General features: G+C 33.5%; 56 protein-coding genes (2 of these 56 only partly in view). 25 read left to right on the top strand and 31 right to left on the bottom strand.

Annotation, left to right across the window (positions count from 1 at the left end):
* The 4 genes from NZ698_RS03785 to NZ698_RS03770 all read right to left on the bottom strand — a co-directional run.
* Window positions 1–202, bottom strand: partial view of a M4 family metallopeptidase gene (locus tag NZ698_RS03785; RefSeq protein WP_263001756.1) — the start only. The gene continues 1,910 nt to the left of window position 1, outside the view; only the first 202 of its 2,112 coding nucleotides appear in the window; the start codon lies at window positions 200–202; its stop codon lies beyond the left edge, outside the window.
* 77 nt (window positions 203–279) lie between these two features.
* Window positions 280–1,086: a hypothetical protein gene (locus NZ698_RS03780; RefSeq protein WP_263001755.1), complete on the bottom strand. Its 807-nt coding sequence runs from the start codon at window positions 1,084–1,086 to the stop codon at window positions 280–282.
* 10 nt (window positions 1,087–1,096) lie between these two features.
* Complete coding sequence (locus NZ698_RS03775; RefSeq protein WP_263001754.1) at window positions 1,097–1,597, bottom strand: RNA polymerase sigma factor; 501 nt, start codon at window positions 1,595–1,597, stop codon at window positions 1,097–1,099.
* 144 nt (window positions 1,598–1,741) lie between these two features.
* Entirely contained in the window at window positions 1,742–2,608 is an 867-nt protein-coding gene (locus NZ698_RS03770) for a phosphatase PAP2 family protein (RefSeq protein ID WP_263001753.1), read from the bottom strand.
* A 254-nt stretch (window positions 2,609–2,862) separates the two neighbouring features.
* Here NZ698_RS03770 and NZ698_RS03765 point away from each other — a divergent pair, with 254 nt between their 5' ends.
* The 4 genes from NZ698_RS03765 (at window position 2,863) to NZ698_RS03750 (ending at window position 5,962) form a co-directional block, all read left to right on the top strand.
* Window positions 2,863–3,078 (top strand): hypothetical protein, encoded by a 216-nt coding sequence (locus NZ698_RS03765; protein ID WP_263001752.1) that lies wholly within the window; start codon window positions 2,863–2,865, stop codon window positions 3,076–3,078.
* Between the two features lie 156 nt (window positions 3,079–3,234).
* A complete protein-coding gene (locus NZ698_RS03760; protein ID WP_263001751.1) occupies window positions 3,235–4,257 on the top strand; it encodes an LLM class flavin-dependent oxidoreductase in 1,023 nt (340 codons plus the stop codon).
* A gap of 109 nt (window positions 4,258–4,366) precedes the next feature.
* Window positions 4,367–4,963: a Crp/Fnr family transcriptional regulator gene (locus NZ698_RS03755; RefSeq protein WP_263001750.1), complete on the top strand. Its 597-nt coding sequence runs from the start codon at window positions 4,367–4,369 to the stop codon at window positions 4,961–4,963.
* A 327-nt stretch (window positions 4,964–5,290) separates the two neighbouring features.
* Window positions 5,291–5,962, top strand: coding sequence for a DUF6766 family protein (locus tag NZ698_RS03750; protein ID WP_263001749.1), 672 nt, complete (start codon window positions 5,291–5,293; stop codon window positions 5,960–5,962).
* Between the two features lie 21 nt (window positions 5,963–5,983).
* Here NZ698_RS03750 and NZ698_RS03745 read toward each other — a convergent pair whose 3' ends face one another.
* Window positions 5,984–6,397 (bottom strand): hypothetical protein, encoded by a 414-nt coding sequence (locus tag NZ698_RS03745; RefSeq protein ID WP_263001748.1) that lies wholly within the window; start codon window positions 6,395–6,397, stop codon window positions 5,984–5,986.
* 431 nt (window positions 6,398–6,828) lie between these two features.
* On the opposite strand from NZ698_RS03745, the gene NZ698_RS03740 reads away from it, so the two are divergent.
* Entirely contained in the window at window positions 6,829–8,013 is a 1,185-nt protein-coding gene (locus NZ698_RS03740; protein WP_263001747.1) for a glycosyltransferase family 2 protein, read from the top strand.
* On the opposite strand, the gene NZ698_RS03735 is transcribed toward NZ698_RS03740, so the two are convergent.
* From NZ698_RS03735 to NZ698_RS03705, 7 genes are all read right to left on the bottom strand, one after another.
* Window positions 7,983–8,567, bottom strand: a complete 585-nt coding sequence (locus NZ698_RS03735) for a class I SAM-dependent DNA methyltransferase (protein ID WP_263001746.1) — start codon at window positions 8,565–8,567, stop codon at window positions 7,983–7,985. The genes NZ698_RS03740 and NZ698_RS03735 overlap by 31 nt on opposite strands.
* On the bottom strand, window positions 8,567–9,292 hold the full coding sequence (locus tag NZ698_RS03730; protein WP_263001745.1) for a PIG-L deacetylase family protein: 726 nt from the start codon (window positions 9,290–9,292) through the stop codon (window positions 8,567–8,569). The genes NZ698_RS03735 and NZ698_RS03730 overlap by 1 nt, the downstream gene beginning before the upstream one ends.
* Window positions 9,273–10,475 carry an acyl-CoA dehydrogenase family protein gene (locus tag NZ698_RS03725; RefSeq protein WP_263001744.1) on the bottom strand — a complete coding sequence of 401 codons (1,203 nt, stop codon included), beginning with the start codon at window positions 10,473–10,475 and terminating at the stop codon, window positions 9,273–9,275. The genes NZ698_RS03730 and NZ698_RS03725 overlap by 20 nt, the downstream gene beginning before the upstream one ends.
* 467 nt (window positions 10,476–10,942) lie before the next feature.
* Window positions 10,943–11,539: a Crp/Fnr family transcriptional regulator gene (locus NZ698_RS03720; protein WP_263001743.1), complete on the bottom strand. Its 597-nt coding sequence runs from the start codon at window positions 11,537–11,539 to the stop codon at window positions 10,943–10,945.
* A 243-nt stretch (window positions 11,540–11,782) separates the two neighbouring features.
* Complete coding sequence (locus tag NZ698_RS03715; RefSeq protein WP_263001742.1) at window positions 11,783–12,961, bottom strand: hypothetical protein; 1,179 nt, start codon at window positions 12,959–12,961, stop codon at window positions 11,783–11,785.
* On the bottom strand, window positions 12,948–14,054 hold the full coding sequence (glf, locus tag NZ698_RS03710; protein ID WP_263001741.1) for a UDP-galactopyranose mutase: 1,107 nt from the start codon (window positions 14,052–14,054) through the stop codon (window positions 12,948–12,950). The genes NZ698_RS03715 and glf overlap by 14 nt, the downstream gene beginning before the upstream one ends.
* A complete protein-coding gene (locus tag NZ698_RS03705; protein WP_263001740.1) occupies window positions 14,047–15,174 on the bottom strand; it encodes a glycosyltransferase family 1 protein in 1,128 nt (375 codons plus the stop codon). The genes glf and NZ698_RS03705 overlap by 8 nt, the downstream gene beginning before the upstream one ends.
* A 586-nt stretch (window positions 15,175–15,760) precedes the next feature.
* Between NZ698_RS03705 and NZ698_RS03700 the strand changes: the two genes are divergently transcribed.
* Together NZ698_RS03700 and NZ698_RS03695 are read left to right on the top strand one after the other, a co-directional pair.
* Window positions 15,761–16,066: an ArsR/SmtB family transcription factor gene (locus tag NZ698_RS03700; RefSeq protein ID WP_263001739.1), complete on the top strand. Its 306-nt coding sequence runs from the start codon at window positions 15,761–15,763 to the stop codon at window positions 16,064–16,066.
* Between the two features lie 48 nt (window positions 16,067–16,114).
* On the top strand, window positions 16,115–17,098 hold the full coding sequence (locus NZ698_RS03695) for a zinc-dependent alcohol dehydrogenase family protein (protein WP_263001738.1): 984 nt from the start codon (window positions 16,115–16,117) through the stop codon (window positions 17,096–17,098).
* Window positions 17,099–17,315: 217 nt separating this feature from the next.
* Here the strand turns inward: NZ698_RS03695 and NZ698_RS03690 are convergent, their stop codons facing one another.
* Together NZ698_RS03690 and NZ698_RS03680 are read right to left on the bottom strand one after the other, a co-directional pair.
* Complete coding sequence (locus NZ698_RS03690) at window positions 17,316–17,501, bottom strand: hypothetical protein (RefSeq protein ID WP_263001737.1); 186 nt, start codon at window positions 17,499–17,501, stop codon at window positions 17,316–17,318.
* A 464-nt stretch (window positions 17,502–17,965) separates the two neighbouring features.
* On the bottom strand, window positions 17,966–20,716 hold the full coding sequence (locus NZ698_RS03680) for a fibronectin type III domain-containing protein (protein WP_263001736.1): 2,751 nt from the start codon (window positions 20,714–20,716) through the stop codon (window positions 17,966–17,968).
* Between the two features lie 270 nt (window positions 20,717–20,986).
* On the opposite strand from NZ698_RS03680, the gene NZ698_RS03675 reads away from it, so the two are divergent.
* The 11 genes from NZ698_RS03675 to NZ698_RS03625 all read left to right on the top strand — a co-directional run bounded on the left by NZ698_RS03675 (window position 20,987) and on the right by NZ698_RS03625 (window position 31,387).
* Window positions 20,987–21,583 (top strand): Crp/Fnr family transcriptional regulator, encoded by a 597-nt coding sequence (locus tag NZ698_RS03675; RefSeq protein WP_263001735.1) that lies wholly within the window; start codon window positions 20,987–20,989, stop codon window positions 21,581–21,583.
* A 126-nt stretch (window positions 21,584–21,709) separates the two neighbouring features.
* On the top strand, window positions 21,710–22,489 hold the full coding sequence (locus NZ698_RS03670; RefSeq protein WP_263001734.1) for a LexA family transcriptional regulator: 780 nt from the start codon (window positions 21,710–21,712) through the stop codon (window positions 22,487–22,489).
* An 82-nt stretch (window positions 22,490–22,571) separates the two neighbouring features.
* Window positions 22,572–23,183, top strand: coding sequence for an alpha-ketoglutarate-dependent dioxygenase AlkB family protein (locus NZ698_RS03665; protein ID WP_263001733.1), 612 nt, complete (start codon window positions 22,572–22,574; stop codon window positions 23,181–23,183).
* Window positions 23,184–23,800: 617 nt separating this feature from the next.
* Entirely contained in the window at window positions 23,801–24,460 is a 660-nt protein-coding gene (locus tag NZ698_RS03660) for a TetR family transcriptional regulator C-terminal domain-containing protein (protein ID WP_263001732.1), read from the top strand.
* A 79-nt stretch (window positions 24,461–24,539) separates the two neighbouring features.
* Complete coding sequence (locus NZ698_RS03655) at window positions 24,540–25,862, top strand: ABC1 kinase family protein (RefSeq protein WP_263001731.1); 1,323 nt, start codon at window positions 24,540–24,542, stop codon at window positions 25,860–25,862.
* A gap of 1 nt (window position 25,863) precedes the next feature.
* Window positions 25,864–26,007 (top strand): DUF2256 domain-containing protein, encoded by a 144-nt coding sequence (locus NZ698_RS03650; protein ID WP_263001730.1) that lies wholly within the window; start codon window positions 25,864–25,866, stop codon window positions 26,005–26,007.
* A 17-nt stretch (window positions 26,008–26,024) separates the two neighbouring features.
* The gene (locus NZ698_RS03645; RefSeq protein WP_263001729.1) at window positions 26,025–27,503 is read left to right on the top strand and encodes a cryptochrome/photolyase family protein; all 1,479 of its coding nucleotides are present in this window, start codon (window positions 26,025–26,027) and stop codon (window positions 27,501–27,503) included.
* Window positions 27,503–27,784, top strand: a complete 282-nt coding sequence (locus NZ698_RS03640; protein WP_263001728.1) for a TIGR03643 family protein — start codon at window positions 27,503–27,505, stop codon at window positions 27,782–27,784. The genes NZ698_RS03645 and NZ698_RS03640 overlap by 1 nt, the downstream gene beginning before the upstream one ends.
* A 32-nt stretch (window positions 27,785–27,816) precedes the next feature.
* Complete coding sequence (locus tag NZ698_RS03635; protein WP_263001727.1) at window positions 27,817–28,515, top strand: SDR family NAD(P)-dependent oxidoreductase; 699 nt, start codon at window positions 27,817–27,819, stop codon at window positions 28,513–28,515.
* A gap of 43 nt (window positions 28,516–28,558) precedes the next feature.
* Entirely contained in the window at window positions 28,559–29,218 is a 660-nt protein-coding gene (locus NZ698_RS03630) for a MarR family winged helix-turn-helix transcriptional regulator (protein ID WP_263001726.1), read from the top strand.
* Between the two features lie 291 nt (window positions 29,219–29,509).
* Complete coding sequence (locus tag NZ698_RS03625) at window positions 29,510–31,387, top strand: PAS domain-containing sensor histidine kinase (protein ID WP_263001725.1); 1,878 nt, start codon at window positions 29,510–29,512, stop codon at window positions 31,385–31,387.
* Window positions 31,388–31,614: 227 nt separating this feature from the next.
* Here the strand turns inward: NZ698_RS03625 and NZ698_RS03620 are convergent, their stop codons facing one another.
* A complete protein-coding gene (locus NZ698_RS03620) occupies window positions 31,615–31,887 on the bottom strand; it encodes a hypothetical protein (protein ID WP_263001724.1) in 273 nt (90 codons plus the stop codon).
* A 388-nt stretch (window positions 31,888–32,275) separates the two neighbouring features.
* Here NZ698_RS03620 and NZ698_RS03615 point away from each other — a divergent pair, with 388 nt between their 5' ends.
* Entirely contained in the window at window positions 32,276–32,566 is a 291-nt protein-coding gene (locus tag NZ698_RS03615) for a hypothetical protein (protein ID WP_263001723.1), read from the top strand.
* Window positions 32,567–32,728: 162 nt separating this feature from the next.
* Here the strand turns inward: NZ698_RS03615 and NZ698_RS03610 are convergent, their stop codons facing one another.
* The 4 genes from NZ698_RS03610 to NZ698_RS03595 form a co-directional block, all read right to left on the bottom strand.
* Window positions 32,729–33,661, bottom strand: a complete 933-nt coding sequence (locus NZ698_RS03610) for a helix-turn-helix domain-containing protein (protein WP_368407645.1) — start codon at window positions 33,659–33,661, stop codon at window positions 32,729–32,731.
* Window positions 33,658–34,395 (bottom strand): SDR family oxidoreductase, encoded by a 738-nt coding sequence (locus NZ698_RS03605; RefSeq protein WP_263001722.1) that lies wholly within the window; start codon window positions 34,393–34,395, stop codon window positions 33,658–33,660. The genes NZ698_RS03610 and NZ698_RS03605 overlap by 4 nt, the downstream gene beginning before the upstream one ends.
* Window positions 34,396–34,406: 11 nt before the next feature.
* On the bottom strand, window positions 34,407–35,384 hold the full coding sequence (locus NZ698_RS03600) for an aldo/keto reductase (protein WP_263001721.1): 978 nt from the start codon (window positions 35,382–35,384) through the stop codon (window positions 34,407–34,409).
* 343 nt (window positions 35,385–35,727) lie between these two features.
* Window positions 35,728–36,114: a winged helix-turn-helix transcriptional regulator gene (locus tag NZ698_RS03595; protein WP_263001720.1), complete on the bottom strand. Its 387-nt coding sequence runs from the start codon at window positions 36,112–36,114 to the stop codon at window positions 35,728–35,730.
* Between the two features lie 74 nt (window positions 36,115–36,188).
* Here NZ698_RS03595 and NZ698_RS03590 point away from each other — a divergent pair, with 74 nt between their 5' ends.
* On the top strand, window positions 36,189–37,073 hold the full coding sequence (locus NZ698_RS03590) for an NmrA family NAD(P)-binding protein (protein WP_263001719.1): 885 nt from the start codon (window positions 36,189–36,191) through the stop codon (window positions 37,071–37,073).
* A gap of 239 nt (window positions 37,074–37,312) precedes the next feature.
* Here NZ698_RS03590 and NZ698_RS03585 read toward each other — a convergent pair whose 3' ends face one another.
* Window positions 37,313–37,798, bottom strand: coding sequence for a hypothetical protein (locus tag NZ698_RS03585; RefSeq protein WP_263001718.1), 486 nt, complete (start codon window positions 37,796–37,798; stop codon window positions 37,313–37,315).
* A 459-nt stretch (window positions 37,799–38,257) separates the two neighbouring features.
* Between NZ698_RS03585 and NZ698_RS03580 the strand changes: the two genes are divergently transcribed.
* Window positions 38,258–38,611, top strand: coding sequence for a nuclear transport factor 2 family protein (locus NZ698_RS03580; protein WP_263001717.1), 354 nt, complete (start codon window positions 38,258–38,260; stop codon window positions 38,609–38,611).
* Between the two features lie 477 nt (window positions 38,612–39,088).
* On the opposite strand, the gene NZ698_RS03575 is transcribed toward NZ698_RS03580, so the two are convergent.
* The 4 genes from NZ698_RS03575 to NZ698_RS03560 all read right to left on the bottom strand — a co-directional run bounded on the left by NZ698_RS03575 (window position 39,089) and on the right by NZ698_RS03560 (window position 44,876).
* A complete protein-coding gene (locus NZ698_RS03575; protein ID WP_263001716.1) occupies window positions 39,089–39,607 on the bottom strand; it encodes a DUF2911 domain-containing protein in 519 nt (172 codons plus the stop codon).
* A gap of 25 nt (window positions 39,608–39,632) precedes the next feature.
* On the bottom strand, window positions 39,633–41,324 hold the full coding sequence (locus NZ698_RS03570; protein WP_263001715.1) for a sodium:solute symporter family protein: 1,692 nt from the start codon (window positions 41,322–41,324) through the stop codon (window positions 39,633–39,635).
* A 100-nt stretch (window positions 41,325–41,424) separates the two neighbouring features.
* Entirely contained in the window at window positions 41,425–43,929 is a 2,505-nt protein-coding gene (locus NZ698_RS03565) for a PIG-L family deacetylase (protein WP_263001714.1), read from the bottom strand.
* Between the two features lie 317 nt (window positions 43,930–44,246).
* The gene (locus NZ698_RS03560; protein ID WP_263001713.1) at window positions 44,247–44,876 is read right to left on the bottom strand and encodes a nitroreductase family protein; all 630 of its coding nucleotides are present in this window, start codon (window positions 44,874–44,876) and stop codon (window positions 44,247–44,249) included.
* Between the two features lie 105 nt (window positions 44,877–44,981).
* On the opposite strand from NZ698_RS03560, the gene NZ698_RS03555 reads away from it, so the two are divergent.
* Together NZ698_RS03555 and NZ698_RS03550 are read left to right on the top strand one after the other, a co-directional pair.
* Complete coding sequence (locus tag NZ698_RS03555; RefSeq protein ID WP_263002594.1) at window positions 44,982–45,359, top strand: winged helix-turn-helix transcriptional regulator; 378 nt, start codon at window positions 44,982–44,984, stop codon at window positions 45,357–45,359.
* Window positions 45,360–45,420: 61 nt separating this feature from the next.
* Window positions 45,421–46,314 carry a cation diffusion facilitator family transporter gene (locus NZ698_RS03550; protein WP_263001712.1) on the top strand — a complete coding sequence of 298 codons (894 nt, stop codon included), beginning with the start codon at window positions 45,421–45,423 and terminating at the stop codon, window positions 46,312–46,314.
* A gap of 158 nt (window positions 46,315–46,472) precedes the next feature.
* On the opposite strand, the gene NZ698_RS03545 is transcribed toward NZ698_RS03550, so the two are convergent.
* The 7 genes from NZ698_RS03545 to NZ698_RS03515 all read right to left on the bottom strand — a co-directional run bounded on the left by NZ698_RS03545 (window position 46,473) and on the right by NZ698_RS03515 (window position 55,766).
* The gene (locus NZ698_RS03545) at window positions 46,473–48,050 is read right to left on the bottom strand and encodes a Na+/H+ antiporter (protein ID WP_263001711.1); all 1,578 of its coding nucleotides are present in this window, start codon (window positions 48,048–48,050) and stop codon (window positions 46,473–46,475) included.
* A 502-nt stretch (window positions 48,051–48,552) separates the two neighbouring features.
* Window positions 48,553–49,497: a hypothetical protein gene (locus NZ698_RS03540; protein ID WP_263001710.1), complete on the bottom strand. Its 945-nt coding sequence runs from the start codon at window positions 49,495–49,497 to the stop codon at window positions 48,553–48,555.
* Complete coding sequence (locus NZ698_RS03535; protein WP_263001709.1) at window positions 49,487–52,789, bottom strand: coiled-coil domain-containing protein; 3,303 nt, start codon at window positions 52,787–52,789, stop codon at window positions 49,487–49,489. Before NZ698_RS03535 ends, NZ698_RS03540 begins: the two co-directional genes overlap by 11 nt.
* Complete coding sequence (locus NZ698_RS03530) at window positions 52,779–53,459, bottom strand: condensin complex protein MksE (RefSeq protein WP_263001708.1); 681 nt, start codon at window positions 53,457–53,459, stop codon at window positions 52,779–52,781. The genes NZ698_RS03535 and NZ698_RS03530 overlap by 11 nt, the downstream gene beginning before the upstream one ends.
* Window positions 53,432–54,760 carry a hypothetical protein gene (locus NZ698_RS03525; RefSeq protein WP_263001707.1) on the bottom strand — a complete coding sequence of 443 codons (1,329 nt, stop codon included), beginning with the start codon at window positions 54,758–54,760 and terminating at the stop codon, window positions 53,432–53,434. The genes NZ698_RS03530 and NZ698_RS03525 overlap by 28 nt, the downstream gene beginning before the upstream one ends.
* A 382-nt stretch (window positions 54,761–55,142) precedes the next feature.
* Window positions 55,143–55,481, bottom strand: a complete 339-nt coding sequence (locus NZ698_RS03520) for a hypothetical protein (protein WP_263001706.1) — start codon at window positions 55,479–55,481, stop codon at window positions 55,143–55,145.
* Between the two features lie 24 nt (window positions 55,482–55,505).
* The gene (locus tag NZ698_RS03515) at window positions 55,506–55,766 is read right to left on the bottom strand and encodes a helix-turn-helix domain-containing protein (protein WP_263001705.1); all 261 of its coding nucleotides are present in this window, start codon (window positions 55,764–55,766) and stop codon (window positions 55,506–55,508) included.
* A 1,247-nt stretch (window positions 55,767–57,013) separates the two neighbouring features.
* Between NZ698_RS03515 and NZ698_RS03510 the strand changes: the two genes are divergently transcribed.
* Together NZ698_RS03510 and panB are read left to right on the top strand one after the other, a co-directional pair.
* The gene (locus NZ698_RS03510) at window positions 57,014–57,352 is read left to right on the top strand and encodes a PaaI family thioesterase (RefSeq protein WP_263001704.1); all 339 of its coding nucleotides are present in this window, start codon (window positions 57,014–57,016) and stop codon (window positions 57,350–57,352) included.
* 100 nt (window positions 57,353–57,452) lie between these two features.
* Window positions 57,453–57,671: the 5' end (the start) of a 3-methyl-2-oxobutanoate hydroxymethyltransferase gene (gene panB, locus NZ698_RS03505; protein ID WP_263001703.1), read on the top strand. The gene runs 600 nt beyond the window's last position; the window shows 219 of its 819 coding nt (coding positions 1–219); the start codon lies at window positions 57,453–57,455; its stop codon lies off the right edge, out of view.

Raw genomic sequence — 57,671 nt, 5'->3', positions numbered from 1 at the left:
TATGTAAAGATTGGGATGAAATGTTCTTGCCACCAAAATCTGAATAAAAATTTCCCATTGCTGAAGTTTTCGTTATTTTAGGAAAATTCTCAGAAGATAATTCTGAAGACTCTGTACGATTTTGAGCATGCACAAATTCTGATGTTGAACCGAGTACAAAAACAAAAGCAAGTGCTTTAGAAATGATAAGTGTTTTTTTCATAATATTTTGATTATTTCCGACAGTTAGTATAAAAAAATCAAAAATGTTACACCTATTTTTAAAATAACTTAAAAAAATTAATGCTCGAGTGCTTTTAAAAGTATTGTTTTATCAATGATATCCATCCGGATTCCAAGAAAAATAATCAGACTAAGAATGATAGAGAGAATCACTATGATCAAGATAAAAGATGAGAAAAACCATAAAATTGTATTAATGACATGACCTTTTACACCATATTTTCTGCGAAGAAATGATTGCGAAGTTTCAAACCATGAAGTTTTTTTAGTATTTGGTTTATCGTTTTTAATTCCATTCAAATCGTCTATAATATGCACAACTTCCTCAATATGTTTTCCGTACATATGATAAATCCAAAATTTAATCATAATAAAAACGATCAATATCGAAATAAGTAAACTGACGGCAAAAACTGTGATGTAATAAACGTTATCCAAATGAAAGTTCACATTAATCAGGCAGATAAGAAATGCGAGCGGAATATAAGAAATATAATAAGAGATGTAAATTTCTTTGCTTACAAGAAGTTGTGTTTTAATATTAAAAAGATCATAATTGGTATTGATACCTTTAGACCTGAGCATTTTGTAAAGTTTTATAAATCTGGAATAAAAATAAATCATAAAACCTAAAGAAAGCAAAACTTCAAATGATGCAATTGTTTTGATGCTATTATTATCATTATTAAACGGAAAACCGTATAAAATTCCCGGCAGAGTAATGATGAGCAACCAAAATTCTGTCCGCATATTTATTTTTATCATCTCCAAAGGAGAATAAATCTCGTCCTGTTTATCCAGTGAAACTTCCGGAAGATCCTGATTATCTTTGTTCCAAAATTCTTTTAAATGATCAATTTCCATAATACTTGTGTTACAATTTGTTTTTGGCAATGATGTCTTTTAATTTTGCCTTTGCCCTGTTGAGTTTTACCCGCGCATTAACTTCAGAAATTCCCAACTGTTCTGCAATCTGCTTCCCCGAAAAATCTTCCAGATAAAAAAAGATCATTGCTTTATCTACAGCAGAAAGCTGATGAATGGCTTCGTACATCATTTTAATATTTTTGTCATCCTCGTCATTGTACTGATCGTGATGTACGAGAATATGGTCGATATTCTGATTGTTAATAAAATTACGTTTTTTCTGGCTTTTCAGAAAAAGAATCGCCGTATTGAGTGCAGTACGGTAAAGCCAGGTTGAGAAATCGCTTTTACCCTGAAAGTCAGCATATGACTTCCAGGTCTGGTAAATGATTTCCTGATAAAGATCTTTCTGATCGTCGAAATTATCCATATACATTTTGGAAATCTTAAAAATGACTCCCTTATGTTTATCTATTTTTTCGAGAAATTCCTGCTCTCGCTCCGTCATGGGCAATACTCTGCGCAGTTAGTATCAATTTATTGAAAATGTTACAAAATTTAACATTATTTTATTCAAACCATTACTGCACAGATCAGAAATATATTAAATCCGAATTTAACTTTTGAAATTATGTTCTAGGATGTTCAAAGTTTAAAAAGTACCATTCAAACCAAGCATATTGGGAGACATATTGAATCTCCATGAGATTTTTTTCTCTTTCTTATGATCATTATTCTTTTGCATGTAACGATAGGTACCGTCAACAATAAAATAACTAAGTACGGTGCTCAGGAATACATCAGAAAAAAAATGCGCTCCGTCCCACATTCTTGATAAAGGCGTGATAGCACCAATAGTATAAATCCCGGCCTTTATCCATGGGTTTGAAAATTGTTTTGCCAATGCAAACATTGTGGTAGAAACCAATACAGTATGTCCGGAAGGAAATGAACGGTACGCCGGTTGACCACTGAAAGGTTTGAAGTAAAATTTACCTTCGCCTGTTCCTGGTCTTGCTCTTCCTACCAATGTTTTAGAAAAAGTTTGGATCAATCCTGCAGTTGTGGCAGAAGAAATCATCAAAACTCCGGTATTTCTGATCTTATCGTTTTTTGTGAAAAGCCCTGTAAGATAAACCACACTTGTAATACCGTAATTATTCTGGGGACCACCGAAATAATCTCCGAATTTTCTGATAACACTCGGTACTTTCTCTCTCTGATCTGCAAAATAACGACTGGTGTCATTGTCTACAGAATATATTAATATGGTTCCTAATGCAACCCCACCCACATCAATCCAGTTATCTTTTTTCCAGGAAAATGGACTGAGGTAACTATGTGCCATATTATTGAATATCTGTTTACCGTCTACAACCAATTGTCTTCCGATAGTATTTTTTTTGGGAGAAATCACACTGTCAGATATAGGAGAATTATCAATTTCCAGACTATCAACCTCTTGAGAAAAAATAAAATTAAAAATTAAGATGAGTAATACAATAAAAGACCTCTTCATTATTTATTTTTTGAGTGAGCAAACTTATTAATTAAAATACAATATTAACGCTGCTTTTTTGATCATAGAAAAAAACAATATTGCTAGTTTTTAAACATATTAATATCAATTTAAGTAATATAAAATTAGTGTTTACAGGAATTAAAGATCCAAATAATTTACAAATCTGGAATTAAGGTATAAAAGTTATAAAGGAAAAGAATTATATAAGTTTATATTTGTATTCATAAATCTTTATTAATAATTGAAAAAGAATGGACGCAGTAGAAATGGAAAATCAAATTCTAGAGATCGTTAGAAAAAAACATATTGAAACCGGTGGAAATAACGGTAATTTTTTCGGTGATTTTGATCAAATTCTGAATCTTCCAATTCCCGAGAGAAATGCGTTTCTGCAAAATATGGTCAATAGAAAATTGATTGCCATTCGCGAAGGCAGTAATGCAAGAATGATCATGCTGCCAAAATAAATGAGCAATTTTAATTATTTATCAACAAAAATTGTAAGTATCAGAAGCTTCATCTAGCATTTATATATTATTAAAAAACCTTTTACATTTAACGCCGCATTTAATAGTTACATTTTGTAACTTTGAGGAATATTCATATTTAAAAATATAATTCCTATGAAAAATGCTATATCCTACTCCATTTTAGAACTTGCGATTGTTTCTGAAGGAAATACATTTAAACAGACTCTGAACAATTCACTGGAATTAGCAAAAGTTGCAGAGCAATATAACTATACACGCTATTGGTTTGCAGAACATCATAATTCCGGATCTGTGGGAAGCAGTGCAACATCAATATTAATTGGTTATGTTGCTGAAAATACCGAAAAAATAAAAGTAGGTTCCGGTGGTATAATGCTTCCCAACCATTCTCCCCTGATTATCGCAGAGCAATTCGGAACGCTTGCGCATTTATATCCCGATAGAATTGATTTAGGCTTAGGCAGAGCTCCCGGAACAGATACATTGACTGCACAAGCTATCCGTATCGATTTTATGAAAGCTGCGCACTCATTTCCTAGGGAAGTAGAAAAAATTCAAAATTATTTTTCTTCAGATAATAAAAATTCTAAAGTCAGAGCTGCTATTGCTGAAGGAACAGAAGTTCCGATCTATATTTTGGGCTCAAGCACCGACAGTGCACATCTTGCAGCAGCCAAAGGTTTACCTTATGCTTTTGCCAGTCACTTTGCCTCAACTCATCTGATGAATGCTTTGAATATTTACAGAAAAGAATTTTCACCTTCTGAATTCTTACAGAAAGCTTATACTATTGCAGGAGTAAATGTCGTGATTGCGGATACTGAAGAAGAAGCCGAAAGATTGTACACCTCACTGATCAGAATGTTTTTTGGTGTTCTTACAGGAAATTCTCAACCATTGCATCCACCAACAGAAATGACTGAAGATCTAAAGGACGTGATGAATCATCCAAGTTTACATCAAATGCTGAAATACTCTTTCGTCGGAACAAAGAAAACAGTAAAGGGTAAGCTGCAGGATTTTATTGCTGAAACACAAGTGGATGAACTTATTATGGTATCCACAATCTATTCGATTGAAGATCGAGTAAAATCTGCAAAATTATTTGCTGAAGTGATGATGGAAATTAATGACGAAAGATTATTAGCAAATTGATCTTCTGAGTGTTGAGGATTATTTAAAGTAATTCTAACACAGTTATTTTATAGTTGATTAAAAACTGATCTATCTTAAAAATTTCTATCTTAGTAGAAAAATAATCAAAATGCTTGTAGATACTGATTTGCTATTATCTTTTGGGGGTACTTCTCATAATTTTAATACCAACGAAACCATATTTTTTGAAAATGAAACTCCAAAATATTATTATCAAATAGTTTCCGGTAATGTAAAATTGAACTATACCGATGAAGATGGACGAGAACTTATTCAAAGTCTGCTGACTGATGGAGAAAGTGTCTGTGAGCTTTTGCTGTTTGTAGACGAAAAATATCCGGTAAATGCAGTTGCTATCTCAGAATGTACTGTGATCAGAGTAGCAAAGGAAGAATTTTTAAAAATGTTGAAAGATCATCCTAAAGCATCATCAGACGTTCAGAAATACATCTCTAAAACCCTGTATCAAAAATTTATAATGATGCAGAATATTGCATCTCCATCCGCTGAGAAGAGAATCAGAGGTACTTTACAGTATTTTAAAAGTTTCAGTGATAACGAAGCAGCATATTCTTATGAAGTTAAACTGACGCGAAAACAATTTGCCTGCATAACGGGTTTACGGACAGAAACCGTCATCAGATATTTAAAAAAACTTGAAAAAGAGGAAGTAGTAAAGATAGAAAAAGGAAAGGTTTTTTATTAAACCGCCAACTGCATTATCTGGTTATAATTTTTTATAACCTATTAGAAATTCTTCTATCTCTATTCAACGGTGGAAGAATTGTTGTTTAAATCAGTAAATGCTGAATCTCCCGGTTATTCTGCATAGTTCTTTATTCCGTATTATACACTTCCCTATCTTTTTTGTAGTGCTTTAGTAAATATCAATTCATTATTAAATTTTAGTTCTTACTCATTCATATTAATGATTATCTTTATTACTGTGAAAAGTCAGATTTGCAATATTTCGAAAATTAGAAAGAGGACTTTTCAATTTTTTATTTCATAACAATTTGCCGATATACATATTATGAAAAGTTTAAAATCAAGAGAAAAAAATAATTTTTTCTACAGAAACGGATTGAGTATTGTCGTATTAAGCTTATTTATATTATTTCTCTTTTTTCAGTTTATTACCGGTTGGCATGTTAAAAACAGTGAATTGGCTGAAGTTAAAATGCCACCATTATCACTATATCAATATTTTTGCAGTCCGCATTTTATGCAGGCAACGTTTGAAAATTGGGAAAGTGAATTTCTACAAATGGGAATGTATGTTCTTTTGACTATATCATTACGACAAAAAGGTTCTGCCGAATCAAAATCTCTTAATGAAGAAGAAGATGTTGATCAGGAACCTACTGCTCATAAAAATGCGCCATGGCCTGTTAAAAAAGGAGGAATTGTACTTTCAATTTACAAGCATTCGCTTTCTATTTCGTTTTTGATATTATTTTTACTGAGCTTTATATTTCATTTTATAGGAAGTTTTAATAACTATAATGAAGAGCAAATTGAGAAGCATCTGCAAACCTTGAAATGGAATGATTATATCTTAGATTCCCAGTTTTGGTTTGAATCTTTTCAGAACTGGCAAAGTGAGTTTCTCGCCGTTGCATCGATTGTTTTGCTGTCAATCTGGTTCAGAGAAAAAGGATCTCCGCAATCAAAACCTGTTGATGCAGCACATGATGATAATTAAGTTTTTAAAATTTAACTTTATTTAGATTTCTCTGAATTTTCGCTGGTTCCATTGTCTGATCAAGACCTTTCCGTCTTCGAACCTGTAAAAACATGTTTCTTTCTCTTTCTCATAAGGTCTGATTAAAGTAAAGCATTCACCTTCCGGTAGCTCAATGATCTCATGGATCGTATGTGCTGATACGAAATGTGCAGTACCTTCTTTTCTGTGATGAATTGAGGAAGTGTAAGTACCGTCTTCAAGAATTTCATAAATCCTTTCTACATAACTTCCTTTTAAAATATGAGTTGTAAAACTGAAAGGATGATCATGAATATGCTCATTTTGATCTTTCTCACTAAAATGGTGAATCACTGCATCGAACGGCAAACCTCTTAAATGATGTTTCATAAAAACAGCATTCATTTTTTCACGTTTGATCTTTATGTTAATCATATTTTTAAAATTTATTGGTATGGTTTCTGAACTTTTTTAAAAATAAAAACTTCTTTATAGTTTTTCGTTCAAAATAGAGAATTAGCAACAGATCGATGGATTTTTTTGATTCATAATCCTACTGTAACATTGTATAAAAATAATAAAAAAAAGGCAGTTTAGACGTGGGGATTACTTTTTGTTTTAAAAAAATCACAGATATCTATTATCGCTATTTTTAATACAAATAAAATTAAAAAAAATGATCAATTAGTTTTCTTTAATAAACTCATTGGTATTAGAATTGTAAATATCTCAATAATCCATCTTTAGGAAATATAATGGATACAATTGATTTTCTCTTAATTGATTTAAAGCTGAAAATTGAATTTATTGAAAAATTTCAGCTTATCCTGAAAATATAAATGTCTATTGGACTAAAAAAAATTTAGATGAAAAATCCCACAGAACATTTTAGTGATTCATTATTCTCACAATTAAAAATTTTGCCTACTGTAAAATCAAGTATTGTCATTCCTGTAAAAGATGAAGAGACATATATTCTAAAAACACTTTCTTCGTTTGCTAAGCAAATTGATTTGTTTGGTGACGAGATAAATCCTGAACTGTTTGAGATTTTGATTTTAGCTAATAACTGTTCTGATCGTTCAGTAGCAATTATAAAAGATTTTCAGCACAATCATCCACAGCTTAATATTTATTTGGAAGAAGTCACCTTATCGCCTGTCCATGCAAATATTGGATATGTACGCAGAAATTTAATGGAATGTGCCTACTCAAGACTTTGCAAAAATGGTGGCGGTATTATTCTGACAACTGATGGCGATACAATGGTCGCACCCGACTGGATTTCACAGACGCAACAGGAAATTTATAATGGTGCAGAAGTTGTTGGAGGCAGAATATTACTATCTGAAGATGAACTTGCTGGCTTGGATGAATTTACACTTCTACATCATTTAAAAGACGAAAAATATCAGCTTCTCATTGCTGAGCTGGAAGGAAAAATCATCAATTCCGAATACGATCCTGTTCCGAGACACCATCAACATTTTAATGGTAGCTTTGCAATTACTACTGAATGCTATGCAAAATCTGGAGGAGTTCCCGTAGTAAATCATCTTGAGGATTGTGCTTTTTTCGAAAAATTAGAAGGTATCGATGCGAAAATTCGCCACAGTCATCAGGTAACTGTTTATACTTCTGCGAGATGTATCGGCCGTGCAGAAGTTGGTCTGTCATATCAGCTTAATGTCTGGAAAAATTTAGGGAATCATATTGATGAATATTTTGTTGAATCCTGCGATTCCATTGTCAACAGGTTTACTCAAAAAAGAAAACTGATGAAATTGTGGAAATCAAAAGATGTAGCACAGTCAGATTTTAATCAAATAATGAATAAAATCGCACCTGAAATTATTGTAGAAGAAGAAATTTACACATCCTTCATCAACACCCGTTATTTTGGAGAATGGTATAGAAAAGTGAATCAGCTGAAACAGTTGAATAGTAAAAACAGATTTCCAGCCGTTCATATTGATAAAGCCATTGAAGATTTACAGACAAAGGTTCAGGACTATTCCAATCATAATTTCGCCCAAACATCAATTCTGTAAGTTTCTGCTCTGTTTTTAAAAACATTTTTCATTTTATCCTGCATCAATCTTTCAAAGGTGTCATGTACTTCGTCGCCTGTTTGTGGATAATCATGAACTTCGGGCAACCAGTGTACCAGGACAATATTTCCGTTAAGACTCAACCTGTCATATAGACTGCTTATGGCAAATTCCCAATCTGCTGACGACAAGTAATAAGCAACTTCCGAAATCATAATCAAATCATATTGATCTTCAGGAAGTTCTTTAGGAAAACTCATCTTTCGAAAAGATACGTTTTTTAATTTTTCACAACGTTTAGCCGCAATATCCAATGCTTTCTGCGAAACATCGGTTGCGAGTAAATGAGTACTTTTTTGTGCCAGAAGCTGAGTAAGAACTCCGATAGAACAGCCAATTTCCAAAACATTTTCATACTGTTGTTTGGGCAGAGCTGCGATTGTTGCCGAATATTTTGCCGCCTCATACTCGCTGGTTTCAAAATTCCAGGGATCTTCATTGGCGTCATAAACATCTTTGAAGTATTCTGAATCTAAAGATTGTTTTTCGATCATTATTTGGAGATAAAAAAAGTTTCGTAAGGTACATTAAATTGATTGAGCATTTCCTGAGAAAGCCTGAATCCTTCGGGATCATCACTGATAAGATCCGTAATCTGAGAACGATGCTGCGATATAGCTTCCTGCTTTTTGTCAAGTACGCTGCTTATATTTAAGCGGAAAGGCATCGACTCATCATTGGTAGGTGCATCTCCGGTTTCTCCTAATTCATGAAGCCAGATCGGATATTCATAGATTTTTGCGTTCAAAGTATCTGCAGTGTTAATTAATTGAAAAGCCGCTTGATGATCCGGATGTGGATCTCTGCGCCATGGGACGAAGATACTCTGCGGTTTGAGCATACCTATCATTTTTGATATATTCGTCACAGCTCCATCAAAACCTTCATCGTTAACTGAAGGCACACTTCGATCTTTAAACCTGCAAAAAATAATATTCTCTGCCAGTACGCCGAGAATTTCAGCAGCGTTCAGCAACTCTTCCTCACGTAGATCTCTCAGCTTTTCAGCTGGAAATTCTTTGCTGTTCGGATGTGATAATGTTCCATCGCTGAGCAGTAAAATATATACTGTCTGTCCATATTTTCGCAACAACGAAATGACTCCTCCACAACCCAAACTTTCATCATCTGCATGGGGAGCAACAATAAGTGTTGTTCCGAATCCTGTGACACATTGCTCCGGAGCCAATGGTGTATTCTCAAAATTTATTTGATTCATTTTTTTTCTTTTTATTAAAGTTTACATTCCAGATTTCACTGGCGGGAAAACTCGATTGTAACAGATGTCCTCCAATATCTCCCAATACCGCATCGGGAGCAGGTTGTCTTAAATAAGTGCTGAGATCACGAATGATTCTTTCAAAATGATAAGGTTTATTAAGTCCGCGAGCGCCGACACATTTCTGACAAAGATTCATGACCTCAATGCATATTTGCTCAATAGCAGTCCGCATCATGTTGGCATAGATGATAAAACCATCACCCTTTCTTTTGGTCGGTTTTTTCATATATTGATCAAGTCGCATAGCTGAATTATTCAACCAATGATTCCCTGATTCTACTGCAATTGCCATTTGTCCCAATCTCATTTTTTGAAATGGGTCCTGTGTTCTATTCAGACTTACCAGATACTTTTTTGTTTCATCTAAAAGTCGTTCAGCTGCACCCAGTTGAACCGCTGCAAAACGTACTGCACCACCACTAAAACCAGGCTGAAGATAATATTCTCCTGCCGATCCCAATAAATTAATTTTTGTGATATGAGCTTTTGTAAATGTCATTTTAAAGCTTCTGCTTGCTTTCATGCCCATCGGATTCCACCAACTGGAGTCACTTTTTACTGTTAATTTATCTAACGGAACTACACACATTTGCCACGATCCATCTTTTTTAGCAGCAGTCACGATGGGTCGGGTTACATATTCACTTCCGGTGGCAAAAGTCTTTGAACCATTTAGATAAAAATTGCCTTTTTCTTTTTTTGATAAGAAAGTACCATCTTCGGCCTGAGTATTCCAGACGCCAAATAATCTTCCTTCAAATGCGTCTTCGGCAAAAAGTTTTTTCTGCTTCTCACTACCGAATTGATTGATTAAAATCTGAGCATTAATGTGTCCTTCCAACACTCTGCCCATAACCAAATTTCCTTTACCAATATTTTTCAGAACAGTAAGGAGTGCTAAATTTGTCCCTGCTTTCAATCCCAAATTTCTCCCACCATATTCTTCGTCGATACTAGCTGTTAAAAGTTTTGCAGATTTTAACTTTGCTAATGTAATTTCAGGAAATGAGTTGACAGAATCGGTTTCTGCTGCTTCGGTAAGAGATTCTTCTCCAATTATTTGAGCAGAATTGACTAAATCTGACAGTTTGGATTTATTTGATTTGGTGTTATTTTTCAAATATTTTGTTATAAAAGTTAATAGTATAAAGCTATGCAAAAAGATCAGTTTTCTGAGTATATTTAATTTCAATTAATCAGCAATGCTAAAGGTATGACAAAATGTTTTTAATTGTAAACAGATTGCGTATATCTAATAATTATTGAAAAGAAATGAAACAAGATTTAATGAAAGGACATTCTGGAAAAATATCTTCATGAGAACAAAAAATCTGAATTCATTGTAATAATAAGAACTTTTCTGCGTTTGAAAATTGCAAACTTATTGTTATCGTTTGTGTAATGATTGCTCATATAACAGTTTTTTAGATTGGTGTAGATCAAAACTAATCAGAAAGAAACCTGAAAACTATGACTCAGATCATATCCTGAAAAATAAGATTAACAGATTCTTTTCATCTGCAAAAAATCATCAGTTCTTAACAACTTTATTAATTTGTTTATCTAAATCATTCACAAACCTGACAATTAATAAAAAATTTTCCCACTGATTATTTTTACAATATCCTCACGTTCCATTTTTTTTATCACTCTGATCACTGTTTCTACACGAAGTCCTGTGAGTGAAGCAATTTCAAGACGTGTGTATGGAATTTGATAACAAAATTGTTCAGCTACTTGATGATACTGCTTCAAACAATCCATCACACATAAAACTTTACTGTAAGGATTTACTGATGACAAATTATTGAGCATGACGTACCGATAATGCATTCGTTGTGAGGTATACTGGTAAAGCTGATAGATAATATTTGCATTGCTGTTGACCAGATCAAAAAACTTTGACGCAAGAACTCTAATAATTCCCGAATCTGTCATTGCCACTGCATTTACAGGATATGGTCTGTCGGAAAATATAAACGTTTCCCCTAAAGAATGTCCTGCAGATGGAAAACTGTGAATGAATTCTTTGCCTTCCGACTGATAATTGTTGATTTTCACATTGCCATGCTTTATCTGAAAATAAAACTTTGGATATTCTAATTCTTTGAATATGAAATCATTCTTCCTAAAATTCACCAATTCACCTCCATACCGAAAGAGCAGATCTTCATCGATTAACATACTGAAAAAATTAAATACAATTAAAATTAAACACAAACTGCATAACGAAATATTAAATAAACTTATATCACTAATAAGTGTTATAAAACATACTCTTCAAAGGTAATATTATAAGGTGATTTGCAGGTATGATCTAGATCATAGCTTGTGAATTATAAATTATAAAATTAGTTTTTTGAGAAATATTAAAATTAAGCCTTCTTAAAAATTAAGAAGGCTTTGAACTTTATATCGCAGAAAAATTTAACTATTGACAAATAGTGAATTCAGTTGTTTTTCAAATGCATTTATTGCTGTTAAACTATCAAGATCAGCTACTCTTGTAAGATCTTTAGTATCATAAATATCCCAAATCCCACTGTGATGCCAATCATTCAAATCATCCCAGTCAGGACGGTCAATAAGCGGATAAAAGCAGCATCCAAAAAGAGGAAGTCCTGATTTTAATATAGAAATACATTCTTTCGTGATCGACCGAATCCATTTTGCGCGGTCTTCTCCGGGATGACTGGTTTCGGCAATAATAATTGGTCTTCCGTATCTTGCAAAAACAGTTTCAACTAATGTGTGAAGCGACCTGAATAAAGGATGTGGCGGCTCCTTTGCCCAAGGCAAAAATTCATGAGTTTCATTGATCCACTGATTGTCGTAATAATAATTAACGCCGATAATATCGAGATATTCCGGTTTGCCCCTAAGTTCCGGACACATTGCTCCTGACAATATATCGTGAACCTGAAATTGCTCAAAATGTTTCTCTTCGGCAAATAAAACCGCTTCGTTATTATTCGGATCATTAGAAACGATACTGATAAGAGGTTCAGTGATTAAAATTCTTACCGATGGATCAATTTCTTTCATCATTTCTATTCCTTCAATGTAGGCTTTCATTAAGGCATATTTCACTTCCCAACCTTGTCCGACGCAGTAAGGTGATGTTCCTCTCACATCACCACCTAACCAGGAAATAAAGCTGACTTCATTGATAGGAGTTACTATTAAAAGACCTTCGGGAACCAGACTTCGGTATTTAATAACGAATTCACGACATATGTGACTGAATCTTCTCGCAAACATCGGGTGAAGCGGAGTGAGATCATCTGGAAAACCAAAATGGCAAATATCCCATACTACCTGAATATTTTTCTCCTGAGAAACTTTAATGATTCGTTCGACTTCTGTCCAGTCATACTCATAAGGTTTTGTTTCGACTACACTCCAACGAATGCCTTCACGAACGGTTTTAATTCCGATTTCATTTAATTGATCGTAATCTTCTTCCAAAAAACGGTCGTGTCCCGATGTTTTGTACAAATCTACCCGCCTTCCAAAGGCATTTTGCTGATCTGCACACTCAAATCCTCCCATCAGAAAACTTTTGAAGGGATTGATATTTAACGGTAGAAAATCATTGCTGAACATACTCTTCTCTACTTTTTAACTTTCTGAAAAGTGCTAATGACTGTGCCACAACCTGATCCATATTGTAATACTTATACGTTCCCAAACGTCCAGTGAAAAATACATCGGGGTGATCTTCTGAAAGTTTTTTATACTGATTGTAAATTTCCTGATTCTGCTTTCTAGGAATCGGATAATAAGGATCACCTTCGGCTGTCGGATATTCATAAACAATAGTCGTTTTATCGTTTTTTTGTCCGGTTAAAAATTTAAACTCAGTAATTCTAGTATATAAATTTGAGGTTGGATAATTGACTGTTCCTGTTGCCTGATAATTTTCCTGATTCAAAGTTTCAAATTTAAAATCAATAGAACGGTACGGCAATTTCCCGTAGCAATAATCAAAATATGAATCAATAGGACCTGTGTAAATCAATGTTTTAAACGGAATGACATCAACAATATCTTTATAATCGGTCTGAAGCATGATATTGATATTTTTGTGGGACAGCATTTTTTTGAACATTTCTGTATAGCCGTTTTTCGGCATTGCTTGAAAAGTGTCTGTAAAATAACGGTCATCTTTATTGGTTCTTGTTGGAACACGTGCTGTAACAGAAGCGTCTAATTCTGAAGGATCGAGATCCCATTGTTTTTTGGTGTAGCCTTTGAAAAATTTCTCGTACAACTCTTTTCCAACAACATTTAAAACAACATCTTCGGAAGTCAAAATGGGATTTCTTTTTTCAGCTTTCGAAGCTAAAAAATCGGTGACCTCATCTGAAGTCAAATTTTTACCGTACAACTCATTGATCGTCGTAAGATTGATGGGAATAGGAACCAGCAAACCGTCAACGCTTCCCAAAACACGGTGTTCATAAGGTCTCCAATCGGTAAATTTTCCTAAATATCTAAAAACATCTTCGGAATTGGTGTGAAAAATATGCGGTCCGTATTTATGAATCAGAATTCCTTCCTCGTTGTAAAAATCAAAAGCATTTCCTGCAATATGGTCGCGTTTGTCAACGATTAAAATCTTCTTTCCTTCATTAGCAAGACGCTCTGCCAAAACTGCTCCGGCAAAACCGCAGCCTACTATTAAAAAATCATACATGGTTGATTTGCTTTTGGGTATTTGTAATCTGTTTGTTTCCTGTTTTTACTTCATTTATAAGCATATTCATCTTATTAAAAGTATGATCCCAGGAATCGTCTTCAAGAAAATGATCAACCGTTCTCAGCCAATGATCTCTTTCTGTATCGGCAAATATCTTTTCTGCAGCTGAAATGAAAGATTCAGAATCATCAATGATCTGTACCAAACCGGCAGTACCGTATGGATTGACAACATCTTTGATGGCTGTAGAAATCACGGGTTTTCCAGCAGCCAAATATTCAGGAGTTTTGGTGGGGCTAATAAATTCCGTTGATTCATTTAAGGCAAATAAAATCAACGCAATATCCCAATTTGCAATGTATTGAGGTAATTCGGAATATGTTTTTGAACCCAAATAATGAATATTGGAAGCTTGCGGTAAATCATCCTGATTGATTTTTACAACTGGGCCGATGATCACAAATTGCCATTCAGGACGTTTTTCGGAAACTTCACGGAGTAATTCAATATCAAATCTTTCATCGACAACTCCAAAAAATCCCAGTCTTGGAAAACCTATCGATTTTTGATCTTCAGGCTCATGCTGAAGGATTCTTGCTTGTCCGAAATGTGACTTATCGATACTGCTTGGCATTGCATGAATGTTGTGATGTCGGTTTTTCTTTGCCTGATAGAGAGAATTTCCACCCGTGAAAACTACATCTGCTTTTTTGAATAACTCTTCTTCCAACTGCAAAAGTTGTGGCGGAGCAAATCTGAACGCAGACAATTCATCCATTGAATCATAAATAATCGTTTCTGGATTGAGATGATCTGTAAATTGAAGTGCCATAGGAGTATAATACCAACTTACATAATTTTCAATATTATATTCCTGTAAAACCTGGGATATAAGATTTTTGATACGATCTGCTGTGGTATCATCATGATTGGCAACCAAAAGCTGAACAATGGAAACACCGTCCTGCATATCGACAATGTACATATCTGAATCTCCGATCCTTGGTTCTTCAAAATAAAATACCTGATATTGCTTTGAAAATCTTGTAAGAAGATGTTGTGGTCGCTGGAAAACAAAATTCCACGACAGATGACTAAAACATAATAAGTTCTGCATTTATTTAATGTGATTTAATTGTTTACAATTTAGTGACACCCATTAGATATTGTTATGATCATAATCATACGGATGAAATACTTATAAAATCATGAATTTAGATAAAGAAAATAGTTTGTTATGAGGTAAGTCATATAATCTTTGGTCTTTTAGTAATTAGCTTTACAATAAGTAAGAGAATAAGTACTTCGATTCATATTGCTTCTATTTTTACAATATAATTAAAGAATTAGATTAAATAAGAAATTTGTGTATTATTATAGAGTTATTTGATTTATTAAAGAAGAGAGTAATCGTAAGGTTGCTCTTTTTATTTATCAATAGTTTAATAAATTCTATTCTAATTATTTACATACTGCAAATTCCACCGGATTACTATACTTAAGTCAAATCAATTAATATGATGAAAATTAAAAGAAATTCAAGTGATGAACGAAGATTAAATAGTAAAAATATTCATTTCAGAAAAGAGGAAATAGATTTTCGTGCAAACAATTTCTCAACCAGAAACTTATCGCTACTTCATTCAAGCCAATATTTTTAATAAAAACTTGTAGGCATTTAGGAAATTACCTAAATTTGCATCATGGAATTATTAGAAGTGATTAAATCGTTATCCAATGAGACCCGTTTAAATATTCTTAAATGGCTAAAAGATCCGTTTGCATATTTTACTGCAGAAGAGCTGGGTGAAGAAACAAATGAATTGGGAGTATGTGTTTCGGATATTGCAAAGAAAGCAGGTATGTCTGTTCCTACTGTCTCTGATTATTTAAAAACGATGTCAGCTGCAGGTATTGTGATTGCCACCAGAAAAGGTCAATGGACGTATTATAAGAGGAATGAAAAATTAATCCAGGATTTAGCGACTCTTATAAAAAATGAATTATAAAAAAATTTATATTAATATTTAGATATTTACCTAATTAACTAAATTATTATGAAAGCAGCAATCTTAAAAGAATTTGGCTCTGTAGAAAAATTCGAAATTGTAGAAATCCCGATGCCAAAGCCAGGTTTTAGGGAAGTTTTAGTCAAAGTTATTGCAACCTCAGTGAACCCTCTTGATTTTCAGGTACGTCGTGGAGATTATAAGAATGAGCTTACGTTGCCCGTTATTACAGGTCATGATGTTTCCGGGATTATCGTAGAACTTGGCTCCGGAGTAGAAAACTTTAAAATTGGAGATGAAGTTTATTACACTCCGGAGATTTTTAAGGGACAAGGAAGTTATGCACAATATCACTGTGCCCATGAATCTATTATCGGACTCAAACCAAAAAACATCAGTCATCTTGAAGCGGCAACACTTCCTTTGGCAGCAGGTACTGCTTGGGAAATGCTGGTTACAAGAGCTCAGCTCAAAATCAATCAATCCATTTTGATTCACGGTGGTGCGGGAGGTGTAGGAATTCCTACGATTCAAATTGCAAAAGCTATGGGTGCTATCGTATATACAACTGCGAGAAAAGTTCATCACAAATTTCTAACTGAATTGGGAGCTGATTTTGTAATTGATTATGAAAATGAAAATTATCTCGATGTCATCATGCAATTGACTAATAATAAAGGCGTTGACGTTATCATTGATACATTGGGTGGAAATACCCTTTCAGAAAGTGGAAAAATTCTCAGTCAGATGGGACAGGTCGTTACATTGGTTGATATTGATAAACCTCAGAATCTGATTGAAGCTTGGGGGAAAAATGCCACTTACCATTTTGTTTTTACACGACAAAACAGAAATAAAATGGATGAATTAACGAAATTGGTCGAAAATAAAAAACTAAAACCTGTTGTCAATAAGGTGTTCTCATTAGAAGATATCGGTAAAGCTCATAGTTTATTGGAAACAAGAGCAGGTGATAAAGATTTATACGGAAAAATTGGAATTGAGATTGCAAGTGAAATGCCTTTAACTTAAAAAAAGATAATCATCTTTGAGATGCAGCCTGAAGTTTATTCTGCAAATTCTAGATTAAAAAACAAACACCAAAGTTTTCGGACATGGGTGTTTGTTTTTTAATCTTAAGAGTTCACAATTGCACTGTCTTTTTTCATTAGTGAAATTTTAAATATAAATTCGATCCAATGATCACTATTTTCAATTTTTTCCAATTTTTTAAATTCATATCCTCGACTTACATTTTCATTTTTAATTCGTCCAAATATTGATGAATCTGGCTGATCGCTATAGAACCTTCACCCACTGCGGAGGCTACTCTTTTTACTGAACCTTTCCGAACGTCACCAACTGCGTAAAAACCAGAAATACTTGTCTCCAGAGATTGTGGTTTTCTTTTTTTATAGATTAGAGAATTAGCCATTTCCATTTTAACGACATCTGCACCTGTATAAATGAATCACTTATCATCCATTGAAACAATTCCGTTCAGCCACTCTGTACATGGCTTTGCCCCAATAAAAGTAAATATATTCGAAATTTCTATTTCTTGCGTCCTTCCATCTGTCTCCAGTACCAAAGATTCTAAATAATGCTACCCGTTGAGCTGAATACTATTGTTGTTTTTGTGAACATCCTAACTTAATTACCACACATCCAAATTTCCTACAACGGTTTCCTCAACATACTATTGCGTCTTATTTAGGTATATCAAAAGATATTCTCAGTCGTATAAAACGACAGCTTCTTGAAAAATAATGGATTTTGTTAAAATACTATTTTAGCCATTATTGATTTATAATTTAAATTCAAAAGATTCTTTAATTTAAAATAAAAAAAATCCAATCTAATTACAGATTGGATTTTAAATTAAAGTTTAAAGGAAGTTTATTCTACAATAAGTTTTAAAGTAAATAATTTTCTGGTATATACTTTTACCAAATACACACCTTTAGGTAAATTTTCGTTGACCAGTGAGAATTTCTGATCATTTATATTTTTAGTTTCATATAAAAGTTGTCCTGCAGCAGATAAAAGCTGAATTTTTTCAATAGGATAATCACTTTTGATAAAGGTTGGCTGTCCCGGTTTTGCAGGGTTCGGATAGAGAATTACGTTTTTCTCGGTAGCGCTATGAGCTTCATTTGTACTTAATGAACCAACTACCTGAAAAGAAACTCTGTTCGAAACTTCTGTGTAAGAGTCATTGGTAAACATCACCATATAGTAATTTCCTGTTGTGGTAGGAACACCATTTACATTTCCTGTAATGGTTTTAGTTCCCTGCGTTACTCCGTCAAAATAAGTATATGATGTAAACTGATCATTCGGGATTTGCACACTTTGAGGATAAATTCCCAGCCAGTCTTTAATAATTCCTGGAGAATCTGTCCAAGAAGCCGTGATATTTTCACCTAAAGCATAGACTGGTTTATTGATCCAAAGATCTGTAACGATATCGCCCACTTTAAAAAATACTTTCTCTCCTATTTGAGTATAACCGTCTTCCAAAAGATAAGTTGCGTAATAATATCCTTTTGGTAATCCTGTGAAGTTTTTTGTTCCAGCAGCAGTTGTTACATAGCTCCATGCTGCAGAAGGATTTGCCGATCCCGGTACTTGTCCCATTTTGTAAATCCCGATCCAGTCATTAGTAAGATTCGGTCCGTTGGTATAATTGATCACAACAGTTCCTCCTACCGGATAAGAATCGGCAGTTGCCTGTAAAACCACTTTTGGTCCTACATAGAAGTTTTTTCTACCTGTGATTTCTGTGTAGCCATTGTTCGCAAAAAAACCTGCAAAATATTGTCCTTTAGTTGCCAAACCTGTGTTGAAGTTGGCTGTACCTGAAGTTTGTCCGTTGGTATATTTGTACCCTTGGGAAGTTACAGCAGAAGGATTTTGTCCTTTTTTGTAAATTCCGACCCAGTCTTGCTGATTTCCGGGTCCGTCTGTGTAAGTTGCCAGAATTGCTTCATTCTGAAGATATTCGGTTTTGTTTAAAACCAATGCAGGATTTGACACTACACTTCCCGTTACCTCAAACTGTTTTACATCGCTCCAGTCGCTCCATTCAAGATTTCTGTCTCTGTAGCGTACTTTTACATAATAAACTCCATTTGTGATTGAATTGGCTGCAATGGTTGCTTTTGTAATATCAACTCCGGCGTTTAAGTTTTTTGTAACATCAGGATTTCCTGTACCATCTTTCCCAAACCAGTTTTCATAATCACGGTAAAATTCTTTATCAATAAACGAAAAGTCTGCTGTTTTACTGACAAGAAACTGTGTTGTATTTAGAAGTTCTGAAGTTGTTGTTGAGAAAGCACTTCCATTTAATATTAAAGGTAAGGTAACGGGTGCTGTAAATACATTTGTTACCGAAGGTTTGGTGGGTTTAGCCAAATTTTTATATCTGTGGAAACTGTCGACAGTCACACTGTTTTTCTGATTGTAAATACTTCCGATTGAGTAGCTTTCTACGTCAACTTTACCATTGATGACATCCACCTCAATAATCTGGTAAGTCCAGTCGGTAAGAGTTTTCTGTACATCATCAAAATCCTGCTCATTAGACATTCCCCAATATTGATCCCACGCAGTTCCTCCTGAAATAATCTGATAGTTTGGTGAGTTTTTGAGCTGTCCTCTGTGATATAAGTGATGATGAGCTCCGATATGCATTAAATATTTGTCAGAAGCTGTCAAAAAAGGTACAGCAGTGTTTCTTACCCATGTAGAAATATCTCCTACATATTGCTCCGCCTGATAAGGTCTGTGACTTAGAGAAATAATCCAGTGTACGGTGTTGTCTGTAGCAGCCGCAGCAAGAACCTGTTGAAGCCAGGTCTGTTGCGCAGCTCCAGTATGCTCAGAGCTTAGACTTATAAAGAGAACATTTCCTGCTTGCTGAGCATAGTAGTTTTCGTTTCCTGAACTGATGTTTTTGTAGCTCAATTCATCAATAAAGAAATGGGCGTAATAAGAACTCATTCCTAAAGTTCCATAGGTTTCATGATTTCCCACGGTTGTCTGAATCGGAAGGTATGGTGAAAGTTTCTGATTTTTCTTAAAATGAACATTTTCATAGTGGTCAAGTGTTCCCACATCTACCTGATCTCCGACCATAAAAGTCAAAGCAATATTGTCTGAAGGATCTGCAGCCGCACCAAATCGCTGTTTGATTTTTCTATAAGCGTGCAGATTGAGAGAATCGTATCTGGGTTCATTTTTTAGCTGATTGTCGCCCATAATCAGAAATCTGATTTTACCATTTGAAGTAACAGCTTGTCCCGGCAAAGGAAGGGTTCGGAAATTATAGACGGAAGACTCATTTGTTCCCGTTTTAACTTTATAATAATACTTTGTGTTCGGTTGAAGATTGGTAATCTTTGCAGTGTGATAGTAATAATTATTGTTGTAGCCGGTATCCGAAAAAATGTTGGTCGTTCCGGTAACGGTTACACTGAGATTTGTGGGTGAAGTTCCGTAATAGACAGTGGTTTCGTTATTGGAAGAAGTTTTCCAATTGACAATCATCGAATTGGGAGTTGGGTTCTGCAAATAAGGAACAGGTACTTGACCAAAATATAAGTGCGTGACAAAACAACACAGCACCAGTAAAAAGTGTTTCATAAGGTTGAATTAATGGATTTTTTTAATTCGCCAAAGCTATATCCTTAATATTACTGCGTTGTTACAGGTCTATTAAATAATACTTAACATTTTAAATCTCATAAAAAGGCTAAATGAATCATGCAATTTTTATTGGACTCCACAACCTTAATAGTTGATGCTGCAGTTTATGATAGATAATTTTCATCGAATAAAATATTTACATGGTCTGTTTCTTGAATTGATGCGCTAAACAACTAACCCATTTTTAAATCTAAAACTCTTTTAGCTATGTTTATCAGTGAAGATCTTTTGTCAAGTTACGGAGCAGAGTACATTGATTTTATGCCGAACCAAACGATTTTTTCTGAAGGTAGTAAACCGCAGTTTTACTTTCAGATTTTAACAGGAATTGTTGAGATTAAAAACTATCATCAAGATGGTAAAGAATTCACCCAGAACATTCTTTCAAATCAGCAGTGCTTTGCAGAGTCTTTTCTTTTTAATAGCAAAGTATATCCTGTAACGGCAGTCGCACTGACGCAATGCCGAATTTTGAGACTCAGGAAACAAGATTTTCTTAGTTTATTAAAAAACAATGGAGAAATTTCGTCACTTTTTTTACAATATTTTTCAGCACGTCTGCATGATAACTATCTTATGCTGTTTAATCTTTCATTATCCGATCCTTCAACCAGAATAAAGACTGTAATCGATATTTTAAAACGCAACAGTTTATTCAACGAACCCTTTTCATTTCTAATACCATTAACCCGTCAGCAAATCGCAAACTTGACCGGATTACGGGTAGAAACCGTCATCAGATCGATCAAAAAAATGGAACATAATGAGCTGCTGAAAATTGAAAATGGCAAAATTTACTTTTAAAATTTTCAATCAATTCGCTTAATGATGTGATGCTAAACCACAGTTAGTTCATAATTAGATAACCAAATTACTTAATAGTCATTTTTTAAAACAAAATGCATATATTTGTTGTCATAAAATACGACAATGTCCATCTTTTCAGACAATATCGTCTTTCTAAGAAGTCAAAAAAATATAACGCAGCACAAGTTAGCCGATGAATTGCTATTGACTCGGTCCAGATATATTTCTTATGAATATGAGAAATCGGAGCCTCCTATAGAAGTCCTGATCAGAATTTCAAAATATTATAATATCAGCATTGATCTTTTAGTTACTGTAGATATCAGAAAATATCCGGTAGATCAAATGGTAAATCTACCCGGCAATAAAACATTGCTTCCTGTAGTCGTTGATAGTGATGGTAACAAGTTCATCGAAATAGTTCCTCAAAAAGCCTCAATGGGTTATCTCAACGGATTCAGTGATCCTGAATATATTGAAAACCTTCCCAGAATACAACTGCCTTTTTTAGGACATGGTATATTCAGAGGATTTATGGCTGATGGAGATTCGATGCCGCCATTTGCCGACGGAACCTGTGTAATTGGTGAATATGTCGAACAGCTGAATGACCTGAAGGCAGGTAAAGAATATGTTTTTATCACCAATAAAGGGTACACTTTTAAAACTTTTGTAAAAAGAAATAACGATACATTAACTGTTGCAGCAGACAATTCATTTTACGATTCTTACGATATTTCTTTAATGGATATTATACAAATTTGGAGTTATGTGAGAGGAATTTTACCTAAGGATTATAAACCTTATTACTTGCCCGATCATACCCATTTGAAAAACTTGGTTGATGAGGCAAAACGCAGTATCAGCAATCTGGAAAATAAACTGCTTAATTTGAACAATTAATTAAAACTTTTTAAATAAAGCTAAAAACAAATGATAAAAAATCCCGTCAAAAAATATATAATAAGTAAAAGGTAACAAAACAATGGGTCAACTCAGTCTATTCAGTGCAGAAGAATTTTATGATTTTCCAAAAGATCTGTTAGAATTCAGAGAACATTTTCTAACGTCAGAAGAATCGGATCAGCTTTTATCTAACTTACTTACAAACACTCCTTGGAAGCAGAGAACCCAGACAATATATGACAAAAAGGTATTGACTCCTCGTTTGACGGCGTGGTACGGAGATGGTGAGAAATCGTACAAATTGGGAGGAAGTGAATTTGAAGTGAATGCGTGGACTCCCGAATTATTTTCTTTAAAAAACAAGATTGAAAAGGTTTTCGGATCTGAATTCAATTCAGTACTGCTCAATTTATATCGGGATAATAATGATTCGGTAGCATGGCACAGAGACAAAGAAAGCAGATATGGTGAACGTCCCGTGATTGCTTCTTTAAGTCTTGGTGAAACGAGAAAATTTGACTTCAGAAAACTAAATCATCATCAGAGCCGATACGCAATCCCCCTTCCGCATGGATCTCTACTGATGATGAAGGGTGATCTCCAGGAGCATTGGGAACATAGGATTGCTAAGTCAGCTTTGCATATGAAAGAACGTATCAATCTTACATTTCGATTGGTAAGTGAAATTTAAAATGGTGATATTTTTTATTAAAAAGATTTTAAAGAGGCCGGTTTTACATTACTTTTTGAATAACCTCTTAAAAACTGCAGATAATCGAGACTCTAAATGATAGACAATCTTAAATGTTGAAAGACCGATTGTAGATTGTATTTCTTTTGCTGTCTCGATAATATTTTCATAAATGTACTGTTGCGGATAGATCCCAATTGACAATCTTAAAATATCAAACAAAATCCGGCTTTATAACCTTTTCACATTTGCTTTAAATTATTATTGACTGCTTTTATATTCAATAATCTTTTATAATTTTTATTATTTTTAAATACTTATAATATTTTCTTTTCAATAGTATTTTAATTTTTTACAAATAAAGAGCTTAAAATACCCCTCTGTTAAATCCAATTATTCATAATTATAAATCATCACGTACACGATTCTGTGATAAAAATTTCTAGGAATCTTTAGAATATATTTTCTTAAACAAGCAAGCATGATAAATTCTTACGCTAAATTTTAAACATGCGTATATCATTGAAATTCTAAATATCTCCTATCTAAATAAAAAATACTTAAATTCAAATATTAGTAAAATATATTACTAATTTAGCATAACAAATTAAAATAAAATGGAAGGAGAAAATCTTATTACAGAAGAAAAAATATTTGAATTATACGGCGATTATATTTTAAATCATGGTGAAAAACCAAAAAACGTATATCATTTTGCAAAAGACAATGAATTCGAGGAAAAAGACTTTTACAACTACTTTTCAAGTTTCGAACATATCGAAAAAAAGATGCTCGTAAATCTTTTTGACAAGTCTGTAGAACTGGCTTTTGAAGTCAATAGTTCCGATGAGGTTACATCAAAAGAAAAATTACTGAATGTCTATTTTATTTTTTTTGAAAATATGACCATGAACAGATCACTTGTTTTAATGATTCTTGGGAACGAGAAATTAAAGTCAGCAAAAATTTCAAATCAGCTAAAGGAAGTGCATCGGGATTTTATCAAAACACTTGACTTCAATGATTGGGAAATTATTAAAAAGTCAAAAGAAAATATTAAAAATCTTCACGAGAAAGCGCGGGAAGAAGCATTATGGCTTCACTTGGTTTCTGCAATTGAATTTTGGAAAAAAGACACCTCGCCTTCATTCGAAAAAACAGACATTTTCATTGAAAAAACGATTGATACAGGTTTTGAACTGATGGATAATGAGCCGCTGCGCAAAGCCGTTGATCTTGGTAAATTTTTGTTTAAAGAAACATTCAAAAAAAATTAAGTCAATATTCAATTTTCAGAAATGCTCACAATTTTAATGATGAAAGTTCCACTTCAATTTAGTAAAAAGAAATTTGCAGATGAAAACACTCAATAAAATACCTACAGGAAAATTAGAAAGAACGGGCAGTTTGCTGAAAGCAGGTGCAAAAGTCGGTGTTAATTACATCAAATATTATGGAAATAAAATCACGAAAGATAAAAACGAAGATGAAGCGAGAAAAACTTTGAATGAAGAAAACGCATCCGATATTTACGATTCTCTAAAAGAATTGAAAGGTTCTGCATTGAAAGTCGCTCAGATGTTGAGCATGGAAAAAAATATTTTATCGCAGGCTTATGTAGAAAAATTTTCATTATCTCAGTTTTCTGTTCCTCCCCTTTCCGGAGCTTTAGTGAAAAAGACTTTTAGAAAGTACTTTGGAAAAAATCCGGAAGATCTCTTTGATGATTTTACGCAGGAATCTGTGAATGCAGCAAGTATAGGTCAGGTACATAAAGCTAAAAAAGACGGTAAAAACTTTGCTGTAAAAATACAATATCCCGGAGTTCGGGAAAGTATTTCAAGCGATCTGAAAATGGTAAAACCGATTGCTATGAAGATGTTTAACATAAAAAAAGAAGGTTCAGATTCCTATTTTCAAGAGGTGGAAAATAAATTGTTTGAGGAGACGGATTATGATCTGGAACTCAAAAGAAGCCGGGAAATATCAGAAAAATGCAGCCATCTTCCGAATCTAGATTTTCCTAAATATTATCCGGAACTCTCATGTGAAAGAATCATCACAATGGATTGGATGAACGGTAAACATTTTTCTGAATTTACAAAACAAAGTAATTCTCAGGAAGATCTCAATAAAATCGGACAAACACTTTGGGATTTCTACATGTATCAAATGCACGTCCTGAAGCAGGTGCACGCAGATCCGCATCCCGGAAATTTCCTGATTTCAGATGATAAAAAATTATTGGTGATTGATTTTGGTTGTATCAAGGAAATTCCGAATGATTTTTATAAACCTTACTTTGAGCTGGCAAAAAAAGAGAAGTTGAACAATCCTGATATCTTCAGGGAAAAACTCTATCAGCTTGAGATTTTGCGTCACGATGATTCGCAGCAGGAACAGATTTTTTTCACTAAATTATTTCATGAACTACTGGAATTATTTACACGACCGTTTAATACTGAGAAATTTGATTTTTCTGATGAAACTTTTTTTCAGGAAATTGCAGATCTCGGACAGCGGTATGCAAAACTGAGCGATATGAAAGGAATGAATACCAATAGAGGTGCGGCACATTTTATCTATATCAACCGTACATTTTTCGGACTTTATAATATGATGCATGATCTGAAAGCAAAAGGCATTGTGATCAATCAGTATAAAAATTTCATCCAGTAAAATGCCTGCCAATTTACCATCGAAGATCTGTGAAGTCTGCAGATTACCTTTCAACTGGAGAAAAAAATGGAAGAAAAATTGGAATGAAGTAAAATACTGCAGCGAAAAGTGCAGGAAAAGTAAAAATTCAAAAACTTCAGATTAACAAAATTGTGAGCCGTGATGTCGTCAAAAAAATCTTCAACAGCACAACTGATATTTCCTCATCAGCTCTTTAAAGACACAGATTATCTCGATAAAGAGCAGACGGTTTTTTTGGTGGAAGAATTTCTGTTTTTTAAACAATATAAATTTCACAAGCAGAAAATTGCCTTTCACAGAGCAAGCATGAAATTTTATGAGGAATATTTAATTAATTTAAACTTTAACGTTACCTATATTGACAGTAATTCCAATCTTTCAGACATCCGGAAATTGATCAAATATTTAGAAAAACAAAAATTCACAAAAATTCTTATCACTGATGTTTGTGATAACTGGCTTGAAAAAAGAATCAAAGAAACCAAATTGATTCTTGAGATTCTTGAAAGTCCCTTATTTATCAATACCAGAGAAGATCTCAAGGAATATTTTGAGGATAAAAAATCATATCATCAAACAGATTTTTACAAACAACAGAGAGTTTCTCGAAATATTTTGATGAAAGCAGGAAAACCGATAGGTGGGAAATGGACTTTCGATACAGAAAACCGGAAACGATATCCGAAAACTAAGAAAGCACCATCTATTCATTTTCCGGAAAGCAGCAAATATTATGAGGAAGCTAAAATATATACAGAGAAATATTTTCCCGAAAATTATGGAAATCTGACTTCATATCAGATTTATCCCGTCACTTTTGAAGAGGCTGAAAAATGGTTTGACCAATTTCTGGAATTACGCTTTTCTGAATTTGGTGTGTATGAAGACAGCATCGTAGAGCACGAGCATTTTTTACATCACAGCGTACTTTCTCCCCTTCTCAATGTAGGTCTTCTCACTGCTGCAGATATTTTGGACGATTCCATCAATTATGCAAAAGAATTTGAGATTCCCGTAAACTCTCTGGAAGGATTTGTACGGCAAATTTTAGGCTGGAGAGAATTTGTGAGGGGTATTTATTTATACCAGGGAACTTTTCAGCGTAATAAAAATTACTGGAAGCACGATCAACCAATTCCTGAGTCATTTTACACAGCAAATACAGAAATTAAACCGATTGACAGTACGATTCTTAAGGTTCTAAATACCGGATATGCGCATCACATCGAGCGACTGATGATTTTTGCAAACTTTATGAATCTACTACAAATAAATCCTCATCATGTTTATCAATGGTTCATGGAAATGTTTATTGATTCCTACGATTGGGTGATGGTTCCAAATGTTTATGGAATGAGCAGCTTTTCGGATGGTGGAAAGATGAGCACAAAACCATACATCAGCGGAAGTAATTACATCAAAAAGATGAGTGACTTCACTGAAGGAGACTGGACTGAAAAATGGGACGCTCTTTTCTGGAATTTCGTCAATGACAATCGCAAATTTTTTGAAAGCAATCCCAGATTGGGTATGATGTTGAGAATTTTAGACAAAATGCCGGAAGACAAAAAGCTGGAATATTTTAAAATTGCAAAACAAACCATAAAACATTTAAAATAATGGTAAAAGAATTCACATTAGAACAACTAGACCGCATTATTGAGATGGGTTGGGAAGACAGAACACCTTTTGAGGCGATTGAATTTCAATTTGGAATTACTGAATCTGAGGTGATCGAGGTAATGCGAAAAGAACTGAAGCCGTCAAGTTTTCAGCTGTGGAGGAAAAGAGTAAATTCCGGAGTAAGCCAGAAACATTTAATGAAAAGAAATCCTGAAATTGACCGTTTCAGATGTAGTAGACAGAGAATCATCAGTCATAATAAAATCTCGAAACGTTAGTTTTAATTTAAAATTTTAAAAAAGATATACCAATGAAAAACATCGTCATCATCGGTTGCGGACAGGGAATTGGATTTGCCACTGCAAAAATTTTATCAGAAAACAATCATGTGATCGGTATTTCCAGAAGTGAAAATCCTGAAGTGAAAGCGCTCAATATTGATTTTCATCAAATTGATATTCTAACAGAAAACTTTAACAACATTACTTTTCCTGATGTTGTTGACGGATTGGTGTATGCTCCGGGAAGTATTAATCTGAAACCTTTTAACCGCTTGACTCAAGAGGATTTTAAAAATGATTTTGAAATCAATGTCTTAGGTGCAATTAAAGTTGTTCAGAAATTGTTGCCCAATATGAAGAAATCTGAAAGCGCATCAATTGTATTGTTCAGTTCAGTTGCTGCTAAATTGGGAATGCCTTTTCACACATCTGTTTCTGCAAGCAAAAGTGCTGTTGAAGGTTTAACGAAAAGCCTGGCTGCGGAATTTTCTGCTCAGAAAATAAGAGTCAATGCCATTGCACCTTCATTGACAGATACAAATCTGGCTAATCAACTTTTATCAACACAGGAAAAACGCGAAGCTGCGGGAAAAAGACATCCTCTGCAAAAAATTGGTGATGCAATAGAAATTGCAAAAATGGCTGAGTTTCTATTATCTGAAAATTCCTCATGGATCACTGGACAAATCATAGGAATTGACGGCGGAATGGGAAATCTGAAGCTTTGATTTACATATCAAAAAACTAATATCTTTACAATAAATTATAATTATGCAAACTGATTTTTTCATAGATCTGCTCCATAAAGTGAAAGAGTTTGAAAATTCCGGAAATTACAAACCCAACAGTAATGTGGAGGATTTCCGGATGTGGATGAATGATAAAAAATATTCTGATGAAAGCCCAACCAAGCTTTTTAAAAATGAAAATCATAAGGTTGCCTTTACTGAAAATGAAATTTGCAAACAGATTCTGTTGTTGGGAAGATACTCTAAATTGCTCATACGAAAAGGTCTCGGAGATTTTCCCGATTTAGCCAATGAAGAATTCACATATATCTACCGTTTGAAAGATGAACCTAACCTGACAAAAATTCAGCTGATTGAAAGAAATGGTCATGAAAAACAAACCGGAACTCAGATTATAAAAAGACTTCTGGAAGCAGAATTTATTGAGGAAAAAAATGACGAAGATGATAAACGAAGCAAAAGACTTAATCTGACGAAAAAAGGAGAAGAAACTTTTCACCAATCTGTAACAAAGGTGAATCAAATATCAAAATTATTGTCTGCAAAGCTCAATATTGAGGAAAAAGATGAATTATTAAATACACTTAAGAAACTCAATGAATTCCATGCTCATCTGTTTTTGAACTACAAAGGTTTTAGCGTTGAAAAAATTAATGAAACTTTTGGCGATCCGATAATGTAAATGACATTATTACAATATTCTATTTTTTAATTTTTTTTTTTAAATAATCTCATTGTTATTTAATTTTATCCAAATAAAAATATCTTAAAAAATCTTGCGATAAAAAAACGATTTTTTATAGTACATTTCTACTATTTCAAACACCAATGTTGTCTGGTAATAAAAAGACTTTTCCATATCTTTGCGAAGATTATGAGTATCCAAGAAACCGATAAAAGCTTCAGCGTAGATTTAGTCATTCAAGCATTGGCTTCATCTCCGGCACCGACATCCATCTATTCAGGCGAAAATATGATAATACGTTTTGCAAACGAAGGAATGTTGGCATTATGGGGCAAAGACTCATCTGTAATAGGTAAACCTTTGATAGAGGCGATTCCCGAGCTTGAAGGACAACCTTTTCTAGAATTGTTACAGGAGGTTTGGCGTTCCGGTAAAAGCTACTCCGTAATTGAAGCTCCTGCAAAACTAATCAAAAACGGTGTTGAAGTGCTTGATTATTTTGATTATGAATATAAGGCACTGACAGATCATAATGATAAAACCTGGTGTATACTCAATACGGCACTTGAGGTAACCTCACGTCGTGAATTTTTAAAGCAAATACAACAGAAGGAAGAGCGTGAACATGCGCTCAATGAAGAGATGGCAGCGACACTTGAAGAGCTGACTTCGACAAACGAAGAGCTTAATAAGTATATTCACGAGCTTGACCAAAGCAGACAGTACATCCGAACTATCATAGAACAGGCACCTGTAGGAATTGCTATGCTGAAAGGACCTGAACATATTATTGAAATTGCGAATCCAGCTATTCTTTCAATATGGGGTCGCAATGAATCTGAAGTTATTGGTTACCCACATGAAGATGCACGTCCGGAATTACGCGACCAGCCGGTCAATATTTGGCTTAAGGAAGTTTACAAAAGCGGAAAACCTAAAATCAACACCGAATTTACTGTCAAACTGCATCACCATGATGGATTAAGAGAAGCCATAGTAAATTCCATTTATCAGCCGATTTTTTCTGAGAGAGGAAATATTTCAGGGGTATTGGTGATTATTGAAGAAATTACCCAGCGAGTCCTGGAAAGACGGAGGAATGAAAATGACCAGTCAATGCTTGCTCTTGCAATAGACGCAGGAGAACTTGCAACTTTCTATTACCAGCCTGCAACTAATCTTTTTTCCGGAAACAATCTGTTAAAAAACTGGTTTGGCTTATCTGCCGAGGAAAATTTAGATCTTTCTTTAGCTTTAGCGGCAATTTTGCCGGAGGATAGAGATCGTGTCACTGCAGCAATCACGAATGTTCTTGATAAAGATTCTGACGGAAAATATTTCATAGAATATAAAATCCAAAATAAGACAGATAAAAAGATCCGGCTGCTACAGGCAAATGGCAGAGTTTTTTATGATCAGGCGGGCAATCCGCAAAGTCTGAATGGTACCCTTAGAGATATCACACAACAAAAAAAAGAGGAAGAGCGAAAAGATGATTTTATGGGCATGGTAAGTCATGAGCTTAAAACTCCGCTTACTTCCCTTAAAGCATACATTCAGATTTTACAACGACAGGAACTTGGTAAAGAAAACTCGAGGCAGCAAAATATACTGGAAAAATGCTTAAAGCAGGCAGATTACATGAACAGCATGATCAATGGTTTTCTGAATGTATCAAGACTTGACTCCGGACAGATGCACATTGAAAAGAAAGCTTTTGATTTTCAATTATTATTTTCAGAAATTGAAGATGAGGTATTATCAACTAATCAAGGTCATCATTTTATTTTTAAGTCATCCGGTCGAATAATAGTACTCGCTGATAAAGAAAAAATATCGCAGGTACTTCACAATCTTATCGGAAATGCCATAAAGTATTCTCCATTTGGAACATCGATTATTATAGAATATCAAACGGTTGATAAAAACAGATTAAAGATTAGTGTTCAGGATCAAGGAATAGGAATAGCCGAAGATGATCAAATGCGAATATTTGACCGCTATTACCGAGTAAAGGATATCAGTAGTAAATCAATTGCAGGATTCGGTATCGGATTATATCTTTCCAAAGAAATTATTGAACTCCATAATGGCATCATTCAGGTTGAAAGTTCAAAAAATGAAGGTACCATATTCTCGTTTATTTTACCGATAGACATTCAGTAGGATAATGTTTTTGATCAACGAATTATTAAAATATACCATTAATAGCTCAATAAAATAGAAAAGTCAGGATCGCAAAATTTCATGAAGAAATCTTGTCATAATCAATTTCTCTGAAATATTGTAAGGATAAAAGCTGGTTTATAGATACATTGTCTATTCCTCCTTCTCTAAAAATGTATTTGAATGTACTGAAATATAAATTCTTAGCTTTTTTAATAACTTCATTTCTAAGGTACTGGATGAGAAATAGAACCGGCAACTTCCCTCTTATTTTCCGGTAGATTATCTATTCGATATACCAGGTAACTTCCGTTGGTACAATATTCTTCGCAATTCAATTCTGATTGTTCGTTATGAGATCTGTAAAAATCATTGAGAAAAGTCTGCATTTCCTGATGATCTGCGGGCACAATAATATATTGTACATTCTCATGCCTAAATTCCTTTGCGTATTCGTTCAATTTTTTCGCTCTGATTACTGCGTCTTTGTAATTCATCATAAATCTAAATCTTACTTTTATTCTAAATTTCTTCAGATTAAATCACTTAAAGTTTGAATATCAGCTTTGGATTTGGTGATGTAAAATGTTTGAGTAATTCATAGGATTAGTATGATAACTCACATAAATATTAAGATTTAATATTTATACAAATCTAAACTATTTGACAATATGAGTTGTAATAATTTTTGTTTAAATGATTATTTTTACATTTCTCCTTAACAAACTGGTATTTACATTGTAAAAAATCTTATTACACAAATTAATAGCTAAACGTCTTCGGCATTCTCAGGTTGATAATAACTTCATGCTTTTATAACTAATTTGGAATTATTTTTGATTAAGAGTCAGCATTCTTACATTTTGAAACTATATAAATTTCAATAAAATGCTTAAAAAAACAACGAAAGAAATCTTATTAAAAGATTTATTAGAAACAAAACAGCTTTTGGTAGATGCATTTGATGATAAGGAGGTTCCATTTATCAAAGGTGGAGCTATTGATCAATTCTTTACAAGTAAGGCTTTGGAATTTCAGAGAAATATCATTCTCTATGATGCCTTAATGGGATCCGGCGCTGTAGAAGATGAGGAAGGAAATAAATCTGAGTTTTCTCCTTTACAAAGGATGGCGCAAGATGTAGTTGATATCAAATCAAAACTTGTCGATCTCTCATAGTTTTCCAAAACAAAATTAAAATAAAAAAAGAGCAGATAAATAAATTAACTGCTCTCTATAACTATTGAATGTTTGTTTTTATAATGATCCTATTTAAACATAAACTTTAAACGCTTTTAGTTTTTATGATGTAAATTGAATTTTGTGACCTCATCTTTATATCTAACTAAACGACTGTCTGAAATGCAAAGGCGAAAAGTTTGTCTTTGTCTTGAAAAGTTTACTGAACGATTGTGAATGCTCAAAACCCAATTCGTAAGCAATTTCTGAAACGGAAAGATTTGTCGTCGATAATTTTTCTTTTGCTCTTTCTATAATCGCATTCTGAATGTATTGTTGCGTATTTAACCCTGTCAGTGAAATTAACATATCACTTAAATAGCGTTGCGACAGATTTAATTCGGTACTGACATATTTTACAGAAGGTAAGCCGTTTTTCAGACTGTTTTCTTCTGCAAAGTAGTTTTTTAAAAATTGATCCAAAGAAGTGATAATGTCATGATTGACTGCTTTTCTGGTAATAAACTGCCTGTTGTAAAAACGGTTACTGTAATTCAATAGCAATTCTATCTGCGATACCAGAACATCCTGACTGAAACTATCGATATTGTTGTTTAATTCTGCTGCTATTGTAGCAAATAAATTGGCTATAATCTCCTTTTCTTTCGCCGATAAAAAAAGGGCTTCTGAAACATCATAAGAGAAAAATCCATATTGATTTATTGTCTTTCCCAAAGGATAATTTCGTATAAAGTCTGGATGAAAATACAAAGCAATCCCTTCATAACTTTCTATTTCTTCCGGTGGAAAAACGATTTGTTTTGGCTTCAAAAACGCCAATCCGCCTTCTTCAAAATCGTAATGTCCCTGTCCGTATTTTATCTGTCCTTTGAACGTGGGCTTGAAGGAAATCTTGTAAAAATCAAGACTTACTTTTTGCCCTTTCGGAAACATTTCTATGGAAACATTATTATAATCAACCAAAGCAATCAAAGGATGCAATGGCGCAGGAAATCCCAAGATACGCACCAGTTGCGATATACTTTTAATTTGATTTATAGATTGTTGCTGCATTTCGTTTACGAATGTAATCAATTTTGTTTTGACGGACGAATAACAATGTCTCCAATCTCAACATCAGCCGGTTGGCTTACTGCATAAATCACAGCATTGGCTATTGCGATGGGATTAATGGCCATTTGTTCCATCCCGTTTTGAATTACTGTTTTCATTTCTTCGTTTTTTATATTGCTTGCAAAATCTGTCTTCACAAATCCAGGCGAAATGCCGGTAATGCGTATACTTCCGTCTGACTCCTGACGAAATGCTTCTGCGATCGTGCGTATTGCATTTTTAGTTCCCGCATACACTCCTTGCATTGGCACAATCTTTATTCCTGAAGTTGAAATGATATTAATAATATGTCCCGATTGTTGTTGTTTAAAGATAGGAATTGCAGCAGCCATACCATACAAAACGCCTTTGAGGTTAATGTCGATCATTTCTTCCCAACCGTCAATATCCAATTCGTCAATTCGGCTTAATTGACTGACTCCTGCATTATTTATGATGACATCTAATTTTCCGTATTGCTCAACTGCTGTATTGACCAACGTAACAAGATCGGCTTTATTTTTTATATCAATTTGAGCAAAGGCAGCGTCACCACCTTTGCTTTCAATTTCTTCAACAAGTTGTTGCAATTTTTCTGCTCGTCTTGCACCTAAAACAACCTTAGCACCTTTTTTTGTTAATTCTATAGCGATGGCTTTTCCCATTCCGCTGCTTGCACCTGTAATAGCAACAACTTTTCCCTCTATATCTTCCATGCTGCTTGTTTTTATCTGTCTATTTGTTTTTCTAAAAACTCCGGATATCGATCGCCTAAAAGGGTGATTGCGTTGACTGTTGAGTCAATTTTTGAAAGTTCATCGGCTGTTAATACAACATCTGTACTTCCAATATTTTCTTCTAAACGATGCAGTTTTGTTGTCCCGGGAATTGGTGCAATCCATGACTTTTGAGCTAATAACCAAGCTAATGCCAATTGTCCGGTCGTAATATTTTTTTGTTGTGCAATTTCAGAAAGTGCCTCCACTAAAACCATATTGGCCTTAATATTTTCTTCACTGAAACGAGGAATAATATTTCTACGGTCAACATCCTCTAATTTTTTATTAATGATCCCCGTGAGGAAGCCTTTCCCCAAAGGACTGAAAGGAACAAAACCAATTCCCAGCTCTTCTAAAGTTGGTATGATTTCATTTTCCGGTTCTCTCCAAAACAAAGAATATTCGCTTTGCAATGCTGATACAGGCTGAACTGAATGTGCTTTTCGAATTGTTTTCGCACTTGCTTCCGATAAACCGAAATACTTTACTTTGCCCTCTTCTATCAGATCTTTTACTGTTCCTGCAACGTCTTCTATCGGGATATTTTGGTCAACTCTGTGCTGATACAACAAATCAATATAATCGGTTTTTAATCTTTTTAAAGATGCTTCAGTGACTGCTCTGATTGTTTCGGGTCTGGAGTCCAAACCAACTGCCGGTCTCGCATCTTTACAGCCGAATTTTGTAGCGATGACCACATCTTTTCTAAAAGGTTTTAATGCCTCTCCAACCAGTTCTTCGTTGGTATAAGGACCATAAGCTTCAGCAGTATCGAAAAATGTAATTCCTCTTTCAACCGCATTGTGCAGTAGCTTAATCGCTTCTTTTTTATCTAGGCCTTTCCCATCCAAAAAGTTTAAACCCATACAGCCAAAACCCAAAGCTGAAACTTCCAAGCCACTATTTCCTAATTTTCTTTTTTGCATAATTCTTTTTTTTACTTGTTTCTAAAATTGATTTTAAATTTCAAGTACAAAAGTCCTGATTGTCATTCTATTAAAAGTAGTCTAATTGGTAGATGTTGTAGCTCAATTTTCAAATAAACAGGAACAGAAACTATTTGAACTACACACGAAAACTTTTTAATCTTAGGAATATAACCAAAATAGCCAAACTTTATTTTACTGTGTAATAATGTATTAATTATTTTCATAGGACAAAATTGGTGGTACAAGAATTCATATTTTAAGTAAACGCAGATGTTCGAAGGATAATGGCAGAATATTCAAATCGGGATAAATTTTAGTTGAAATAAGGGATAATAGATCTTTAATCTTTGTCTGAATACATTGATTTGATGACCTCTTGGCGATTTGATAACCCAAATTCAATCAATGTGTTTAGAACCGTCCAGATTTCCTGAGCGTGTTTTGTCAGTACATAAAAAGTGATATCCTTGGTAGTAGTATATTCGATCTTCTTTTGGATCAGCTGGTGCGCTTCTAATGTCGTGAGCTCAGAACTAAGTACTTTAGGAGAAATCCCTACTGAAACCTCAAAAAAATCTTTAAATCTTAATTTTTCATGATAATGCAGGTTTAGTAAAATACAAAAACGCCATTTCCCGCTCAGAAGATCCAGAGTATCCCTTAACGCTAAAAATCTTTGTTTTAAGATTTGTTCATTTTCTATACAAGGTTTTATTTTCTTTTCCATGATACTTTCCTAAAGGTTAGTAAACACAAATATACTAAACATGGTAAGTAAATTTGCTCAAAATAAATTTTACAATGAAAAGAATATTAGTAACAGGTGCGACCGGAAATCAAGGAAGTGCAACCGTGTATGAGCTGTTAAAAAATGATTTTGAAGTGTTTGCACTTACAAGAAATACTCAATCTCCGGAAGCTGAACGTTTAAAAGAAGCAGGTGCTATTCTAATAAAGGGTGATTTGGAAGATATTGATGTTTTGAAAGAAGTATTTAAAAAAGTTGACGGGCTGTATCTGGTTCTTCCTGGTGTTTGGGTCTCCAGTCAGGAGACTGATGAAAAAGAAGCCGAACTAGGAATCCAGACCCTAAAGTTAGCAGAGGAACAGGGAGTTAAATTTGTCTTGTATTCATCGGTTCTTGCTTCTGACAAGCAAGATAGATTTCGTCCAAAATTTAAGTTTACCATCGAAAAATATTTACTGCAAAGTACATTACAAGGTACTGTCCTACGGCCAGCTTCCTTTATGGAAAATCTTCTTTTGCCAAGTTTTGGCTTAGGCGATAACAAATTCATCAATCCGTTACCCGAAGAAACCGCAATCTCATGGATTACTACTAAAGATATCGGAACATTTGCCCGCATTATATTTCAGAATTACACAGAGTTTAACGGTAAAACAATTGACTTTGGCGGAGAACTTTTCACCCCTAAACAAATTCTTGAATTTCTAAAAAGAGAGTTGAATCAGCCGATAGAATTTGTACAAGTCCCATTGGAAATACTTTATCAGCAAAGTGAAACTTTTGCAAAATTGGTAGAGATGGTAGCTAATCAAGGATATGACCCCATTGATTCTGATCTTATATCGTCTTGGTTGCCAAAATTAACAAGCTTTGAAGAATGGCTGGATAATACAGGCATTGAGAAGATCAGGAAATTACAATCTTCTGTTAGTAAATAACCTCAATGATATTTACTGATAATAGAAAAAGCGGCTTTATGCCGCTTTTCTTCTATAAAAAAAATGGTATAAATCTTTTTATATAAGTTTCAATAATTCCTCTGCCATCTTTTCTGAAGAAGACGAATTTTGTCATGTAATCAGTTTTCTTTCAGAAATTTGCAGTATCAGAATGATTCCAATTAAACAATTTAAAAGAAATCACACAAGATAACGATTTGTCGGACTAATAATAATTATCAACGAAGAAGCATATAAATTCCAACACCAATACCACCATAAACAAGTATTGTTATAATGTCGGATAAGGGTTTAGAAAAGCGTCTTTCAGTGATAGCTTCGGCGTTAATTTGATTTTTATGTAATTTCAGGATTGCTTCAGGTTTATTTACTCGATGCGCAACCAAAGTATCACCTTCCCATTTGTCAGCAATAATTTTATACGATCTGCCATCAACTTTAATTTTATAATTTTTAGTAGGCTGTAGCTCATTCTGGATATTGATGGGAAGAACTTCTTTTTCATTAACAGGCTGCTGTGATTTCTTGTTTTGAGTTTCAACCGATGGGTTATTGAGCTGAGCTACAGCACTATTATTTTCAGAAGCTTTCTTTTTTGATTCTTGCCCAACTTCAGGTGATACACTCACTTGCTTCTTACGTTGGTACGTGTAGCAACTCGTGACAAAAAAAGATACTATAATGAGAGACAGATATTTTTTCATTAATCAAATTTAAGAATTAAACGCATTATTTCATATTTTCTTTTAATGGATATTGTTTTTCTAAAAGATATTAAAGAAGAAAATAGAAAATCTGTCACTATTTCATAGGATTTTTATTTCTGCAGGATAAATTTATATGATCGTAAGAATTTCACTTTATATATTTTGCAATATCATTTTAATGAAAAATGTTTAGAGAAATATTTTCTTGATTTAAGAGAAATTTAAAAAAGGTCAATGTGTATATCAAACTGAATTTTCAAACTTATGATTTTGTGAAATGAGATATTTTAGTATAAAATTAATTAAAACCGTTTTGATAATTATCATTTGAATCGCTGATGATTAAAATTCTTTTCAAAAGGAGTCCTTATTTTTTAAATTATCTGTTAAGAAAGAAGCCGATAAAAGTCAGTTTTTTTTTACTAAATTTATTATATTCACAAAATACATTTTTAAATGACAGCTGAGAATAAAGATCTAATTATTAAAGCATATACTGCTTTTAATTCAAGAGACATTGATATGGCTCTTTCAACATTTCACCCAAATATAGAATGGCCAAAAGCCTTTGAAGGTGGTTATGTGAATGGACATGATGATATAAAAGCATATTGGACAAGACAATGGTCAGAAATAAACCCCACCGTCAAACCCTTACAATTTAATGAGAGACAAGAGGGAACTGTAGAAGTTATCGTTCATCAAAAAGTAAATGATTTAGATAATAATACCATATTTGACGGAACCGTTAAACATATCTATACTTTACAGGATGATTTATTAAAGCGAATGGACATTGAAATTGATTAAATAAGAGCCAGAACAAATAGAAAGTTCGAGAAAAATACTAATTTCAATCCAAATATTAAAGAGTTTGCAAATAATAGACTGTACCGGAGAATGTCAATCCGCTTAGTTGGTTTTATCCAGAAAAATACAATAAAAAACAACGGACAGATTAATAAGTAGGTTATAACAGCCTTACCCAATACACCAAAAATATCTTGATGATCATCTCCTAATAAAAGGTTAGCTGAGACAAACAGTCCGTTTCCATGTTTTTTGGATAACATTTGCTAGAAAAATCAGATAATCCTTATAAGCATATATAATCTGGATTGAAATATCTAGTTCAAGAATTTGCAAAATACAGATTATGTATCTCTAAAGTTTTTAAATAAAGAAGAATTAATAAAAAATTCTTACAACTCATCACTAACAATGAAACTTTTATTTTAAACAAAAAAAAATCCCGCACTAACGGGATTTAATTTTTGGTATGTAATTTTACTTTATCTCTACAGGCACGGAGATTTTATCCCAATCCATTGTGAATCCGTTATTGTTTATTTTATAAACTAAAGTTTCCTGTGTTGCCGGTAAAGCTTTTGTTTTTACATCAACACGTAAAGCATCTTTCGATTCTTCGTATTTGTAAGCGCCCCACTGTTTTGACTCTTTGTTAAAAACGGCAGTCCACGTTCCTGATTCTTTAGGTACCAAGAAAAAGCTGTATTTACCTGCAGGTAATTTTTTACCCTGAACAGTAATGTCTTTGCTCGTTTCAAAAGTAGTTGCTTCATTGGCACCGGCACGCCATACTTTATCATAAGCCACTAAATCACCCCAGATTTTACGGTCTTTAACAGACGGACTCGCATAAGCAATCGTAATGTTTGCATCTTTAATTTTCCCGGTTGCCGTAGCCGCAGGGCTTGCAGGTTTTTTAGCTTCCTGTGCAAAAGCATTCACTGAAACCGTCATTGTAGCCAAAACAACTGCAACAGTTTTAATCATTGTTTTCATATTATCTTTATTGATTTTTATTCAACTACGAAGTTACATCTTTCGGCTTATAAAACAGTAATCCGATTGCTGAAAAAATAATCACCGCCGCAGCCCCGATGACGTTAAGCCAAAGGAAAGAAACGATATCGAACTGATAAACGGCTATCACTGCTATTTCTGCTGAAATTGCTGAAACAAACACATTCGCCCCATTTATTTTTTTAAAGTAAAAAGCGACCAGAAAAATTCCTAAAATAGGACCGTAGAAAAGAGATCCCAGAACATTTACCGCTTCGATTAGTGAACCCATCTGAGTGGCAAACATGGCGACACCAATTGAGAAAATCCCCCAAGCTAAAGTATGGAGACGACTGTACTTCAATTCAGTTGCATCATCAGGAATTTCTTTTTTAAATATCAAATGAACATCTTTTAATGAACAGGCGGCGAGGGAATTCAGCGCTGCGGAAATTGACCCCCAACTGGCCAGAAAAATGACAGCAAACAGTAATCCGATCATTCCTACAGGCAGGGTGTTTTTTACAAAATACAGGAAAATATAATTGGTATCGGTTTTTTCAGCGTTATAGTTTGATTTATTAATAGCTTCCTCTACCCTTCCGTGAAGTTCTTTCACTTCGCTTTGTGTATTTTTAAAATCCTGAATTGTTTTGTTAAGTTGAGGAGAGTGGTTTTCTTTTAACTTTAAAATTTCTTTCGATTCTTTATTAAATTTTGTCTGCAAATCCTGATGTTCCTTTTCAAAAACCGCAGCCTGTTCAGGTTTTGTGTCCTTCAAAAATTGATAAGAACGTTCATTAAAATAAACCGGAGCCGGTTTCAAGGAAAAGAAAGCGAAGAGCAAAGCACCGATCAACAGAATAGCAAACTGCATCGGAATTTTAACCAATCCGTTCAGCAGCAGACCCATTTTCGCATTAGTATTGTCTTTCGCTGTAATATATCTTCCTACCTGACTCTGGTCGGTTCCGAAGTAAGAAAGTGCCAGAAAAAAACCACCAATCAATCCGCTCCAGATATTGTATTTATCTTTCCAGTCGAATTCTGTGGTGATCACATTGAGCTTTCCTGATTTCCCTGCCAGATAAAGTGCGTCACTAAAACCAATTCCATTCGGCATATTTTGAATCAGGAGATAACCAGCAAATGCCATGGTACCGAGAATAATCAAAAACTGTAATTTTTGCGTATGAGCAATCGCTTTGGCACCGCCAACATAGGTATAAATTAAAAGAATTCCACCTGTCAAAACATTCGTCAGATAAATATTCCAGTTTAAAACGCTTGACAGAATGATGCTCGGAGCGTAGATACTGATCCCTGTCGATAAACCTCTGGAAAAAAGAAAAAGCATCGAGGTGAGCACCCTTGTTTTTTTATCAAAACGGTTTTCCAGATATTCGTAGGCCGTGTAAACATTCAAGCGTTGAAAAATCGGAATAAAAGTTATGCAGATTACAATCATCGCCAAAGGAAGACCAAAATAATACTGAACGAAACGCATTCCATCAGTGTAAGCCTGACCAGGCGCTGAAAGAAATGTAATAGCACTTGCCTGTGTAGCCATAATGCCGATGAGTACAATGTACCATGGCATTTTGTTATCTGCTTTGAGGTAAGATTCGTTGCTTTTCTGTCCACGACCGATAAAAACGCCGTAAATTACCACCGCGACCAGTGTGAAAATAAGAACGGTCCAGTCTATATTGCTCATGCCCACAATTTAGTAAACAGATAATAAAATACGATTTGAACTACCAGTGCGGCAGCCAATAATATGTACCACGTGTTCCAGTTTTTAAGTTGATTGCTCATCAGTTTTTCTGTGCAGATAAAAAGTTTAAAAATAAACGTGCGGCACCTACATTTCCAGCAGGCAACTGTCTGAAAAATGCCAACGGAGTATAAATAAAATTCCCCTTTCCGTATTTGGCATATAAAGTTGATCCCTGCAAAGGCTCTTCACCTGTATCGTGCATTTCAAAAAGTGGTTCATACGCCGCATCCCATTGATCAGGAAAATAGGCGCCACGCTCCTGTATCCAACCGTTGAAATCATCTGTAGTAATTTTGTTCGGATAATTCAGTAATTTATGATTTGGATTTAAAAATTTAACCTCAGCATTTTCTTCGGTAACACGTTTATTGGCAATTGTAAAATTGTACATTCCCAATTGGTCAACTGTTGTATCCTGATTGGTGTTGTACTGCATCACCAGATTACCACCAGCTTTCACATAAGACCATAAAAACGGCATCCAGCGATCCAGCTTTTTCTCCGTGTTATTGGCACGAACTCCCAATACAATCGCATCGTATTGCGAAAGCTTGCTGAGACTGCTGTTTCCTGCTGATTCATCAGGATTTCCATAAAAATCTTCGTCTTTCAGAACATCAACCTGAATACCTGTAATTTTCAGGAACTCAGGAATAAAATCTCCTGTACCCTGTACATAACCCACTTTTTTAACCTTCGCCTGAATATTGCCCTTCATCACGGCAACCGTTGCAGGCGCAAAATATTGTAAAGATGGTAAATGTGGATATTGAATTAATACCTGTTTTTTATTGTAAGTTATTCCATCTGCAACAAAATTGGCATCCAATTGCAAACGATTCGAACTGATTGAGGCAAGCTTCGTTTTTGGAATAACATAATTAACTGTAAATTCTTTACCATTGATTGATTTTAAGTCCCCGCCGCCTAATCGTTCTCCGTTAAACATTAGATTGACTCTTCCGTTACTGAACTGTTTATTTGAATTCACCTTAAAATTTAAGCTTAAATTCAAATCTTCATTTTCTTTAATTAAATATAGCGGCTGAGCAAATTTCAGTTCTAAGACAGGAATAATACGCAAGGCCTCCACTACATCACCCCGCACCGGATCTAATTTTTTGAATGACAGAGGAAGTCTGACCTGAAACTTTTCTGCACCGATTTTTAAATCAAGCAAAACATTTAGTGGTGATTCTGCTTCCGGCAAACCGATTAAAGTTTCATCGGGAACAGAGAATGTTGCTGCGTCCTTGGCAGCTTTTGCCAACCAGTAAGGTTCTGTAAGTGCTGCATCAACGGGAATCTGAATTTTATGTTCAATGGTGATTAAAGAATCTTTTGACAGATTTCTGGTAAAGCTTTCTGACTGATTCAACCATTTTACATTTTCCAAAACAACAGGATTTTCAGCTCTTGATATCAAATTTAATCTAAAATTGTACTGATCTCCGGCAACAGCTTCGGCTTGATTGGTTACGACCTCACCCATAAATCCGGCACAGCTTAAAATGATATTGTCGAGAGCTTTAATTTTATCTTTTTTGAGGTCTGAATCTTTTAATGCCATCACCTTTTTTCTCAAAGCAAGCAAAGCCGGCAAACTGAGGTCAGGTTGATTAAAATTAAAAGCAGAAATGATTCTATCCAGTGATTGATCAATATCAGGATTTCCTTTTGCCGTCCAGTTTTTATTGATACCGTCAAAAAGTGTTGTTTTTGCAGGCTCGCCATCAACGTGAGAAAAATATTCAGTTTTGATCCCGGCTACAGACTGTGTTCCTGCTCCCTGACTTTTATGCAGACTTCTGCTTAATCCTGCCAGTTCACCATAGCCCATTCCCAACTGCGCATCGTATTGCCCAACGGTAATTTTCAGTTGATTTTCGGCAGTGGTATTGTTAGACCCGAATCGGAAAGTATTCCACAACACGCGTTTTGGTTGCCATACGTTCACATATTTTAATTGATCAGGAAAAGCGTTTTTATCGCCTGCCAGTTTAAAAGCTTTTTCAGCAACCACAGCCGAAGCCGCATGTTGTCCGTGGCCTGCCGCAGCGGTAGGCGGAAAACGACAGATGATCACATCAGGACGGAATTTTCGGATGACCCAAACGACATCAGCGATAATGCTGTCTTCATTCCATTGTTTAAAGGTATCGGTAGTATTTTTAGAGAACCCGAAATCAATTGCACGGGTAAAGAACTGTTGGGCACCATCTAGCTTTCTTGCCTCCAAAAGTTCGTGCGTTCTGATCAAACCCAAAGCAGCACCCTGCTCCGTTCCCAATAAATTTTGACCGCCGTCACCTCTTGTTAACGATAAGTAACCCGTTTCCACATTTTGTTCGTTGATTAACCACGAGAGCAATCCTGTGTTTTCATCATCGGGATGAGCTGCCAAGTACAAAACTTTAGGAATATTTTTGAGGGTTTTGAGTTCACGGTAAATTTCAGATGATTTTGAAGGCCGAACCTGCTGACCCAGACAAAAAACCGAATAAAAGCCAAGGATAAATACAGTGATTACTTTTTTGAACATTTCAATTTGCTTTGCCGGCAAATATAAGTAAATCGTTTTTCTTTCAACTTTAAAAGAAAAAAGAACATATCTCTTGCTGAAGATTGAAAAATCAGTTTTAATTTATAATTCTTAATTAATCAAAATTTAAAAGTACACGACGAAAAGAAATTAATAGATCAAACTTTTCAAAACATTAACCAATATTTCTCCTTTACTATTCAGGTATTTTTTCAACTTATTAGATTTAGACAAAAGCCTCGACAAACGCCAAGGCTTCTATTTATCAAAGATTTGCAGCAATTGAAGTTACTACAGGTCTTTTCTCATTTATAAAATTAATTTATTTTGGTAGAAAATTCATTGATGGGCAATCTGACCTTTGGCATTGATGCCAAATAATCATTTTCAATATCCCGATAACCTAACGATAAGATTACTGATGCGTGAAGCCCTTTTTCTGACAGACCTAAAACCTCGTCAAACAGTTTCGGATCAAATCCTTCCATTGGTGTTGCATCTACTTTAAGCTCTGCCGCCGCAATCAATGCGGTACCCAAACCTATATATGCTTGCTTGGTCGACCAAACCACATTCTCTTCTTGTGTTTGGATCGAAAAATAATCAATCAGCGTATCTTTATATTCTTTGAGTGTTCCTTTTTCCAAACTTCGCTGCTCCTCCATCATATCAACATAGTCTGTGATGTAATTACTAGTTGTTCGGTTCAGTCCGGCAAATGCCAGTAGATGAGAGGATGCGTGAATCTGTGTGTTAAATGATCCTTCAGCAAGTCTTTGTCTGACTTCAGGATTGGTGATCACAAATAGTCGATACGGCTGTATTCCGCAAGAAGAGGCTGTAAGATTGATAGCTTCTTCAATCTTAGCAATCTTGTCTTCACTGACCATTTCATCTGAATATTTCTTAACAGCATAACGCCACTGTAAATTTTTGATTAAATCCATTTTTTGTTGTTGTAAATTAGATAGGCAAAGTTACCATATCAATGTGTATCTTTGTAACTAAGTGACAAAAAGTTATAGTGGCAAACGGGTAACCAAGTGAACGGAATGAAAAAAGAATTTAATTTAGTGAAAGACTGCAGCCAAAAAATACTGGCAATCAGTGATACAATGGAAATTTTAAACGGGAAATGGAAGATGTCCATTATTGCATGTTTGTGTTACAAGCCGATGCGTTATTCTGAATTGCTCAAAGAGGTCACAGGCATCTCCGGTAAAATGCTCAGCCGCGAGTTGAAAGATCTGGAGATCAATGAATTGATTGAGCGCCATGTTTTGAACACATCACCTGTAGCTGTAGAATATCAGATCACCGACTATGGAAAATCTCTTAAACAGCTCACCAATACCATCGCAGACTGGGGTTTTATACATAGACAACGTATTATTTCGGGAATGAAGAAAACTACAAATAGCAAATCGTAGGTGATTTTTAACACGTTACATTTTAAAAAATAATTTAATTCCTTCTTTTGATCCGTAACAAATGGCCAACAATCATAAATCGATCTACAGTGCACTTGCTGCCAATCTTCTGATAGCGCTAACCAAGTTTATTGCGGGTGCTTTTACCAACAGTTCTTCAATGATTTCTGAAGGCATCCATTCAACTGTCGATACTGCAAACCAACTCTTACTCTTATATGGGTTGAAAAGAAGCAAAAAACCGGCAGATGAGTCTCATCCTTTTGGCTATGGCAAAGAACTGTATTTCTGGTCTTTTGTTGTTTCAATATTGATATTTGGATTGGGCGGTGCTTTATCTATATATCAAGGGGTATTGCACATTATAGAACCTGAAGTGATGAAAGATCCGTTTTGGAACTACATTGTCTTAATTCTTTCTCTGATTTTTGAAGGAACTTCTCTGTTTATTGCAATAAAAGAATTTAATAAAACCCGCAATGGATTAAAATGGTGGGATGCAATTATTAAAAGCAAGGATCCGGCAAGTTTTCTCGTTGTTTTTGAAGATGGTGCAGCTGTAGCAGGCCTCACCGTTGTTATGGTATTGATGGGAATCAGCCATTCATTTCAGATTCCTGAATTAGACGGGCTTGCATCAGTTATTGTAGGATTGATACTGGTGTTTGTCTCTTTTATCCTTGCTCGGGAAAGCAGGAGCTTATTGATGGGAGAAGGTATAGCCCCGGACACAAGAGATAAGATCTCAAAACTCGCTGAGACAGATCCTGCTGTAGTTAAAACGAAAAGCATCCTTTCTACCTACCAGTCTCCGGAAGAAATCGTACTGATGCTGATTGTAGATTTTGAAGACCATTTGGATACAGAAGAAATTACTGAAGCCATTATACGTATTCGTCAACATATAAAGAATGAATTTCCTTTGGTTCATTTTGTAATTATTCAGCCAGAATAGCCACTTAAATATAATATATACTGCTCAATAATCATTCGGCATTTTTACTGAATATGATCTTCAAGCAGTTGGAGAATCATCATTTGATATCTCACTACTTAGAACGCGTTTAATTTTTCTGAAAAAATAACAGGTCTCAAATTACATGCATCAAAGTTTTAGCTTTTCATATTCAGTCTTTCCTCCTGAAGATCAAGCAGACGAAGATGCTTTTTGATTATTTCTTCGTCTAACAAAAGTTCTTCGCGATTTTTATTGATCAGCCAGCTTCTTTGAGTTTCAAGAATATCAATATAAATATCTCTGTATTCATTAAAATTTAGGATAATTTCAGAACTGCTCAATTGGTTTTCATATTTCTGTAACTGATCTTTCAATGCTGGAAAACTTTCAATCTTATGAGCATAATCACTGCGAATTTTATCAATCGCTACTTTTGCCAGACTGTTCCGAATATCATAATCAATCTCTTTCTCACTTTTTATAAAGTCACGGTCTATTGGCGGAAACCTTTTAAGTAAAACAGGAAGAGTCAGTCCTTGTAAAAGTAGTGTTAAAAGAATAACAACAAATGTGATGAAGAGAATCATATTTCGTTGAGGGAAAGGAGTTCCGTCATCCAGAGTCAAGGGAATTGAAAGTGCTGCAGCCAAAGAAACCACTCCCCTCATTCCGGTCCAGCCAATGATCATTGGCGTTTTCCAGCCGGGTGATTCTGCATCGGCAACGGTGATAAAATTTCTCATAATCAAAGTCGTAATCACGGCTGCGTAGCCTGCCAATATTCTTACAATAATCAAGACAACCGTAACTGCAATTCCATAACCGATTGCAGTGAAAATATCTGTCTCACCTAAGCCGGAAACAATTTCGGGCAAATCTAGACCGATAAGCATGAAAACAATTCCATTTAACAAAAAACAAAAACTTTCCCAAACAGTTACCGTACGTATTCTTGATGCACTGCTTAAAAAATCGTGACTGCGATAAGAAAGAAATAACCCACCGGTGACCACCGCTAAAACTCCGGATGCATGAAGTTGCTCTGCTGCCAAATACATCGAGAAAGGTGCGATAAAAGTCAGAAGAATATCAATGTTTGAGTCAGTAGGTAGAATTTTATGCATTTTCATAAAAATATACGCAATCACAAGTCCGATTCCCAGACCACCAAAGCACATCCATACAAAACTTCCGGCTGCCTCATGCCACACAAATTGCCCGGTCGCCGCAGCAATCATTGCAAATCTGAATATAATCAGAGAAGATGCATCATTCAGTAAACTTTCTCCTTCGAGAATCGAAGCCAATCTTTTGGGTACTTTTACAAATTTTAAAATCGCTCCTGCACTCACTGCATCTGGCGGAGAAACTATTCCACCCAACAAAAAACCTAAGGCTAAAGAAAAGCCGGGAATGAAATAATTGGCAAAAACAGCCACTGATAATGCGGTAAAAAAAACGACTACAAAAGCAAAACTGAAAATAATCCTTCGCCATCTCCAAAGCTCTTTCCACGAAGTCGACCATGCAGCTTCATAGAGCAAAGGTGGTAAAAAAATAACGAATAATAATTCAGGTTCTATTGTAATAAGTGGAACACCTGGGATAAAACTTATGAAAAGTCCAGCCAATACCAATAAAACGGGATATGCAACCTGAATTTTTTTTGCCAGCATGATGAGCATTGTAATGAGCAGCACCAAAAAAAGATAAAATTCAAAATTTTCGAGCATATAGGAATTTTAGATATCTAAATATATATTAAATTTTAAAATTATGTGTTGTCTTCAAAAGCAAGCTTTCAAAAAAATTATATTTAATTTTAAAAATTTTCGAACATTATACATACAAAAAAGCTGTAATTAAATAAATTACAGCTTTTTAAATAGATTTTTGAGTGTTTTTGAAAAGTTTAGTTTTCCTACTCTGCGGAGAGAGAGGGTTTTTGTAACTTCTTCTCGTCCTTTTATTGATAAGCGTTTCGCTGTAGCATCTTGTGAAAGGCCTTAAATAGGGCATTTGCAAAAAGCGGTAAAATCCATTATAAAAATTTTACGTAGTAAAAGTAGAAATTTCCGTTGGAATTTGCAAGTAATGATTGCTGAATTTCGAACAAGTTTTTTTGGAAAAACATTGAAATATTGTAAAGTGATATATAATAAAAAAATAGTAATACATATCAAAAAACATTATTGCGAACGTTTTAATTCTTTTAATTACTTGTTGAAAGATATACTATAATTTTTTTAATTGAATCATCTTTATTAAATCAAAAGATTCTTCTTCTATCCACATTTCATTTTGGATTAAATCGTTAATAAGAATTATTTCTTTTTTTGAAAAATTTTCCAGGGACAATCCAGATAGTATTTTTGATAAATCCCAATGGCTATAATGATAATCTATGTACGTGCTTATTTTTTTTTGTGGTTCATTAGGATATAAAAGAGAAATGTCTCTATTCCTGTTTCTAAGTTTCGCTTTTATTCTTGAATAGATTTGTAGTCCTGCTAAATCCCAATCACAAGAATAATAAATAGGTTTAGAAAGTTCTGCCTCATCAATATCGTCAATTATTTTTATATTATTTCCTCCGACATACCATAATTTAACTTCAGTATTTTTAACTATCCATGGCTGCTTTAAAAATGATTTATTTTCACATAATACAATTGCTTTAGGGTTAGGATGATCAACAACTATTCTCCATTGGTTTTCTTTTTTGTCTAAAGCAAATTCTGTGATATCTAAAATTTTAAATACAGCATTTCTGATACTTGCTTTATTCTTCAAATATTTTGAAGTATCAAAAAATTCATTTGAAAAGTCTTCTATATTGGTAGGATTATTTTTTAACTCTGTTCTGTTCTCAGCTATAAGCATTAGAGTTTTTACATCATCAATTGTAAAGTTCTTTTTAGCATTGGGTTCAATACTATTTTCTATAAGAAATTTTTTGGCTTCATCATATTGTATTTTAAATATTTCTTCATAGAATTTAATAAAATCATCGGTAGAAGTAATAACTTTAACATTATCCGGTTTTCTATCGAGAATACATTTTTCTTCTAAAAGATATTTTATATAAGGATGACCTTGAATATTTGCTTTGGTCTTTTTTAAGTGATATAAATCATCAAGTGCCTTTAATTCTTTCCAAGTGATATTTTTATTCATCATCTGGCCTTGTATTTATATATTCATCAATATCTTCAAAAACTTCATTTGCAAAGATTCCGAGCGGAGGAACATAAGTATCAATACTCGCCATATTATTTTCATTCATAATATAAATATATTGTCCATCATCAGTAATTTCACCTGCTGTTTCTATTGCCATTGTAAGTATCTGATATTGTTCTTTTTTTGCCAATTCGTGTAACATATCATAGTTACTTCCTAAACCTTCTGCTTCATCTATTGGCATTATTTTTAATCCTTTTCTACCTTTTTCTTCAATTAAAGATAATCTTGCTAGACATAACAAAGCATTAGCAGCATAAGTTTGCCCGTTACTTCCCGAATTAATTTCATCATTGTCAAGTTTTAAATCAAATTCTAAATCGAAATACGATTTAGGATTCATTAAATCTTCGGGTTCAACTTTAGTACTTCCTCCAAGCTGCTGAAAAGCCTTTATCATCATTTTATTTATATCTATTTCTTCTCGAAGCTCACTAAATAAACCTGTATTATTTATTTGGGTATTTAATTGTTTTCTGAAATTTCCAAGCCAACTATCGGGATAATAAATTGACTTTTTTGATGTTAATGATGCTCTATTTCCTCCTGTAATAATTTTATTTTTCTTTTTTAAATAGGAATCAATTTCATTGACTTTCGTGAGGTAATTGGTGTATACTTTATATACCTCATTAAAAATACTTCCTAATATTTCAATTTTCCTTGAACCAATTTCCTGAATATCTTGTGTAAGTTTATTTAGCCTATCTGCAATATTAAATGAAATTAAGTCCTCATTAACCGCTGATGATGTGAAAACAGTTGGTAGCATTAAATTGGCTAACTTTCCTATTGAAATAGATTCGTCATATGGCAAATTCATCTCTTCAAGAATTTTCTTAACTGCAAATTCATAATTAAATTTTGCACTATCTGCCTTATTTTTTAAAGAGTTTAATCCTCCATTTTCAGGATTAGAAAACTCTTCAACATTTTCATCATATTCCGGTTGATGTTTAAACAGTTGTTCAAATGTTTGTTCTGTTTCAGTTAGTTCCTGATTAGATATACTTATTGTATTTTCCTTTTGTTGAATATTATCACTGATTTCCCTGCACTCTTTTTCTAATTCATACTTACAATTTAATATACTCTGATTGCTCAAATATTTTTCCTGCAACAAGGTCTCATCAAAAACAAATTTATTTATTAGTTCTTGTAAATCGTTTTGTTGAATAGCTAATTCTTTATTCTCAAGAGCGATTTCTTTTTCGACAAACTCTATATCAATATTCTCTTTATTACCAAATAAATCTGTTTCCAGTTTTTGGATTCTTTTATTACACTCTTCTATGACTGTTTTTTTACTCAAAAAATCTACATATTCTTTTTGAATCAAATTGAATTGATTTAAAATATTGTCTTTATCAAGATACAGTCGAATAAATTGTTCAAATTTACTTTCGGAAATATCTAAACTTTCTTCAATATTGAAAGAAATAAGTTCCTCTTTTCTTTTGTATAAATCTATGTTTTCCTGAAGATTATTAAACTTGAATAGTATTTCTTTATACTTTTCTTTGTTGCTTTTTTCTTTAATTAATGCATTTAATTTCTTTCCGACTCCTTCTTTGATTTCCGATAATGGTATTATGAGGAATTCTACACTATCAACGTTCAAAAGTTGATTTGGTGAATATGTAATATACTCATATACTCCATCAAGATCTAACCAAAATCCGTGATTATCTTTTTTATCTTTTACTTTGGAATCTATATTTTCAAATAATTCTTCCGGAAACGAAACATATCTATTAGCATTTTGTTCCGAAGGTTTTGTCTTTCCATATTTTTGAAAATAAATTAAGATACTTTCTATTGTATGAGATATGGGAAAGTTCAAATTTTCAGTAGCCCATCTTACAAGAGATTCTGGATTATTTAAATCTGAAAACTTTGATAATGATTCAAGCTCAATTATTTCTTTTTCAAGCTTTTCAATTTCTATAGGGAAATTTTCACTCGCTTTCTCAAAGTCATTTAGCCAAATTGAGATATCAAAATCATTAAGAAGGTTATTATTTTTGAGGTAATTTATGAAACCTAATAAATTTCTTTTGTTCTCTTTTTCCTTGGTTTGAAATTCATACCACTCCTTAACTTTATCTAATTGATTGTTATTTAATTTCAACCAGTTATCAACTGTTTCCACAGAAGTTTTAGATTGTTTGATATTGAAGTGCTTACTTTCTATTTCCTCTCTATAACTATCTTTATAAGCAAGATTAGCAATAACTTTCTTTTTGTCTAAAAGCTCCTCTAGGTCTTTTATCTTTGACTTTTTAATCTGATTTTCAACAAACTTAAGTTCAACCTTTTTATTTTCTAATTCCTCTACTGCTTTTTGTTTTTCTACTACTGTTTTTCTCTTTAAAGTATTCCAATAATTATATTGTTTGAATAGGAATTCAGAATATGTAGATTTATATATTTTGCTTTTATCGTGGACATTTTTTAGAGAAGATTGTTTTTTATTTATCAAATCAATTTCTTCCTGGTATCTTTTATGTTCGTGGAAATCGTTACTAATATAACCTACTTCCTCTCTATATTTTTCCATAATGATATTTTGCTCATCATCACCGAAAAGGAATTTTTTTAGATTTTCAGACTCTGTTTTAAAACCTTTACCTCTTGAGAAAGATCTCAATATATTGGCATAGGTTTTTAATGTTTCATCTTTTGTTAAATCTAATGATAGAATTTCATTATTATAAAGAATTTGATGATAATTTCTTCTCTTAAAAGATTTCATCCTTGCAAAATCGATTTTTTCAAAAAGATTATTTAGTGTATCTACTTTATCATTTATAATTAAATCTTTTGTGAAAATTGGCATATTTAGAGGTGTTAACTCTTCCCAATCATATCCGTTTTGTATGATAAACATCTCTGCAGCGTTACTTGTGCTTTCGATATATGTTCCAATTACAATGTACTTTTTTGGACTAAGTTCAACATTTAGAAAAACATAACCTCTTGCAGATGATTTTCGTGCGGAAGCTGAAAGCATTCCTTTTACATCTCTATCCTTATTAGCATCTGTTGCAGATTTAAATTCACCCGAACCAACTAGAATTAATTGAATCATATCTGCTATCATACTTTTTCCACTTCCACTGTCTCCACTAAAATCAGTCCTATAAGGATGGAATAAGTAATCAGCATTAAAATGTTGTTTAATGCCTATTGTAGATAAACTATAAATACGAGGATAATTATTCTGCATCTTTCACTTCTTTAATTAAGCTATCTATTGTTTCTATTTGAGGCTGATATGCTGCTCGTAACCTTTCAAAAGAGGGCATTGTTTTAAATTTGTTTTTTTCGCTAATATCATCCCATAATAGCCAACCTAACTCTCCAAATTTGATAAAGGATTTTTTTATCACATCTTCAAATCTTTCATCATTTAAATCAGAACCTTTATCAGAAGAATTATCATTAATTAATTTTCTCAAAGCATTTTTCTCTTCTTCGTATTCTTCATAAAGGAGACTTATAAATTCAGATATACTATCAAGCTCAATGTTACCATCTAATTTGTACATTTTCAGAAAAAGCATACCAATAATGATAAATTCATTTTTCAAATAGTCTCTGCTATCGGAAGGCACATTACTTTTTCCGTCTTCATTTAGATCCAAGTAATAATACTGGTTAAATTCATTTCCGTCTTTTCGTAGATTAAGATTGAAAAAGTCTTTATAATAATTTTTCAAAGACTCAAAATTTTCATTCTCATTTAGGAAACGAAATAAATTTGCATCAATAGGATATTCTCGTTGAATATGAATACCACTTCTAAGAGTGTAATCTAATTTAGCAAAAACACTCATAGCTTTCTTTTCATAAAGAAAACCATATTTTATTACTTTTTCTGAATTGTCATCTGCCATAATGATATTGTTTTATTTAAAGTATGATTAACAGGGGTTTGGTTAATTTCTACTTTATACCGCTGTTTTAATTTTGTACTTTTTCTTAAAACACTATGTGCTGTTTTAACAGCAATTGTCAATCGGTCTTTATCAACAATTTTAAAAAACAGTGGTGTAAAAACTAATGAGCCTTTTTCCTCCAACTCCTGAAATGCAAAGTTTGTCCAATACATTATTCTTTCTTTATCTTGTTTCCATTTGATTGTCTTGTCCAGCAGCACTTTTCTTTTAGGAATGTCGATATTTCTCTTAATAATTTCAACAGGTAATTTAGGACTTATCTCTCGAATTGGAATAATATTTAATGTGGGAGAATGTTCTATAGATTTTACCTTCAAGCCGGAAAGATTATTCGGAAATTGAATTCTCTTTGTACTCTTTTCTCTTTTAACAAAAGATTTTTCCAACAAATAGTAAATAAATTTATTGGTTTTTCTGTCAAAATCTTTCTTGTTAAAATCATAAATAAATTCTCTTATTCTCGGTTTTATCTTTTCTATTCTCTTGCTAACTTGTTCTAATTGACTGCGAGAATTATCGTGGAATTTTTGAACCTTTTGAATATTCTCAATATAATTGTAACTATCATTTTTTTGTAGAATATCAGTCAGTAATTCATCAATATCATATGATATCTGAAATGCGTTTTTGAGTTCAGATGATTGTTCTTTTATTATTTCAAGACGAATTTCGATTTCTTTTAAAATATAAAGAATACTTTGGTCTTCCGATTTAATATTGACTTTGAAGTCCGTCACAGATTCGTTTACTTGTTGATCCAATATTTCAATTTGAGAAATAAGTTCGGGCATTCTTAAATCAAAATGATCTTCAATCCATTCGTTAAAGTCTTTATCTGCTTCAATATATTCTGTGAGACTTTTATGTAATTGGTCAAAAAACCTTTTTATTTTTGCAGGATTATATTTTTCGATGAGGCGTTTTTCAATATTTTGACAAAGTTCCAGCCCATACTTTTTAAATTGATAAGTTCTTTTCGTTTCATTACGCCATAAGAATGATTCCTGTAATCTTAAAATTATAGTATTATTTCTATTGTATTCTGTGCGAGAACGTTCAAATTCATTATTTCCTTGATCTTTAAAAATCTTATTTGTAATGGAAATGATATTTTCTTCAGTAAAGTCTTTATCCTTATACTTTGCATAAAGAGACAGGAGAATCAATCCGTCATTTTTTTCCGGGATTAATTTCTCATATTGATCTTTTGCTTCGCGATATAGGTTAAAGCTTTCCATTTAACTAAAATTCAATTTCTATGTTTCTATCTAATTTGTACCAATTCATATAGCTTTTTGGTATATATTCATCGGCTAATCGTTTCAATTTAACATTATAACAAATGACTGATTGTTTTCTTTAGGAATCTCTCTTTCTATCTTGAAAGTTATCCTTCAGATAATAGTTTTTTTCTCGTAATCATAGTTTTTAAAGTTAGATAAGAATTTTTATTAGCAATTACGGAAAACCGTAATTGCTAATAAAAATTCTTATAACTCTCTAAATTAACGAAATTTATCACTTGAATAAAAATTTTATATATAAGATTTCGTATCGTTACCAAATCTCAATTTTGTTTATCAATATTGTTAAAAAAACAATTACATGATAATAGTTTTATCAAATATTTACATCCCTTCCTTTCTTCTTACCAATAAGCTTTAACTCCCCCGCAAAATCTAACATTACCACGAAACTTCCTTTAAACGGATTATAAGACGGCTGATAATCAATATAGCCCAAAGAATGAAGTTGCTTCAGGCATTTGTGATAGGTAGCTTTTGAGTATATTTTACTGATTCGCATCACTTCATCCCGCGAAATACTGACTGGATTTCGGAAACGGTTGAAATTCCAGAATTGGAATAATGCTAAGTATAGGTTGATGTGTGTAGGATTAAGTGTACTGTCCTGAGCCACTTTTCCGTAGAAACCTGTTAGATGTTTTATGTAATTCATTTGCATTATTTTTGAATCAGCAATCTATCTTTTGCCATTAAGCATTTTTTCAATGTCTTTATAATTATAATACAGTGTTCCTCCGACGCGAGTAAATGTCAAAACCCCACTTACACGAAGGTTTTGCAGGGTTGCTGAAGAAATTTTCAGAAGCTCTTTGACCTCTGATGAACGTAACCATAATTTCTGCTCAGAAACTTTAATACTGAGCAGGTTTTTAATGTCATCCAACAATTCGATTTTGAATTCTTTTAGATCTTCTTTTGTGATAATATTTATTTCCATAATTAATCTTTTATCTTTTTTGTACTTACAAGAATTCTATATCAACGTTAGTATATTACCTATTTGATAAAGAAAGTTTTTAAAAATAAATCAGAAAATTCTTAAAGAGATTATATAGTTTTTTATGGAATGTTTTGGCGTTTTAAGTCACAGTTATAGGTGATCTAATGAAAGTCAGATGTCCTAAAATAAATCACTTTAATCCTTGAATCTTTAGGATGGAATTGTCAAAAATCTGGCGTCAGCGTTACATTTTCCGAGCACTCTTGTGGAAGATTTGAAGAATTGCTCAACAGTCGACAATCAAAATTAATTGAAATATTATTTAGAAATAGGAATTAACAAACTGTTATTAAGTCAAATTAATTTAAATCAATGATTTAAATGTTATCAGCAATTAGATAAAAGTTCTAAAATTCTTAGCAAGTATAAGATCAGTTCCTGTAAGAGTAATTATAAGAAATTAATAGTATTATCTAATATAATTATTTTGCAAAAATTTCTAATAAGACATCATAACTAAAATTAATTTATAGTTTTTCATGATTGTTCTTTCTGGGAATTGAAAACATAATTTTTAGTAAAACATTTTCCATAATAAACCTGTAAAAAGGCAGCTAAGGTACTGTTGCCAGCCGTCAGCCTATCCCACCAAAAGACTACGGCATAAACGGTTTCCTCCCTAAAGGTACCCTCCAATTATTCCGTTTCCTTTTGGCTCCTTTTCATTGTCAACACTTCATATCTGCTTTCTTTTTTCCGGTTTTTCTTTTGAAAAATATTCAGCCAAGTCTGAACGGCTTTTAATGGGATGGTTGGAGAAGAGATCGAGAATAAATCAAAAATTTTGTGATTGAAATGAGGTTTGTAATTCTTGTTTAATTCTAATCTAATTTTAGCTTCATTATCATTTACCGCAACTCCATTTTTTGCCAGAATAATAATTGCTTGATCTACTCAAATATTTCTTTCAATGAAGTTCATTATTTGTTACTTTGTTTGATAATATTTTTGAAAATGTTAGATTTAAATCTAAAGAAAGATCTCCAGTTTTCTAATCGATATCAAACGGAGGAAAAATAATACTGGACTCATTTTAAGGTGATTAAGATCGATCATCTTTATCTTAAATTTTCCATTATATTATAAAACTATTTTGCCCTAATAAAAATAAATTTTGATGGGAATCATTTTTTTACGATATTTGTATAGTCAGTTATATAATTGATTTTTATAAATATTTTGATATGATAACATCTCACACAGAATATATCAGAACAGGAGTTCAGAAACAGAATCTGATGAAGTTTTATAATGCCTATGCAGGCGAAATTGAAGATGGTTTTGTGGAAGTGATTATTCCACGTCAGCAATCTTTGATCAGAGGTGCCGGATATTTTTATGGCGGTGTCTTGGCGGCGGCAGTTGATACGGCTGCTTACTTTTCTGCTGCTACACTTCACGAAGAAGACGCTTATTTTGTCACGGTCGATTTAAAAATAAAATATCTGAATCCTGCTCAAGGTGAATTGCTGGTCACAGCAGGGGAGGTCATCAAAAACGGAAGAACCTTGATCATTTGTTAGGCCGATTGCTTTACTATTAATTATGGCTCCAAAAAACTTGTTGCGACTTCACTGGTGACTTTGATGAAAATCCAGTAATAAAAACAAAAAAACATTTGAAATGTCTATCCATACAGAAAATAAGAAAAAGGTTACCACGCTTCAGTTGACCAAAATGAAACAAAACCGAGAAAAGATCAGTGTTCTTACCGCCTATGATTTTACAATGGCACAGATTATCGATAATGCAGGAATCGATGTGATCCTCGTAGGCGATTCCGCTTCCAACACAATGGTAGGGAACGCCACTACCCTTTCCATCACGCTTGAACAGATGATC

It is taken from the genome of Chryseobacterium edaphi, assembly GCF_025628985.1.
Classification (GTDB): domain Bacteria; phylum Bacteroidota; class Bacteroidia; order Flavobacteriales; family Weeksellaceae; genus Chryseobacterium; species Chryseobacterium edaphi.
This window is presented reverse-complemented; position numbering and strand designations above follow the sequence as displayed.

Excerpts from the sequence above, each read along its gene's own strand:
- NZ698_RS03780 (WP_263001755.1), bottom strand. The coding sequence starts at position 1,086 with ATGGAAATTGATCATTTAAAAGAATTTTGGAACAAAGATAATCAGGAT.
- NZ698_RS03775 (WP_263001754.1), bottom strand. The coding sequence starts at position 1,597 with ATGACGGAGCGAGAGCAGGAATTTCTCGAAAAAATAGATAAACATAAG.
- NZ698_RS03770 (WP_263001753.1), bottom strand. The coding sequence starts at position 2,608 with ATGAAGAGGTCTTTTATTGTATTACTCATCTTAATTTTTAATTTTATT.
- NZ698_RS03765 (WP_263001752.1), top strand. The coding sequence starts at position 2,863 with ATGGACGCAGTAGAAATGGAAAATCAAATTCTAGAGATCGTTAGAAAA.
- NZ698_RS03760 (WP_263001751.1), top strand. The coding sequence starts at position 3,235 with ATGAAAAATGCTATATCCTACTCCATTTTAGAACTTGCGATTGTTTCT.
- NZ698_RS03755 (WP_263001750.1), top strand. The coding sequence starts at position 4,367 with ATGCTTGTAGATACTGATTTGCTATTATCTTTTGGGGGTACTTCTCAT.
- NZ698_RS03750 (WP_263001749.1), top strand. The coding sequence starts at position 5,291 with ATGAAAAGTTTAAAATCAAGAGAAAAAAATAATTTTTTCTACAGAAAC.
- NZ698_RS03745 (WP_263001748.1), bottom strand. The coding sequence starts at position 6,397 with ATGATTAACATAAAGATCAAACGTGAAAAAATGAATGCTGTTTTTATG.
- NZ698_RS03740 (WP_263001747.1), top strand. The coding sequence starts at position 6,829 with ATGAAAAATCCCACAGAACATTTTAGTGATTCATTATTCTCACAATTA.
- NZ698_RS03735 (WP_263001746.1), bottom strand. The coding sequence starts at position 8,567 with ATGATCGAAAAACAATCTTTAGATTCAGAATACTTCAAAGATGTTTAT.
- NZ698_RS03730 (WP_263001745.1), bottom strand. The coding sequence starts at position 9,292 with ATGAATCAAATAAATTTTGAGAATACACCATTGGCTCCGGAGCAATGT.
- NZ698_RS03720 (WP_263001743.1), bottom strand. The coding sequence starts at position 11,539 with ATGTTAATCGATGAAGATCTGCTCTTTCGGTATGGAGGTGAATTGGTG.
- NZ698_RS03715 (WP_263001742.1), bottom strand. The coding sequence starts at position 12,961 with ATGTTCAGCAATGATTTTCTACCGTTAAATATCAATCCCTTCAAAAGT.
- glf (WP_263001741.1), bottom strand. The coding sequence starts at position 14,054 with ATGTATGATTTTTTAATAGTAGGCTGCGGTTTTGCCGGAGCAGTTTTG.
- NZ698_RS03705 (WP_263001740.1), bottom strand. The coding sequence starts at position 15,174 with ATGCAGAACTTATTATGTTTTAGTCATCTGTCGTGGAATTTTGTTTTC.
- NZ698_RS03700 (WP_263001739.1), top strand. The coding sequence starts at position 15,761 with ATGGAATTATTAGAAGTGATTAAATCGTTATCCAATGAGACCCGTTTA.
- NZ698_RS03695 (WP_263001738.1), top strand. The coding sequence starts at position 16,115 with ATGAAAGCAGCAATCTTAAAAGAATTTGGCTCTGTAGAAAAATTCGAA.
- NZ698_RS03690 (WP_263001737.1), bottom strand. The coding sequence starts at position 17,501 with ATGGCTAATTCTCTAATCTATAAAAAAAGAAAACCACAATCTCTGGAG.
- NZ698_RS03680 (WP_263001736.1), bottom strand. The coding sequence starts at position 20,716 with ATGAAACACTTTTTACTGGTGCTGTGTTGTTTTGTCACGCACTTATAT.
- NZ698_RS03675 (WP_263001735.1), top strand. The coding sequence starts at position 20,987 with ATGTTTATCAGTGAAGATCTTTTGTCAAGTTACGGAGCAGAGTACATT.
- NZ698_RS03670 (WP_263001734.1), top strand. The coding sequence starts at position 21,710 with ATGTCCATCTTTTCAGACAATATCGTCTTTCTAAGAAGTCAAAAAAAT.
- NZ698_RS03665 (WP_263001733.1), top strand. The coding sequence starts at position 22,572 with ATGGGTCAACTCAGTCTATTCAGTGCAGAAGAATTTTATGATTTTCCA.
- NZ698_RS03660 (WP_263001732.1), top strand. The coding sequence starts at position 23,801 with ATGGAAGGAGAAAATCTTATTACAGAAGAAAAAATATTTGAATTATAC.
- NZ698_RS03655 (WP_263001731.1), top strand. The coding sequence starts at position 24,540 with ATGAAAACACTCAATAAAATACCTACAGGAAAATTAGAAAGAACGGGC.
- NZ698_RS03650 (WP_263001730.1), top strand. The coding sequence starts at position 25,864 with ATGCCTGCCAATTTACCATCGAAGATCTGTGAAGTCTGCAGATTACCT.
- NZ698_RS03645 (WP_263001729.1), top strand. The coding sequence starts at position 26,025 with ATGTCGTCAAAAAAATCTTCAACAGCACAACTGATATTTCCTCATCAG.
- NZ698_RS03640 (WP_263001728.1), top strand. The coding sequence starts at position 27,503 with ATGGTAAAAGAATTCACATTAGAACAACTAGACCGCATTATTGAGATG.
- NZ698_RS03635 (WP_263001727.1), top strand. The coding sequence starts at position 27,817 with ATGAAAAACATCGTCATCATCGGTTGCGGACAGGGAATTGGATTTGCC.
- NZ698_RS03630 (WP_263001726.1), top strand. The coding sequence starts at position 28,559 with ATGCAAACTGATTTTTTCATAGATCTGCTCCATAAAGTGAAAGAGTTT.
- NZ698_RS03625 (WP_263001725.1), top strand. The coding sequence starts at position 29,510 with ATGATAATACGTTTTGCAAACGAAGGAATGTTGGCATTATGGGGCAAA.
- NZ698_RS03620 (WP_263001724.1), bottom strand. The coding sequence starts at position 31,887 with ATGATGAATTACAAAGACGCAGTAATCAGAGCGAAAAAATTGAACGAA.
- NZ698_RS03615 (WP_263001723.1), top strand. The coding sequence starts at position 32,276 with ATGCTTAAAAAAACAACGAAAGAAATCTTATTAAAAGATTTATTAGAA.
- NZ698_RS03605 (WP_263001722.1), bottom strand. The coding sequence starts at position 34,395 with ATGGAAGATATAGAGGGAAAAGTTGTTGCTATTACAGGTGCAAGCAGC.
- NZ698_RS03600 (WP_263001721.1), bottom strand. The coding sequence starts at position 35,384 with ATGCAAAAAAGAAAATTAGGAAATAGTGGCTTGGAAGTTTCAGCTTTG.
- NZ698_RS03595 (WP_263001720.1), bottom strand. The coding sequence starts at position 36,114 with ATGGAAAAGAAAATAAAACCTTGTATAGAAAATGAACAAATCTTAAAA.
- NZ698_RS03590 (WP_263001719.1), top strand. The coding sequence starts at position 36,189 with ATGAAAAGAATATTAGTAACAGGTGCGACCGGAAATCAAGGAAGTGCA.
- NZ698_RS03585 (WP_263001718.1), bottom strand. The coding sequence starts at position 37,798 with ATGAAAAAATATCTGTCTCTCATTATAGTATCTTTTTTTGTCACGAGT.
- NZ698_RS03580 (WP_263001717.1), top strand. The coding sequence starts at position 38,258 with ATGACAGCTGAGAATAAAGATCTAATTATTAAAGCATATACTGCTTTT.
- NZ698_RS03575 (WP_263001716.1), bottom strand. The coding sequence starts at position 39,607 with ATGAAAACAATGATTAAAACTGTTGCAGTTGTTTTGGCTACAATGACG.
- NZ698_RS03570 (WP_263001715.1), bottom strand. The coding sequence starts at position 41,324 with ATGAGCAATATAGACTGGACCGTTCTTATTTTCACACTGGTCGCGGTG.
- NZ698_RS03565 (WP_263001714.1), bottom strand. The coding sequence starts at position 43,929 with ATGTTCAAAAAAGTAATCACTGTATTTATCCTTGGCTTTTATTCGGTT.
- NZ698_RS03560 (WP_263001713.1), bottom strand. The coding sequence starts at position 44,876 with ATGGATTTAATCAAAAATTTACAGTGGCGTTATGCTGTTAAGAAATAT.
- NZ698_RS03555 (WP_263002594.1), top strand. The coding sequence starts at position 44,982 with ATGAAAAAAGAATTTAATTTAGTGAAAGACTGCAGCCAAAAAATACTG.
- NZ698_RS03550 (WP_263001712.1), top strand. The coding sequence starts at position 45,421 with ATGGCCAACAATCATAAATCGATCTACAGTGCACTTGCTGCCAATCTT.
- NZ698_RS03545 (WP_263001711.1), bottom strand. The coding sequence starts at position 48,050 with ATGCTCGAAAATTTTGAATTTTATCTTTTTTTGGTGCTGCTCATTACA.
- NZ698_RS03540 (WP_263001710.1), bottom strand. The coding sequence starts at position 49,497 with ATGATGAATAAAAATATCACTTGGAAAGAATTAAAGGCACTTGATGAT.
- NZ698_RS03535 (WP_263001709.1), bottom strand. The coding sequence starts at position 52,789 with ATGCAGAATAATTATCCTCGTATTTATAGTTTATCTACAATAGGCATT.
- NZ698_RS03530 (WP_263001708.1), bottom strand. The coding sequence starts at position 53,459 with ATGGCAGATGACAATTCAGAAAAAGTAATAAAATATGGTTTTCTTTAT.
- NZ698_RS03525 (WP_263001707.1), bottom strand. The coding sequence starts at position 54,760 with ATGGAAAGCTTTAACCTATATCGCGAAGCAAAAGATCAATATGAGAAA.
- NZ698_RS03520 (WP_263001706.1), bottom strand. The coding sequence starts at position 55,481 with ATGAATTACATAAAACATCTAACAGGTTTCTACGGAAAAGTGGCTCAG.
- NZ698_RS03515 (WP_263001705.1), bottom strand. The coding sequence starts at position 55,766 with ATGGAAATAAATATTATCACAAAAGAAGATCTAAAAGAATTCAAAATC.
- NZ698_RS03510 (WP_263001704.1), top strand. The coding sequence starts at position 57,014 with ATGATAACATCTCACACAGAATATATCAGAACAGGAGTTCAGAAACAG.